Genomic DNA, 57671 nt, shown 5'->3' on the forward strand with positions numbered 1-57671 from the left:
GCTCTTATTTTTGTCAATTATTCTTAGTCCTAAATTAACGTACGAAGCCGATTTTAGCAGGGGATTACTAGGCAGATGGCAAATTAAACCATAAGTGTATTGATTGTCACTTGAGGGGGCGGGAACATGGATCAACGTTTTGACCAACTTCTCCAGAGTCAAGAGCTTAGCTTGTCCGAACTTGCTCGATGCTCTCAGATTACGCCAGGATATTTATCCAAAATTTTTAATGGCAAAATCTCTAACGTGAGTCTAGGTATTTTAGCTAGAATTTCTAAACAACTTGGTCTTCCCGTGGAGGATCTCGTTAGAATGATAAAAGAGGAAAACTTTTTACCCAAGGCTTTAAATCCTATAACAAGTACCGGAACACAGCCTCAATCCTTTGAAGAAGCTGTTCAGAGTGCGCTTGATGCTCTCGAATCCGATGACAATGAAGGGTTCTACTCTTGGTCTGAAAGAATTAGATATATACCTTCTCCCTTACAGAAAAACTATGAGAAATGGTTTGAGGGGCTTCAGTTAGCCTATGAAAACCTCTATGATTCTGCACTTGAAAAGTTTCTATCTGCCCAAGGATTTAAAGCTCGCTCCGCTCTAGAAAGGCGCTTCAAGGCAAAAATCATCTCTGGAATTGCGAGCCTTTACCTTGGCCAAGGGAATTATAAGAAGGCCCTTTCCATGTTTCGAAAAAGTCTCATGACTTGGGAGGAAGGGGTCCACTCAGGGACAGTCTACCTTAATATGGGGACCCTCAATCGAAGAAATGGTGCATACAACTCTGCTGAACTTTGTTATCGTTCAGCCCTTTTGACCCCAGTCCCCTATATCCAGCTTCTGGGCTATGCTGCGTTAGGACAACTCTATATGGATCAGAAAAGACTTCCTGAGGCACGCGCAGCACTATTGCAAGGTTATTGCTTGGCCAAGAATTTACCTGGAGATCGAGGGAAAGGAGAACTTTTCTGCAACCTGGGAAAGTACTATAAGGAAATCTGGCGCATAGAAAAGGCAACCGGACTCTTAAAACGTGGTCTCATCTATACCACAACACCCACTTCTAAGAGAACACGACAGTATTTATTAACTGAACTTATCGACGCTTACTTTACGTCTAAAGGGTCTGAGGCCGAGCCCTTAATAAAAGCTTTACTAGAGGAAAACTTCACAGAAGGCGATATTCTTCTAGCAGGGATATCACTCATTACCATTGCCAAGGAAAAAATCAAAACTAACCAAGTATCAGAAGCGATAACGCTTTTACATCAATGTTATCGTATGCTCTCTCAAGTATCTCCTTCGGAGGAACTAATCTCTTGCTGTCATTTATTAGTCAAGTGCTTTCAGCTTCAGAGAGAGCCCTTTCAGAGTGAGTTCTTCTTGAAAGAATGCAAAAGGCTAAGAAAGCTTTTGGGATGATGTCCAAGAAAAGATGAGCCCGCCTAATTTATGACTGTAATTCTCCCTGAACGATTAAGCGCAGATACGGTTTACTGCTGTAATCACACGTTACCAGTGTAATCATCTTTTTTTGTCCGTCGTTTTTAAGAACTTGTATATCTTCAGGTGGAACAATTATGCTATTGGTCACAAGATATGTATAACTATTCCCTTGAATCTCTACAACCAAACGATCCCCTTTATCCAACTCATTCAACCTATTAAACTGCAGGCCGTACGTCCTACTGCGATGACCAGCAATACCATAATTACCTATTTCTCCAGGTTTTCCAGTATTCGCGATAGAAGCAACGGCCAAATTTAAGTTTCGTTCAGAAACCCCGGTTAAAATTGGCACTTTTAAATTAATCTTATCGATAGCGAGAATGCCCTCCATCTCTTGGGTCAAGTCAGGCTGAGGGATAGCTGGGTTCTCTTTAATTTTATTTTCCTGTTCATTCTTCAATTCAGGTTGGGTTATTATACTATTGGTATCGCTTTTGTTATCGTTATTTTCATCATCCAGAGAGAGTTTTCTAAGTTCTTCCAGATTCTTTTGCCACTCTGCCACTATTTTCTGCTGCTGATATTCATAGTAGTAGTCCCTTAATGTAGGATATACAATTAGGACCAATCCAACGACTACAAACAGTATCGACACTATCTTTTTCTTCATAAGGGCCTCCTTCTACAGGAAAAAGGCCGGGTACGCCCGGCTATTCCTATAGCTTCTTAAACCCAAGGAGTAATCCTGAAAGCACCGCCATTGAACCGACTAAATAATAGGGTAATCGACTTGGTATACCCGTATTTGGCATCTGTGGATTCTCTGTTTCTATTGGATCAAGCACATCTTCTTCATCTGGCACAATCACTTCTTCTGGTTCTTCCGAAGGAGGGGAGTCATTATTTTCGTTACCTCCGTTACTTCCATCATTTCCGTTATCTCCATCATCCCCGTCGTCCCCGTCATCTCCCGACCCACCAGAAGCTACGATAGTGAATTGAAATGAAGTACCCAAGTTCTGATAGGAATTATCTACATCTGCTGGTAACTCCAAAGTGAAGTCAAGAGTCTTACTAGCCCTAGGTCCAATCGTCCCCAGAGATTGCTCAGTTAAACCTCCGAGACTCCCACTGTAAACTGCTACTCCTTTATCATCCAAAATATTTAATTTTAGGACATTGAAAAGACGAGGGTCCCCACTACTTAGCTTAGAAGTAATAGAACATTGGAAGTCTGAGCTACCCGTATTCTTTATCTTTAATGGCTGCTTAGATTCTGAAGGTGGTTGTCCGGGATACAAATTCGTTATATTGAAAAGATCTGTTTGATCAATCGTTATTCCCGAATCATTTGCCTTAAGTTCAACAGCATATGTTACACCTAAATAGGCATTGAAAACAAAATATAGGGTCAAAAGAAACAAGATTGAGCCAATCGTGATCTGCAAAAACTTTTTAGATCCTTGTGTAGTTTTCATTCTACTCACTCCCGTACTCTCCTGAGATTTTTTGCATCCTATTCCTTTCTATTATATTTTCAAAATACTCGGCTTAAATCCGCAAAAGGTATAATCTTCATGTACTATAAAGTCTATTGATTCTGGTACTAATAAATGCCATACGTTACTTCTTTTATGTGAACAAAAAAGCCAATCGCTCAAATACAACTGGCTGTTGTCAATATTCGTGCCGGGCAGCGAAATATGTTCCAGGCTTTCACCGACAATAACCCTGTTCCAATTATATAAAGCTCCTGCGATATTCGGATGGGGATACCCCAAACTTTTTCTTAAATACCGTAGCAAAATGACTCAGGCTCTTGAATCCAGAGGAATAACATACTTCTGTGATCGATAACTTCCGATACCTAAGCATTTCTTGTGCTCTTTCTAATTTTATGTCGAGTAGGAATACGAACGGAGTTTTCCCTGTTTGCACCTTGAACACCCGAATGAAGTGATAAGGGCTAAGGTTAGCTACCTTTGCCACCTCATCAAGAGTATAGTCTTCATTATACCTGTCTTGTAACATTTCTATGGACTTTTTCACACACCTATCAGTCAGGGAACACCTTTTCGAGAAGGAATTTTCTTCTACTTTGCCAGATTGACGAATTATACTTATTGCTATTTGCAAACTCAGGCACTTTAAAATCATTTCATAGCCCGCTTGCTTCGCCTGGCATTCACTCATAAATAGTTGAAGGAGACGCTCTATGCCTGCATTCAAATGCAGCGTGCTATTTCTAAGATTAATCTCCTCCTTGTTACCCATAGATTCACTAACCTGTTTCATAAAGGTACTTTCTATTGATAAGGCTAAAAAGCGTATTTGCGTCATGGGTTCCTTAGGTCCATGGGGTTGGTCTGAATTGATGGGAAGAATCTTCTTAGGTTCAAGTCGTATTTTCTTTTCTTCTACTCCCACATGCTCCATAAAAGAATACGGTATAAGGAACTCTAAATCAGAGTGAGAATGTGACCCTGGGTATAAGTCAAACTTCACCGAGGGCTTAGGGTCTAACATTAAGGTTGTATCACTCGCATAAACATCGAAAAAGTCGCTCATCTTTTCCACAGGAAAGGGATAGGGGCCATCCCCAAAGGTTCTCGCTAAGTCAACCATTATGATTCCCCCCCCTATGTTAGCTCCTTTTAAGATAAGTAAATGAATTTACTAGTTATTTTTTTATCTAGTAATTACTATTCAAAAGCTTAGAAGCAAATGACTTCCATGTCTTATTCTGTTTTTTAGGCATAAAAGCGCCAGGCTACATTCTTTGTAACCTGGCTTTCCATCATCTTGATTCAATTCTATCTCCTAGACATTGTGTTACAGTCCCTCTCGATATCATCTCATTCCTTAATGGTTACCTTTTTGAGGGCTTAGGCTCGGAGGGCAATGACCTTAGCATCTGGGGAATAGGCATGTTCTCCAGCCCATTGACCAGTTCATCTTTTACTGTAAAAGTAGGCTGACCATCCACGTAAGTTAGATCAAAGACGTACCAATATAATTCGTTATTTCCGGTTGAAGGTATATCAATGGTCTGAACAGGCTCACCTGACGCGCCTACGTAAACTTTGACCTTAGCTTGAGATTCATAAATCTCGGGATCTTCATCGTAATTATGAACATAGAACCTGTAGATTCCCTCCTCTGGGACTTTTATAGTCGTGGTCTCTGGGCCAACACCATCCGTATCGTCTACATCGAGTACAACATAAGTCTTCGTCTCATCACTATAATTATCATCACTATAGTAAACGTGGAATCTCTCTTCGCTGTTCACCATAGGACCAAATAAATGAGAGTCAAGATCTCCTACAACGTTATTCCACGTAAGGACGATTCTTACTTCTCCCTCTAACGCACGTTCGATAGCAACCACATCTACATCATCGTTATACCATTGAGAGGGTGCAACAGGCACATTATGAGTTATATAATCCCCTCCACCTACGACCATAGTGTAACTGCCATAGGGTAGTGTAACCGCATAGTACCCATCCTCATCTGTGTTGACCGTTAAGAAGGGATTTCCCTCTGTATTGGACCCTTCATAAATGCTTAAGGGCATATTAGGGACACCGTCCCCGGATAGGTCTGTAATTCTCCCCCCATATCCATATAGATTAAAGGATCCCCTCAGGATTGGAAAGACCTTATCTGATCCTTCGGCTGGCTCAACCACGACGTTAATCATCCCATACCAGTCTTCTGGGTTTAAGGCGGTGAAGGTAAATTGATGTTCGGCAGGGTTATAATGAAGGTTCTCAAGAGTGATTTCAGCTTCGCCACTCCAGGCCCTTACGGAAAAATCACTTTCACCAACTCCTATGAAAGGACGAGAAAGCGTAATGGAGTTTGCCGCAAGGGTGAGTTCAAGTGGAGCTGGAACGAACCAATCTAAGACTCTATCCGGAATGTTTACTTCCGCGCCCTCAGGTCCCACTTGATTATACATATGGAGTTCGACTTGTTTGATATCATTTGTGAGTTTAACACTCTTCTCCGTTCCAGACTCATTAGCATAATTCTCCACCCGGAAACTTCCTTCATTCCAAGCCGGATAGTCAGCCTGGTAGCGATTACTATAGGGCTCAGTTTCAGTAAAGGTTACATAATCTGCGTCACCGTTCATGTAAGCTATTTCTTCTCCTGCACCTCTATCCTTCTTCACTCTTAAACTAAATACTTTAAATTGTTTCAAGCCCTGCTCATTTTCTTGAGAAAACTCAACTCGGAAGGGACCTCCCCAGAAGTTATAATAATAGTTGGTTCTATCAACGGATTTGTCCTTTAGCCAAATCTTTGTTGCATCATACGTATTCAGAGTAAGAATAACCTTCTGGTCATACCCCAAGACTGTTCCCTCTACTGTGTAAACGCCAGGAATCTCAAGATCGATAGCGTCCAGATTACTCCAAGTTACAGCGACCTCTTTCGTTGATCCATCACTCATCGTAGCATTAACAGTTTGAGGGAAGGTGTATTGGGTTCCATCGATTGTGACCGTATGATTGATCGGATCAATAGCTCTAATAGTTATGCGAGGGGTGGAACTACCACCTGATCCTCCACCCGACCCACTACTTGGAGCATAATAGTTGATTCTACCCGATAGTATCACAGTTCTAGAAGCGTCTACATTATCTAGATAGACATACCCATTTTCACCAGGATCAACAAATATTGTCCCCATGACATTGACATTGCTTAAAATTGTTGCATTGCCTTTAAGATATATACTGGAATTTACTTCGGCATTTTTAAGTTTAATATTTCTCCCTTTGAGAATGAGATAATGGGGGAACATCGCTAGCTTACTCGCATCGTTTGAACCTAGAATGCTCCCATCCGTGGTGTACTCCTGACCTACAAAGATTTGATTCAATACGTCATTTGGTAAGAAGGCCTCTCCACCGAGAGTAACAGCGTAAGGCGGTAGGTTCAGATAGGCAAACCCCTTCGTCTGTTCCGATAGCTTTGCCGCTGTCAAAAGGACAGGGGAGAAGGTCAAAGAGGCTAAAGGAGATCCAACCAGTGCATCAACGAGGTGCTTATCTTCTCCATTGGCTAAGAAATACTTCTGATACTTGAGCTCACTTGCGAAATGCTTAAGTATTTCCAGGTTGGTTGCGTAGCGATCATCCCCTCCAATTCGTTTCACATTGGGGAGATCAGTTTCAACCTTCGGGCCAATCGCACTCAGTCCACCCAAAATGTAAGTTTGTGATATAGCTTTTAACTCTATGAAGTCTGTCAGGTAACTGCTTACAACTAAAGGAAGAGCATCTCCTTCAGAAAGCAGGATTGGCATTCCCTTAAATGCTGCAATGGCTGCAACTGAGAGTGCATCCGCATTGGTTAATCCTGTAGTTATTACAACCTGTTTAACGTCTCCCAACCGTTTGGCGATATTAACAGCCGTGGAGTAACGATCTGCTCCACCAAGAATTATAACCTCCATCCCTAACTCTTTTAAGCGGTCAATCACCTTTGCAGTAATCACTTGTGCACCACTGATAACGAATACTTTACTAACTTCTAGTCTTTTCAATTCATTTTCTGTCAATGGATTAAGCTGGTTTCCTTCCGTTAAAAGGATAGGGGCCTTTTTTGCGTAGGCTAAGGGCGCAGCCGTTAGTGCATCCACTAAATTCTCATCATTTCCTGAAGCAAGGATTGCGAATTCTGAGTGCTCCTTCCAACCCTCCTGACTAATCTTCACAGCAGTCTCATACCGGTCCTGTCCGTAAATTCGCTGAATGGTCTCAAGCAGCGGCACCGTAGTGTTCGTATCTGCAAATGCAGCCACAGGATAGAGTATGGTTGATAACAGGAAGCATAAAACGATAAGACTTGCAAGTACTTTACTCCTTGGTTTCTTCATCCGATTCCCTCCTAATATTTCTTCACCTCCGTAACAAAAACATTGGGGTCATTCTCACCCCCCATTCGCCTTATCTAGGCTAGTCTTATAATTGGCTCTAACAACTTAGATACCCCAAGGGAAAGCTTACTATAGCCTGCTTTTCCTAAGCTTTCGTTCTATTGCTTAGTTCTTTCATCTTATTGCGGTTTTAGTTTTTACTTACCCATTAATGAACGAAAGAACCGATCACCTGTGTGATCGATTCTTTCGTTCAACTTTATCTTACAATTGCTCACTGGATATCAAATATTCCCCCATGTCATAACTTTGGGATCTATACATTTATTGTTCTCTAATTGAAAAGCAGGTGTAGGTATATTCCCCTCATTCGTCAATTCTGGCGTCTTATTTATGTCAACGTCTTCTCCAGAGCATACAGAATTATCATTGAGTCTATTCTGATCCACTGAGATCTTAACCTTTTCCTTTAACGAATTTCCATACCCTATAGTCTCTCGTAAATCAAAAACATAATATCTATTCGCATCAATCACCCAGAACCTCAAATTCTCTTTGTAGTTGCAACTATACTTATAGATAATGGGTCTCCCCAGTTCATCACTTATCCTGACCAAATCCTCTATCGAGCGAACTTTACTCTGTTGCTCACTCGTAGCATCAAATTCTGATTCTAAAGCAACTAAGCGGGTTCCGTGCTTCTTAAAGATTTTCTTAAATTCTTTGAGAAAGGGATCTATCTCCACTTTTTGAGTTCCAAAGATTAGGCCTAAGAGAGCCACAAGCAATATCCCTATCCCTACCCCATATCCTGTAAGGAGATTCTTATTTAGGGGCCTTTGCACTGTCTTGACCTCTTCAAGGGCTTCAGGTTTGCTTTCACCTTGTTTCTTGGTTATCTTAAAATAGCTTATAGCGAGCGGAGCCTCAAGCGACGTGGTAGACTTTTTTTCTATTACCCCTTTATCCGTCTTGGCATTCAATTCAACATTCATATTGGTCGTTACTTTGGCCTGCTGCGAAGTGATTTTTGTTTCTGCTTTGATTTTCTCAGCGAAAGCATTGTAGTCGCTAACCCTCAGTGGAATCTTCTGTGTAATGGAGTACTTCTTGTCTTTAGCTTCAAAACTGGTCTTCGCTACAAGGGGAAACTGCTTCTTCCAAAGGGGTGTAAGCTTATCTCCCTCACCGGTATAGCCTTCAACCACTGCCACTATCTCATAGCTACCTTTAATCTCGGCCTCGCGTTCCCCATTAAACTCATACGTATAGGTGGCATCAACATAATCGACCAAGTTCGCTAAGTAGACTTGACCCTCTCCTAAACTTTTCGCGTCATACAATGAATTAGGCTTAAGGGAAACCTGGTAATTTACTTTGTCTTTACTCTCATAGCTATAAATGGCAACCTTCTTTTCATCAACACCAGGGTTCTTAAACTTAATAAAGGAGAGTGTTGAAAATACGCCTATTAGAATAATACAAATTAGTATAATAGCTAACCTCTGATCTTTTCTCAATTTAATCTTTTTCATCTACAACACTCCCAGAAAGCTAATAACCTTATAGTTCTATAAATGTAATTATATTCCTTCATAAGTTACTAATTTTTTAGCCTTTTAAAAAACGAATATTTCAAAAATCGCTATTGTTTTTAGGATGAAGCTTGGTTCATCTTTAAAAAGAATTATGCACTTCGCTACTAGAGACTGAGGTACTCATTTAAATATTTTTAAAATTTGGTTCTGAAGGGCAGACTCTTGGATAACTGCAAAAGATCCGTGCTACCACAAAGGCAGTCGGATCTCTTTCCTCAATTTTTGTCAAATCCCGAGAAGGTACGACTTAATGTTCAATTTCTCTTTGAAACACCTATAAATTATTTTTGATCTCCGTAGGCTTTAGATTGTACTTCTAAAGCTACACCACCAGGTCCAGCATTAAATTGTTGGAATACAGCAGTCGGACTAAACGTATAAGTAGCATTTTCATCGATAGTATCGGATGCAGTGAAGTTGAATGAGATTGTTGCATAACCGCCTACTGGTAGTTCTACATCTTTCAGATGAGCAGGCTCCCAAGGATTTGCATATGTTGTATCGTTGTCAAATTCTAAAGGCTTATTATCTTTATCGAAGAATCTAGCGGTTGCTCCAATTTGATTAAAGTTATCTCCATTCGGGCCCCAGTTATCAGATCTAGTATCTGTAATAGCTTTCATTTCAATAGGAATAGTGCTATTATTTTTTATTTTTAAACTAACATCAACATGCGCACCTGGATAAAGATTACTGAAATTAACCTTTGCTACATCCCAATTGTTTTGATCTGCCGAAGCACCTGTATCGTTCCAATTACGCTCGTAATTAACTTCACCGCGAGTATAATCAGCTAGCTTGAGTTCAACAGCTTCGCCTCGATCTTCGAATGCGACATCTAATTGTCCTGTTTGCACTGTGTTAACGATATCAACTTTATCTGTCCATGCTGCATATCCAGCACCCATTGCCATTATAGCTACAGCCAAAGATAATACTAAAATTCTTGGTTTTTTCATTATTGTTCCTCCTCTAAAAATACTAATTTCAGATGAAAAAACTCTCAGCCGGCTTGAAAGTTTTAATCTGTACTATGGTTGATTATACCCCTATGTCGTTTTTTCAAAATCACTCTATAGGGTATTTCTTTACTCTATATCTTGTCATCTTGTGTGGTCAAAAGTAATATAGTGGCTACTACTTTGGTGGCATCAAATATTTGGAGGATATAATAAAAGAGCGGGGCTTCCCCGCTCACACTTGCTACTTAAAAAACTACCTTATCCATAGGCACATCTTTCTTACTCTTGATTAGCAATGTCAACCAACCAATCTTTGGTATAACCTTGACTACTTGGCCCTTGATCTGTTCAGGTTTTACCAGTTCTATATCCTCAGTTGAATTATTGTCCCCTTTTGTTCGATATCTCACTATGTTATCCTGTTCAATTATATCAATGATTCTATGGGAAATGAGTATATTTTCTCTTTTGAATTGAATGATATCCCCAATTTTATGATCTACCTTATTTTGTGTATTCATCTTAGTCTTCTCGATCAAGATGACATCACCGGGCCTAATCATCGGTTCCATACTCCCCGTTGCTATCACTGAAGGATATATTGGAAATACTCCTACAGAAAACCATATTAAAGATATAGAGAGTAGACTGATAATAACCCAGCTAAGTGGGCTATCTTCCTCTCTATCCTTGTTTTTTAATAACTTAGCCTCTTTAACGTACATACTTTGAAAGAATGTTAGAGAAAAAATTGGAACTAATATTCCTACTAACGCCATTGTAATCCATCTTAGATTAGGTAATAATGGGGAGCACCAATGAAACCCGTCTATTATCCCAAAGTAAATGATTGCTGGCAGAGGCCCTCCAAGATAGGAAAGGTAAGTTGCCAAAAGATTCTTTGCAAATTCTGGTGCGAACGAATTTGCTGCAAATATTACGACTCCCTCAAAAGCATTAAGTTTTAAAAATTGACTCCATGTAATAGATAAAATGGCTACAAAGAAGGAAATTAGGGAAAATATAAGATAGTTCTCCTCTTTCGTTACGGTGTTAATTATATAACTTCTCGCGAATTCCCTGCCAACAATCGAGGTACCAATTAATAATGCATTGGAAAGTAATCCAGTGAATGAATGGCTGAAAGGGCTTTTACCCAGTCCATCAATAAATATTCCCGCTAACACCGACGCGACTATATAAATAACAGCAAAAACTAATGCCCATCCACTCAAAAAACCATGCATCCTTAGTTTTCCTTTTGGCCTCACCGCGGGGAAGTTCAAAACAATGAGAGTTATACCTATCCATTCAGCCGGTTTAATTACATAATTAAACAGCTGACTTCCGAATCTTGATTGAATATAGGGGTTGTCCAGAACATAAATAGTAATTACCAAAGCCACCAACATGTAGCATCTAAGTTTGGACGTTTTTGGTGGTAGATTCCACTCTTTAAGCATCCCATCTGCCCCACTTTATTTTGAAATTCTAACTATTTTCAATAGAAGCGTTTTGAATGAACTTACCCCAAGTCGACTCTAGTATAGAATTAAATATGTGTTCCCCAAAATTGTTTAAAAAAGCAATTATACAAAGAAATAGATAAAAGGAATTAGCCCTACTAGGAGGGCATACCTGATTTTCGATAAGCTTGTTGGTTTTATCACTTTTGATCTCCTACATTATTCTGTGGCGGCCTACTATCTTCTTTAGATTCCGTAAGATTACTATTATCCTTATTCATATTCGATTCATTATCTTGATTTAGGGAGATTGTACTTCAGTTATTTCCTCAATTCCCTTCGCCGGCTCGGTAAGCACAATCGATTCCGGTTGTTTTAGTTGCTCTAGTTGCTCTAGTTCCCTAGGCTCTATCTTATCGTTATTTTTGACTTGCTCGTTCAGTTGATCTGGTTCCTGAGCATTCTTGTCTATTATTGCTGTAGCATCGGAAGGCTGCTTTTTATTTTGGGTATCCGTCGAGTTAGCATTTCCTTCTACACTGTTAGCATTCGGAACGATGTTGTTAACTGCGGGTATAGTCTTTTTTGAATCCGGAATTACCGTAACATCACCTTTTATTGTTAGTTCCTTCTGCCAAAACCCGTACCCTCCTGAGAGAAATACGCTAGCCGTGACTAAACTGATCATAACTATCATTACTTTAATCTTCATTCTCATCCCCCCTATATGAGGACTTATCTCCGGTCCATTGTTCAAAGGGCAAATTGATCTCAAATGTGTATTTCTCCTCCTCAGAGTTATCTTGCTCTTTTTTCTCCGATAGACCATTCGAATTCGGTTGATTGGGAGCTTGAATTTGAATTTTGGGATTACCGTTACTATTATCAGAATAGATTTTATCCTGTGGGGCGAGGATCCCAGACTGCTGATCAACCTGAACTTTTAGGCCATCCTGCATTCTAAGCCCCTCAAGCTGACTCTTTTTATTTTCATTCCCCAAACTTACGTTTTTCATATATTTAATGGGTAGTGTTCCATCGTTTACTAAACTATAATGAATGAACGCATTGTAACCTTCTTCTAGCGTTCCTGTTATAAACATAGTTTGGCGGTTTTCGTCAAAGGAGACTTCTAGCTTACTTATTGCGCTGAGGTCATCATTGGGATTTTTGTCCTCCTTGTCATCCCAGCTCTGCCAGTTCCCTTTTTCACTCCCATCTCGCACGATGTTAATTTTGTAATTTTCACCGTGGAAAGCAGGGTTAATACGACCTGTTGTCATTGTCGTCGTAATCTGCAACTGATCCGCCCAGTACGCATAGCTCACTCCAATGGAATTTAATACAATAATAGATGAAATAATGATGAGATGCTTTCCGCTTAGAAGTTTCTTTCTATTTTTAATCATTTATATTTACCCCTTTCGCATGGGACAAACCTCAACCTAAAGTCTCTTTACTTGTATATTTATGAACCTAGCAAACTAGAACGACCTTATTAATTTCTTGAAATTATTAGGCAGTTACCCTTTTTTCCCGTGCATACAACGCCGCCTGTGTCCGATCAGCCAGCTCTAACTTTGCAAGCACTTGACTCACATGCTTTTTCACCGTGTATTCCGTGATATATAGCTTTTTAGCAATATCCTTATTATTTAACCCTTCTCCTAAAGCTCTAAGAACTTCTAATTCGCGAGGCGTCAACTGTTCCACGTGTTCATCTCTTTCATCCTTACTCATCATGCAGTCAATCATACCGGGGTCATAGTATTTTCTCCCCCGATAAACCAAACGAATCGCGGAAACGAGTTCTTCTGGAAAAGCTTCTTTCAGTACGTAACCATCGACACCAAGCTCTCGAGCTCTTCTGAAATCCTCTTTATCGACAGAAGAAGTTAGGATGATGTATTTACAGGCAGGGGTCTTTTCCTTACAGGTCTTGATGATTTCTAGTCCGGAGGTCTCCGCTAATCTGAGGTCTACTAGGGCCACGTCTGGATTTACCTGTGTGACAAGACTGATAGCTTCGTCTCCAGTTGAAGCCTCTCCAATTAAGTTCATATCTCCTTCGACTGTAATCACGGCGGTTAATCCTTGCCTAACGAGTGGATGATCATCAACAATTACTATATTCATGCTGCACCTCCTTCTTGCTTCAATACTTGTTCTGTCCTATAACCTAAGGGGAATTTGAGTTGAAGTGTTGTTCCAACTCCCTCACGGCTTACCAATTCAAATAAACCATTAAACGTTTGGGTGAGTATTTGCATATTATTAAGACCTAGCCCTCTGCCTTCTTTATTCTGGAGTGTCATAGCGGTGTCAAAACCCTTCCCGTTGTCCGTAACCATAAGCTCTAAGGTCGCTGCATGAATCCAGACTTTCACCTCAAGCTCTCTGCACTTTCCATGTCTTACTGCATTACCGGTTGCCTCTCGGACGACCCGATAGAGTGCTTGCTTCAGCGAAGAGGGGATTCGTTCTTCGTCTCCATCAAAGTCGAAGCTAACCTCAACGTTATTCAGACTCGCGAAATCTCTTAAATAAGTTTCTATATTATCTTTAAACACCTTTTCCCCGCGTTTACTCGTACTCAACTGGTAGATCGATGATCTCAGCTCTTTGCTGGTGTCCTTTGTAGACTGCTCAATCAGTGCTAGCTGCTGACTTATCGTTTCTGCATCTAATCGATGCCAGTTTGCATTTAACGCATGAATACCACAGAGAATGCTGAATAACCGTTGAGAAACACTATCGTGGATTTCATTACCGATTCGATTTTGCTCTTCAAGTATAATGAGCTTGGAAGATAGACTTTCGAGGTGATGTCTTTCAAGAATGACCGCTACTAAATCACCTAGGAAACCGAGAAGCTCAGTACTTCTTTCACACATACTCTCTTTTCGCTCTACTTCTTGCTGCCCTGCTGACAACTCCATGCCAACATATCCATAGAGACGAGAAGAGGATTCAATAGGAGCAACAAGATATCGAACACCTTCAAGTTCAAAGGAACTTTGACCTTCACTCTTTTTTTCTACTGACGCATGACTGTCTAAGAAGTCCATTAGTTTGTTACTTCGAGTAGAGGATAGCCTATGAGTAATAATGCTGCTTGGATCATCCTTATGGGAAGTAAGCCATACAAAGGAAGCGTTGCACTCCATTATCTGCGAAGTAAAATTGACCATTTGGTCTAGAATGATATGGGTATCTTCTCTTGATGAGAAAGTCTCAATGATGTGGTACAGGGACATTACATATCCCATCGAACGATTGACGCGTGAATTAGCTTCATGAAGTTCGGCATTCATACTTACAAGCTCCCGCTTTTGTCGCTGTAGTTCTTCTGCTTGCCTATCGAGTTGTTTGACTAAACGTACCAGTAATCTCATTGCTACAGTGACAAGGACGTATACAAATATGATATAGGATTTGGCTTGGATAACTTCAGTGACAGTTAGTCCTTGGGTATTGAAGAGTTTTAAGCTAATCACTAACGAGGAGAGTAAATAAAAGGATAAATTAGCCCAACAGTATATTCCAGCTAGATAATTTGTCGCAATGAGAACAGGATTTAGTGCATACCAAATGAAGGGGCTTTCAAGTCCTCCTGTAGGGACTAAGAGTAAAGTTAATCCTAAGGTCTCAATAATGGCGGTCAGACGAATTGTCTTCAGGCTATTACTCTTTAGGTAGTAGTCCATAATGATACTGCTAAAAACAAATAAGGCAATTACAACAACTAATTTATACTTATAGCTATTATAGGGTGGCCCAGTGAGGTAGTAGATAGATGTAATAAACCAGGAGATATAACGGTAAGATACAATAACAGTTTGCTTAGCATCTAAATCCTTAGATGGTTTAAGATAGAGTAAGGCCAGCCTTATCCATTGACGTGGGCTCGTTGACATGAACACACTTCCCTGCATATAAAAAGACACACCTAATTAAAGGTGTGCCGGTTTCACCATTCGCTACCGCAACTTCTGGTGACCAAGGTATAAATAGGTTGCGGGTCATTGCTTCACACAGAATATTATTATGGATTTACCCCCAGAAAAATTACCTTTTTTTCGTATATCTTATAATCAACTATTCCCTTCACGTCAGAAGAATCCTTTAGTATAATTCCACTTTTTTCCTTCTCGATTTTACTGATTTCAGTAAAATATCATTCACAATAGACATAAACATTGAAATATATATTTGTTATTGCGATAATCTTTCAAGAAAATTGCTTAATATACTTTAAAATTACCGCTTCTTCATAATGTGTTTGTGTATGATGCACTCATTCAAATTTCCCTCCTGAATCTCCCTCCACTAATATCTATTTTCTGCAAGTTTATGTAAGTTATTTCCTTCTTTACTTCGTGACGTAAAAAAGCCAGGCTGCTCTAATGAGCAACCTGGCTTCAATGCTTTTTCAGCATCTACTACGAACGTGTAACGAATGTATTGAATTATACGAGTTCGATGAGCACCAATTCTGCAGCGTCTCCGCGGCGGAAGCCAACCTTCATGATTCGGGTATAGCCGCCTTGGCGATCAGCGTACTTAGGAGCGATCGTTTCAAACAATTTCGTAACCACATCTTCTTCCATGAGATATCCCATGGCCTGACGACGTGCTGCGAGATCGCCTTGCTTGCCAAGAGTAATCATCTTTTCAGCAATGGCGTTAAGTTCTTTCGCACGCGCTTCAGTGGTTTCAATGCGCTCGTGTTTTAACAGGGAGGTCGCGAGGTTACGTAGCATTGCACCACGATGACCCATGTTTCTTCCCAACTTACGATAAGCCAATGTTGTTCCCCTCCTTTTGCACCGAATTAGTCATCGGCTTTGCGGAACCCCAAGCCGAGCTCTTTCAACTTAAACTCCACTTCTTCCAAGGACTTGCGACCAAGGTTACGCACCTTAATCATGTCCTCTTCCGTCTTCTGGGTAAGTTCTTCTACAGAGTTGATTCCGGCCCGTTTCAGGCAATTGTAGGAGCGGACCGAAAGGTCAAGCTCTTCAATCGTCATCTCCAGGATTTTATCCTTAGCTTCTTCTTCCTTCTCCACCATAATCTCAACATTATTGAGTTTATCAGTGAGTCCCATGAAGAGGCGCAGATGCTCACTCAGGATTTTCGCAGCCAAACTGGTCGCTTCCTCGGGTGAAATACTTCCATTGGACCAGACCTCAAGCGAAAGCTTGTCATAGTCTGTTACCATACCCACACGGGTATCTTCCACGGTGTAGTTCACCTTATAGATTGGTGCAAAAATGGAATCGATAGGGATGATTCCGATAGCTTGATCAGCCTTCTTGTTTTTGTCAGCCGAAACATAGCCACGTCCTCTTTCAGCCGTCATCTCCATGAAGAGACGACCATCTTTGTCCAGAGTCGCAATTTTCATATCCGGGTTTAAGATCTCGATATCTGGATCGGTGATGATATCCCCGGCTTTAACGACTCCTTCGCCCTCGACTTCTAGACGGAGAACCTTGAGTTCATCCGTATACCCTTTTAACGCGAGATTTTTGAGGTTCAGAATAATGTCTGTGACATCTTCTAGAACTCCCGGAACGGTAGAGAACTCATGGAGTACCCCTTCGATCTTTACTGCTGTAACTGCAGTCCCCGGAAGGGAGGATAACAGAATTCTCCTTAGGGAATTTCCCAAAGTAATTCCGTATCCTCTCTCGAGAGGTTCAACGACAAACTTTGCGTAGGTGTTATCTTCCGTTCGTTCAACACATTCAATTCTGGGCTTCTCGATTTCTAACATCGGAATGCACCTTCTTTCTCGGGAACTTGATCAACAAACCATCCTAAGTTCAAGCTTAACGGGAGTATTTTTCCACGATGAGATGTTCTTGGATGGGCAATTGAATATCTTCTCGAGTAGGTAGTGCGATGATTGTTCCGGTGGCAGCAGTCGCATCCAAGCTCATCCATTTCGGTGGAGTCCGATCCAAGGAGGAAAGGATATCCTTCATGCGTGGGGAGGTTTTGCTTGCTTCTTTAACAGCGATGACTTCCCCTACACGAACGAGGAAGGAAGGGATATCAACGCGGCGTCCGTTCACTGTGAAGTGACCGTGACGAACGAGTTGACGAGCTTCCGGACGAGACGTTGCAAATCCAAGTTGGAATACAACGTTGTCAAGACGGCGCTCCAAAAGACGAAGAAGGTTTTCCCCTGTCATCCCTTTTTGACGAGCAGCTTCGTCGAAGTAAGAACGGAATTGTTTTTCAGCTACGCCATAGATACGGCGAGCTTTTTGTTTTTCACGCAGCTGGATGCCATACTCAGTAGGCTTCTTGCCACGGCTTTGGCCGTGTTGACCAGGTGCATAAGCACGACGGTCAATTGCGCATTTTCCTGTATAACAACGATCTCCTTTAAGGAAGAGCTTCATGCCCTCCCTGCGGCACAAACGACAAACAGGGCCTGTATACCTTGCCATGATGACACCTCCTTATACTCTTCTACGTTTCGGAGGCCGACAACCATTGTGTGGAATCGGCGTCACGTCTTTAATCATATTAACTTCTAAACCTGCAGCTTGGAGAGCACGGATAGCAGCCTCACGGCCTGAACCCGGTCCTTTTACATAGCACTCAACTTCTTTGAGGCCATGCTCCATTGCAACTTTAGCAGCAGTTTCGGCAGCCATTTGAGCTGCGAACGGAGTGCTTTTACGTGATCCTTTAAAGCCAAGTGAACCAGCACTCGACCAGGATAAAGCATTTCCGGTGGTATCGGTAATCGTTACCATCGTATTATTAAACGTTGACTTGATATGGGCTATGCCACTATCAATGTTCTTACGTTCGCGGCGTTTTGTGCGAACTACTTTACGCGCCATTCGGTTATCCCCCCTTAATTACTTCTTACGTTTAGCTCCAACGGTTTTGATCGGGCCCTTACGGGTACGAGCATTCGTCTTGGTACGCTGTCCACGAACAGGAAGCCCACGACGATGACGTAATCCACGATAACAGCCGATTTCCATCAGGCGCTTAATATTAAGGGATACTTCCCGACGTAGGTCACCTTCAACTTTAATCTCTTTATCAATAACTTCCCGGAGGCTACTTACTTCCTCTTCGGACAAGTCACGAACACGAGTGTCAGGGTTTACGCCGGTCTTAGCGAGAATCTTATGTGCTGTCGGAAGACCAATCCCATAGATATAGGTGAGGCCAATCTCAACACGTTTCTCACGCGGCAAATCAACTCCAGCGATACGTGCCATCTAAACTTTACACCCCCATAATGCTGTTTACTCTTCTAAACAACCCAATCATGAAACAGCAAACTTTTTATCGGCAAGTGGACAGCTCCCGCTACATTGGATCTAGATCTAGTCCCAATCAGCCGCGCAACGGAGAGTCTAATTCGTCTTATCCTTGCTTTTGTTTGTGTTTCGGGTTTTCACAAATCACCATGACTTTGCCATGGCGCTTAATGACCTTACACTTCTCACAAATTGTTTTCACAGAAGGCCTTACTTTCACTGTAATCCCCTCCCTTTGGTCCTTTACTTAAACCGATATACGATTCTTCCACGAGATAGGTCATAGGGAGAAAGCTCCACTGTGACCCGGTCTCCCGGAAGAATTCGGATAAAATTCATCCGGATTTTCCCAGAGACATGTGCTAAAACCTTGTGTCCATTGGAAAGTTCCACTAGAAACATGGCATTCGGCAATGGCTCTAAGACTTTTCCTTCTACTTCAATAACGTCTTCTTTTGACATGTTCAGCCCTCCTCCGGCACTCGTTTCGGGTTCATTAACTCCGAGTTAAAATCTCAGGGCCATTTTCTGTAATGGCTACTGTGTGTTCGAAATGGGCTGATGCTTTGCCGTCCTTCGTCACGACAGTCCAATGATCACTCAAGGTCTTTACTTCATACGTTCCCAAGTTGACCATTGGTTCGATAGCCAAAACCATCCCGATTTCGAGTCGTGGCCCTCGGCCTGGCTTACCGTAGTTTGGAATCTGCGGTTCTTCATGCATCGCCCGACCAATTCCATGTCCGACATAATCTCGAACAACGGATAAGCCATGGGCTTCGACATGGGACTGGATTGCATGAGAAACATCATAGAGGCGATTGCCTCTAATGGCTTGGGGAATCCCCTTCATTAAGGCTTCCTCGGTAACTCTCAGAAGCTTCTGATGTTCTTCAGAAATCTCTCCTACAGCTAGCGTAATCGCTGAATCTCCCACGTATCCGTCAAATGTCGCTCCACAGTCGATACTGATAATATCTCCAGATTGCAAAGTCCTTAAACCGGGAAAGCCATGGACTACTTCTTCATTCACAGAAGCACAGATTGCTGCTGGAAAACCGTTATACCCTTTGAAGGTCGGGATCGCTCCGCACTTTCGGATATACTCCTCTGCCAGGCGATCTAACTCCCCAGTCGTAATTCCCGGACGTACGGTTTCCCGCATCAGTTCGAGAGTATCGGCAACGATTTTCCCGGCATTTCTCATTCGCTTGATTTGAGCTGGATTTTTCAACTCAATCATGCGTTTTTCTCCAAGGCTTTAACGATGTCTTGCAATACCTTAGCGATTTCTTGGTCTCCGTTAATCTCACGAAGGAGTCCTTTTTCCCGATAGTACTCAATCAAAGGTTGAGTCTGATCGTTATAGACCTGCAATCGGTTTTTCGCGGTTTCCAAGGTATCATCACTTCTTTGGTAGAGTTCTCCGCCGCACTTATCACAGACATTCGCTGTCGTGGGTGGATTAAACACCATATGGTAGGTTGCTCCACATTGCCGGCAAATCCGACGTCCAGTCAAGCGCTCAAGAAGCTTCTCTTCATCGACTTCGATGTTAAGTACTCCATCCAATGTCATCTGGAGTTCGACTAATATCTTATCCAGAGCATCTGCTTGAGCAACTGTCCGTGGAAAGCCATCCAGTAAAAATCCTTTGCTACAATCAGGTTCGGCTAATCGCTCAGCAACGATCCCGATGGTTACCTCGTCAGGGACGAGTGAACCTGCATCCATAAACTCTTTTGCTTTAATCCCTAAGGCTGTCCCCGCTTTAATAGCAGCACGGAACATATCCCCGGTAGAAATATGAGGAATCTGATACCTCGTAATCAAATCGGAAGCTTGTGTTCCCTTTCCAGCCCCAGGTGGTCCCATAAGGATTGCTCTCAAAGGTTCCGCCTCCTTACTTCATAAACCCTTGGTAGTGCCGTTGCATAAGCATGGACTCCAATTGTTTCATGGTCTCAAGCGCAACACTCACGACGATCAGAAGTGAGGTCCCACCCAAAGTGATGTTCTTAATTCCAGTAAGCCCAATAATTAAGCTAGGAAGTACTGCAATTAAGGCAAGGAAGGTTCCACCCGCTAGGGTAAGACGACTCAAAATCTTCGAAAGGTAATCCGCAGTTGCGCGGCCTGGACGTAAACCAGGGATAAATCCACCATACTTCTTCAAGTTATCCGCGACATCAACAGGGTTGAAAGACACGGCTGTGTAGAAATAGGTGAAGAAGAGAATCAGCACCGCATATGCGATAAGATAAGGAATCGAAAACAGCGTGCCGTTCATCGTAAACCACTTGTTGATAAACTGTGCATATCCTGAGGTCTGTGGCATCCAGGTCGCAATCGTTCCAGGAAAAGCGAGGAGCGAGATTGCGAAGATAATGGGAATAACCCCAGCCTGGTTAACTTTGAGAGGAATATGCGAGGTTTGACCACCATAAACACGTCGGCCGACCACCCGTTTGGCGTACTGCACTTGTACTCTGCGTTGGCCTTCTTGGATGAAGACAACACCGGCTATAATCGCAGCTCCGATAATCAGTAGTCCAATCACTGCAAGTGCACTGGTCTCTCCAACTTTGAGGAGATTCCAGATATACTTAAAGCCATCCGGTACCCGTGCGACAATTCCTGCGAAAATGATCAGCGAAATCCCGTTACCAATTCCCTTCTCGGTAATCCGTTCACCTAACCACATAAGGAAGGCCGTTCCAGCAGTCAGGATAAGGGCTACGAGGAGGTAGATGGCCCATTCCATGCCTGGGCTTGGAATCATGAGCGCACCCCGAATTCCGAACGTCATACCTATACCTTGGACAAAGCCAAGAATGACGGTTCCATAACGGGTGTACTGAGTGATCTTCTTCCGACCATAGTTCCCTTCCTTGGCTAAACGCTCAAGATAAGGGATGACAATCGTCAGGAGTTGAAGAATGATGGAAGCGGTAATGTAAGGGGTAATACTCAGTGCAAAGACCGAGAACCTTCTAAAGGAACCCCCAGAGAAGGTATCTAAGAAATCAAAAAGGCTACCCGATCCCAACATCTGTGAAAGGACATCATGATTGATGAAGGGAATCGGAATATGCGAACCGATACGAAAGATTAAGAACATGATCAAGGTGAACCCGATTTTTTTCCTGAGTTCCGCAACCTTCCAGGCATTTTTCAGGGAATCGACGATCATCTTATTCCACCTCGACTTTTCCGCCGGCAGCAACAATCTTTTCTGCCGCAGCCGGGCTGACTTTGTCAACTTTGACGGTCAGAGCTTTGGTTAGTTCTCCTGTTCCTAAAATCTTAACGCCATCTTTTACAGCTTTGATGAGACCCATATCAAAGAGGCTCTCATAGCTAACTGTCGCGCCGTTTTCGAAACGCTCCAAGTCACGTACGTTAAGAACAACATACTCTTTCTTGAAGATATTAGTGAAACCGCGCTTAGGCATCCGGCGGGCCAGAGGTTGTTGGCCGCCTTCAAATCCTGGACGGACACCACCGCCAGAACGGGCTTTTTGACCCTTATGACCTTTACCAGCGGTTTTACCAGTTCCAGAACCGATACCACGGCCCAGACGCTTTGGAGCGTGGGTCGCACCTTTGGCAGGCTTCAGTTCATGCAATTTCATGCTCGTCAACACCTCCTTCTATTCTGCGACGTTTTCCACCGCAACCAAGTGCGCACATTTGCGAATCATCCCTTGGATACTGGGTGTCTGATCATGAATTACACTAGATCCCATCTTCCCTAAGCCTAGAGATTTAAGGACTCTATGTTGATTCTCAGAATACCCAATAGGGCTTTTTACTAGTGTTACTTTAATTTTCACTGCCAACCCTCCTAACCCAGAATTTCTTCTACGGATTTACCGCGGAGTTTGGCAACCTCTTCCGCCCGCTTCAGAGATCTTAAGCCAGCCATCGTAGCATTAACCATATTATGCGGATTTGCGGATCCTAAGGACTTCGTCAGGATGTCGTGAACGCCTGCCACTTCAAGCACGGCACGAACGGCACCACCGGCAATAACACCGGTACCTTTTGCAGCGGGTTTCAAGAGAACGGATCCTGCTCCGAACTGTCCGAGAATTGGATGAGGAATTGTCGTGCCGATAAGCGGTACAGAAACCATGTTTTTCTTCGCATCTTCGATTCCTTTGCGAATAGCTTCTGGTACCTCTCCAGCTTTACCGAGTCCAGCTCCTACATTACCGTGTCCGTCTCCGACAACGACGAGTGCACTGAAGCTGAAACGACGTCCCCCTTTGACAACTTTCGCCACGCGGGCAATATGAACGACTTTTTCAGTCAACTCTGACTTACTCGCTTCGATTTTCGCCAATGATTTTCCCTCCTTTACCGTGTCTTAGAAGTTCAGTCCAGCTTCACGTGCTGCTTCAGCAACAGCTGCAATTCGACCATGATAAAGATTTCCACCGCGGTCAAATACCACATCGGAAACACCTTTTTCTACGGCTCGTTTTGCAACAAGTTCTCCAACTTTTTTTGCCCCTTCAATATTACCACTAGCAACGCCAGCAGCCTTGAAGTCAGCATCGAGAGAAGAAGCAGCTGCTAGAGTTACTCCGAGCTCATCATTGATCACTTGAGCGTAAATATGATTTAGGCTCCGGAACACAGACAGACGCGGACGCTCCGCGGTGCCGAATACGTTCTTCCGGACACGCTTATGCTTTTTCAAACGGATTTCTTTACGGTCAATGCGCGTAATCAAGGAAACTCACTCCTTTCATTTGTGCAAGAGTTTTTGCCCTTGCTTAAGTCTTACTTCTTAGCGCCTTTTTTACCGCCCGTTTTACCCACCTTACGGCGAATAACTTCACCCTCGTACTTGATTCCTTTGCCTTTATACGGCTCTGGTGGACGTTCTTTACGAACGACAGCCGCGAATGCTCCGACGAGTTCCTTATCCATACCCTTGATGAGGATTTTATTCTGAGCAGGAACTTCAATTTCTAAGCCTTCGTAAGGAATCAATTCAACGGGATGAGATTTACCAACGGACAAAACGAGTTTGTTTCCTTGTTTTGCAGCACGGTATCCAACCCCAACCATATCCAAGCCTTTGCTGAACCCTTTTGTTACTCCCTCGATCATATTAGCGAGAAGAGTACGGGTTAAGCCATGCAAGGAGCGGCTAAGAGGCTCATCGTCAGGACGAGTCACGATGACTTGTTGATTTTCAATCGCAATGTTGACTCGGGAATGCATTTCCCGCGTTAGAGAACCTTTTGGCCCTTTAACGGTTACAACATTGCCCTCTATATTGACGTCGACGCCATTAGGGATACTAATGGGCTGCTTGCCAATTCTGGACATTCTCTGCACCTCCGTAGTGTATGATTACCAAATGTAGCAGAGCACTTCTCCGCCAAGCCCTTCTTGACGAGCCCGTTTATCGGTCATTACGCCTTTTGAGGTGGAGATAATCGCCACACCCAGGCCTCCAAGAACCTTCGGCACTTCATCTTTTTTAGCGTAAACACGAAGTCCCGGACGGCTGATACGCTTCAGACCGGTAATAACGCGCTCACGATTCGGGCCATACTTCAGATAACAACGAAGTACGCCTTGTTTGTTATCAGAAATGTATTCAACATCTTTAATGAAACCCTCTTCTTTAAGGATTTCGGCAACTGCTTTCTTGACATTTGAAGCAGGTACCTCAACTTTATCATGATAAACCATGCCTGCATTACGAATGCGGGTCAAGAAATCTGCAATTGGATCTGACATTGCCACTAGAGTCTTCCCCCTTCCTTACTCCGTCTTACCAACTGGCCTTCTTGACTCCAGGTAGCTCGCCCTTATAGGCTAACTCCCGGAAGCAAATCCTGCATATTCCAAACTTACGGATGTATGCATGGGGACGGCCACAGAGTTTGCAACGGTTATGGTAACGAACAGCAAACTTTTGTTCGTTATTGTTTCGCACGATCATTGACTTTTTAGCCACGCTCTAGGACCCTCCTTTTTCTACTGGCGGAACGGCATTCCGAGCATTCCGAGTAATTCACGAGCTTCCTCATCCGTTTTCGCATTGGTTACGAAAACGACGTCCATTCCACGGAGCTTATCGATTTTATCATACTCGATTTCCGGGAAAATGAGTTGCTCTTTAACACCGAGCGTATAGTTACCACGTCCATCAAAGGACTTAGCGGATACTCCGTGGAAGTCACGGACACGTGGTAATGCAACGTTCATCAAACGGTCTACAAATTCATACATGCGCTCTCCACGTAAGGTAACCTTGGTTCCGATGGGCATACCTGCACGTAGTTTAAAAGCAGCGATAGACTTTTTCGCACGGGTTACAACCGGCTTTTGTCCTGAGATTTTCATCAAATCTCCTACTGCGGAATCGATTGATTTTGAATTTGAGATGGCTTCACCCACGCCCATATTGATAACGACTTTCTCGAGCTTGGGGATTTGCATCACATTTTTATAACCAAACTTCTGCTGTAATGCAGGAGCAATTTCTTTAGTGTACTTATCTCTTAGACGAGCCAACTAAGGTCCCTCCCTTCTCGATTAGTGTTTGTCGGGCAGGTTCACACCGCATTTTTTACAAACACGGACTTTTCCGGCCTCAGTTTCTTTCATGCTGACGCGAGTTACATTATTGCACTCTGTGCAGTATAGCATGACATTTGAGCTTGCGATTGGTGCTTCCTTCTCCAAAATTCCACCTTGTGGCAGACTTTGGGTTGGCTTGGTATGGCGCTTTACGATGTTAATCTTCTCCACAACCACACGGCCCTTTTTCGCGAACACTTCAAGGACTTTACCTTTTTTGCCGGCGTCCTTACCTGTGATCACCATGACCATATCGCCTTTTTTGACGTGTATCTTTTGCTTTACAGCAGCCACTTCGTTCACCTCCACTGGTATGGGGTCTTACTTAGATTACTTCCGGTGCGAGAGAGATAATCTTCATGAAATCTCTATCGCGTAATTCGCGGGCCACTGGTCCAAAGATACGGGTTCCGCGAGGACTCTTATCGTCCTTAATGATAACGGCAGCATTTTCGCTGAAGCGAATGTAGGTACCGTCTTTGCGCTTGATTTCTTTCCTTGTGCGAACTACAACCGCCTTTACGACGTCTCCCTTTTTAACAACGCCGCCTGGTGTTGCTTCTTTAACAGAAGCCACAATAATATCTCCAATCGATGCGTAACGGCGGAGCGAGCCACCGAGCACCCGGATGCACATCAGCTCTTTTGCTCCAGAATTGTCTCCCACTCTGAGCCTTGTTTGAACCTGGATCATCCTGTTGACCCCCTTCCGAATTCAAAGTGCACGCTCTTAGAGAACAACCGCCTTATTGGTGATCTCTACAACGCGCCAGCGTTTATCTTTACTAAGCGGACGAGTCTCCATGATGACAACGGTATCCCCAGTGCGGGCTTCGTTGTTCTCATCATGTGCTTTATACTTCTTGCTCTGTCTAATGGTTCTATTATAAAGCGGATGGCGCACAGTCATTTCTACTAAAACAACGACTGTCTTTTCCATCTTGTCGCTCACGACTTTACCCACTTTTACTTTGCGTTGGGCTCTTTCCATGTTAAAAAGCCTCCTTTCCAACCTTAAGCACGGTTAATTTTCAGTTCGCGCTCACGGAGAATGGTCTTGCCGCGGGCAATACCTTTCCGAACTTCACGGATTCTCGCTGGATTGTCGAGTTGTCCGGTCGCCAGTTGGAAACGCAAATTAAACAGTTCCGTCTTGAATTCATCGATATTCTTGAGGAGCTCTTCGTTGGTCATGTCACGGAATTCTTTAGTTTTCATTTGCGTCACCTCCCTCTAATTCTTCGCGGCGGACGATCTTACACTTAATTGGAAGCTTATGCATAGCTAGGCGCAATGCCTCACGTGCAACCTCTTCTGATATACCGGCCAGTTCAAACATGACACGACCGGGTTTTACGACGGCTACCCAGTATTCTGGAGCCCCTTTACCACTACCCATACGGGTTTCAGCCGGTTTCGCCGTAATCGGCTTATCCGGGAAAATCTTAATCCAAACCTGGCCACCCCGTTTGATATAACGGGTCATTGCGATACGCGCAGCCTCGATCTGGCGATTTGTAATCCATGCTGGCTCCAAGGCCACTAATCCGAACTCGCCGAAGGTAATTGTATTACCGCGAGTAGCTGTTCCGTGCATCCGTCCACGATGTTGTTTCCGATGCTTCACTCTGGATGGGACTAGCATTTATTTTCCTCCTTCCACCTGAGCGACCTTCTTGGCGGGAAGAACCTCTCCTTTGTAAATCCAGACTTTAACGCCAATTTTTCCATAGGTGGTATTTGCTTCTGCAAAACCATAATCGATATCAGCACGAATGGTGTGAAGGGGAACTTTTCCCTCGTTATACCACTCGGTCCGAGCAATTTCAGCTCCTGCTAGACGGCCACTGCAGGAAATCTTGATTCCTTGAGCGCCGACACGCATGCTGCGTTGTACAGTTTGTTTCATAGCACGACGGAAGGATACGCGCTTTTCAAGTTGTTGAGCAACACCCTCAGCAACGAGTTGAGCATCAAGCTCAGGCTTTTTCACTTCCACGATATTGACAGCGACTTGCTTGCCAGTCAAGTGCTCGAGTTGTTTGCGGAGATTTTCTACTTCTTGGCCACCGCGTCCGATAACGATTCCCGGCTTAGCCGCATAAACCGATACTTTTACACGATTTGCTGCACGTTCAATCTCTACTTTAGGTACACCTGCTTGGTGTAGCTTCTGTTTTACGAACTTACGAACCTTCAAATCCTCATGAAGGAGTTCCTTGTAGTTTTTATCTGCAAACCAGCGGCCTTCCCAGTCGCGAATAATCCCGACCCGGAAGCCTTTAGGATTTACCTTTTGACCCACGGTTTAAACCTCCTTCTTCTCTCCGACGACCACGGTGATATGGCTGGTCCGCTTGCGGATCTGATCAGCACGTCCCATGGCCCGGGGTTTAATGCGCTTTAAGGTCGGCCCTTGATCTACGAAGACTTCCTTGACGAACAGAGTGTCCGTATCCATCTCATAGTTGTGTTCTGCATTGGCAACTGCCGATTGAAGAACTTTCGTCACAGGCTCCGTAGCACCTTTCGGGGTGAATTGGAGAATTGCGAGAGCATCGCTTACTTTCTTACCGCGAATGAGGTCGACCACTTGGCGCACCTTACGAGGAGAGATTCGCACGTATCTTGCAATCGCTTTAGCTTGTTGCATTTTGTCAACTCCTCCTTTTTAACGTAGGCCGCTGGACTTTTCACTGCCAGCATGCCCCTTGTAGGCGCGGGTAGGTGCAAACTCACCAAGTTTGTGTCCTACCATATCTTCAGTAACATAGACGGGAACATGTTTCCGTCCATCATGAACCGCAATGGTATGTCCAACCATTTGCGGGAAAATTGTTGAACTTCTGGACCAAGTCTTTAGAACACGCTTGTCACCGGAGGCATTCATTCCTTCCACACGAGCAAGCAAACGCGCTTCTACGTAAGGCCCTTTTTTCAGAGATCTACTCATTGTTTGGCCTCCTTTCGATTACTTACTGCGCCGTTTCACAATGAAGCGGTTAGAAGGATTTTTCTTCTTACGGGTCTTCGCTCCAAGTGCCGGTTTACCCCAAGGAGTAACAGGATTACGACCGATTGGGTTACGACCCTCACCACCACCATGTGGATGGTCAACCGGGTTCATAACAGAACCACGAACTGTCGGACGAATTCCTAACCAGCGAGTACGACCGGCTTTACCGATGTTGATGTTCTCGTGATCAAGGTTACCGACCTGACCAATCGTTGCGCGGCAGTCAATGTGCACCATGCGCATTTCACCGGAAGGAAGTCTTAAGGTTGCATAAGAACCTTCTTTAGCCATAAGCTGAGCAGATCCACCAGCTGAGCGGACGAGTTGAGCTCCTTTGCCAGGCTTCATCTCAATGTTATGGAGCAGGGTACCAACGGGAATGTTCTTGACTGGAAGAGCATTTCCTACTTTGATATCAGATTCCGGTCCAGAAACAACGACTTGTCCTACTTTTAAGCCATTAGGAGCTAAGATATAAGCTTTGTGGCCATCCAAGTAATGAAGCAGCGCGATGTTCGCAGAACGGTTAGGATCGTATTCGATCGACGCAACTTTTGCAGGCACATTATCTTTGTTACGTTTGAAGTCAATCAAGCGATACTGGCGTTTATGGCCGCCACCTTGGTGACGTACACTGAGTCGACCGTAGTTATTACGACCGGCCTTCTTGGTCAAAGGTGCGAGCAAGGAACGCTCAGGTGTAGTTTTTGTAATCTCCTCAAACGTCGACACTGTCATATTGCGACGACTTGAAGTATAGGGTCTAAATGCTTTTACTGCCATTGGTTTACCTCCTTTGCTTCAAGCTTACAGACCTGCAAAGCCTTCAATGCGTTCTCCAGCTTTGAGCGTAACAATCGCTTTTTTACGGTCTGCCGTTTTACCAGAGTACTTTCCAACACGTTTCATTTTTCCATCCACGTTCATGGTCCGTACTTCAACGACTTTAACTTTAAACATTTTCTCAACTGCAGCTTTGATCTCAATCTTGTTTGCAGCTGTGTCAACCCAGAAGGAGTACTTGTTTTCCTCAACGAGTCCAACAGACTTCTCAGAAATCACAGGACGCTTGAGTACATCACGAGCATCGCGCATTACGCTAACACCTCCTCCGTTTTCGTTACCGCTGCTTTCGTCATCACAATGACGTCGTACTTTAAGATTTCGTAGACATTCAGTCCTTCGACAGCTGTCGCTTTAACGCCATCGATATTGCGAGCTGAGCGAGTTACTGTGTCACTAGCTTCATCGGTTACGATGAGTGCTTTCTTGTTGACGTTCAACGCTTTAAGCACTTTCACCATTTCACGAGTTTTTGCTTCGTTCAAGTTCAGATCTTCCAATACGATCAATTGTTGCTCGACTACCTTGGAAGAAAGGGCCGAACGCAAAGCCAAGCGACGAACCTTCTTAGGAAGGCTGAATCCATAATCGCGAGGTTTGGGTCCGAAGAGCACAGCACCACCTCTCCATAGAGGAGAACGGATACTACCTGCACGTGCACGACCCGTTCCTTTTTGACGCCAGGGTTTACGTCCGCCTCCGCGAACTTCACCACGGAGCAAGGTGGAATGTGTACCACGTCTTAGGCTTGCAAGTTGAGATACAACTGCAGAGTGCATTACATGGGTATTGGGTTCAATTCCGAATACATATTCATCCAGCTCGAGCTCTCCAACGGGAGAACCTTGCATGTTAACTACTTGAACCTTTGGCATTGCTTATTCCTCCTTTCTTACAAGTTACTTCGCCTTAACGGAAGGCTTAAGGATGAGCAATCCCTTTTTAGCGCCTGGTACGGCACCTTTAATGAGAAGCATATTCTTATCCGCATCCACCCGAACAACTTGAAGGTTTTGAACGGTTACACGCTCTCCACCCATCCGTCCTGGAAGTTTGCGGCCTTTAAAGACACGAGCCGGGCCTTTCGCGCCGAGGGAACCCGTGCGGCGGTGATACTTAGAACCATGCGCCATTGGTCCACGAGATGCGCCATGACGTTTGATCATACCTTGGAAGCCTTTACCCTTGGAGGTTCCTACAACGTCTGCTGCATCGCCTGCTGCGAAAACATCAGCTGCTTTTACCTCTTGACCGACTTCGTAAGCATCAACATTGTCCATGCGGAACTCACGAATCCAACGCATTGGCTTCACGGAAGCCTTTTGATAGTGACCCTTTTGCGGCTTGTTTGCCAATCTCTCAGGCAAAGCGCCAAATCCAATTTGAATTGCGTTGTAACCATCAGTTGCAACGGTCTTCTTTTGGACCACATAGCAGGGACCTACTTCGACCACAGTTACGGGAATCAGATGTCCGTTTTCCGTAAATACCTGGGTCATTCCGATTTTTTTACCCAAAATTCCTTTCGACACGAATGCCACCTCCTGAACACTTTGAAGTGCGCTAGATATTTCTCCAGAGCACGAGAGTGTCCCAAATTTGAATTTATTATTTTGTACGCTACGACCAAATGCACAACTCCACGCTTCCGGGCGTTTCGCGCAACAAACATGAATTAGTATATCATAAACTCTAAATGAACGCTAGCATTTTGGAGTGTCTGAATGTTTAATCTTTCAGACATTCCTACTTAACCAGCGTTTATTAGTTTTTATGACTGTATGAAGCCTTGAAAATGAGATTAGAGTTTAATTTCAATATCAACGCCAGAAGGTAAATCTAAACGCATCAAAGCATCTACCGTCTTAGAAGTCGGCTCGAGGATATCGATGAGACGCTTATGGGTACGCATTTCAAATTGCTCACGAGAATCTTTATTGACATGGGGAGAACGAAGAATGGTGAAGATGTTCTTCTCAGTCGGAAGGGGAATCGGGCCACTGACGCGTGCACCGGTTCTCTTCGCGGTTTCAACAATTTTCTCAGCAGATGAATCAAGGATTTTGTGATCAAATGCCTTCAGGCGGATACGAATCTTTTGACTGCTCATTTTTAAAAACCTCCTAATAATTTTCCCGTTGTACGGGTTATTTGGCGTAGAAATTCCCCGGTGGAAGCGGAGTTACTCCCCACGGCAACCTTCTATACCTATTTTCGAAAAGCAAAGCAATAAGCGCTAGGATAGGGCTAGCCTTCGCATCAGCCCGTCCGAATGGAGGTATTGGCCTCCGGCCTCGGACATCTGGCATCAGTTCGACTAGCCCCAGTCCTAAAATTCGCTCTATACCGAACTTACTTAATTACTTTTGCTACAACGCCAGCGCCTACGGTACGGCCACCTTCACGGATAGCGAAACGTAAGCCTTCTTCCATAGCGATTGGGGTGATGAGATCGCATTGGATCGTTACACGGTCGCCAGGCATAACCATTTCAGTACCTTCTGGAAGGGTAACTACACCAGTTACGTCAGTTGTACGGAAGTAGAACTGAGGGCGATAGTTGTTGAAGAATGGGGTATGACGGCCACCCTCTTCTTTGCTGAGGATAAAGACCTCACCAGTGAAGGAGGTGTGTGGCTTAATGCTACCGGTTTTAGCAAGTACTTGTCCGCGCTCGATATCCTTACGGTCAACACCACGGAGAAGAGCTCCGATGTTGTCTCCAGCTTGAGCTTGATCGAGAAGCTTACGGAACATTTCTACACCAGTAACAACAGATTTGCGAGGAGCTTCAGTCAATCCGACGATTTCTACTTCGTCGCCGACTTTAACGATACCACGCTCTACACGACCAGTAGCAACGGTACCACGACCAGTAATCGTGAATACATCCTCTACAGGCATGAGGAACGGCTTATCGGTAGCACGCTCAGGAGTTGGGACGTAGGAATCAACTGCATCCATGAGGTTCCAGATCTTACCGCACCATTCGCAATCGCGTTGTCCGCAACCACATTGGAGAGCTTTCAAGCCAGAACCAGGAACGATGGGGATATCGTCGCCAGGGAATTCATACTCGGTGAGGAGTTCACGAATTTCCATTTCAACGAGTTCCATAAGTTCCGGATCATCAACCATGTCAGCTTTGTTAAGCCATACAACAATGTAAGGAACACCTACTTGGCGAGCAAGAAGGATGTGCTCACGGGTTTGTGGCATCGGGCCATCAGCAGCAGATACTACGAGAATAGCTCCGTCCATCTGTGCAGCACCGGTGATCATGTTCTTAACATAGTCGGCGTGTCCTGGGCAGTCAACGTGAGCATAGTGACGAGCAGATGTCTCGTACTCAACGTGTGCAGTGGAAATTGTGATTCCACGCTCGCGCTCTTCAGGAGCTTTGTCGATTTGATCGAATGCTGTAGCTATTGCGCCACCAGCCTTGGAAAGAACAACGGTGATAGCAGCCGTTGTGGTGGTTTTACCATGGTCAACGTGACCGATGGTCCCTACGTTAACGTGGGGTTTTGTACGTTCATACTTTTGTTTTCCCATTTTAATTTTTCACTCCTTAAATAAATATTTAAATTAAGAAGCATAGCTAGCTTGAAAGCTAGTTTTGCAATCCGGAGGCCCTATCAAACAACCTAATCTGACCTCCGGTTTCTGACCTGGCCTTGATTATGCTCCTTGACGCTTAGCAATAATGCCTTCAGCAATATTCTTAGGAACATCCTCATAATGGTCAAACATCATGACATAGGTTCCACGTCCTTGAGTACGGGAACGAAGGTCTGTTGCATAACCAAACATTTCGGAAAGTGGTACGAAGCCACGAATAACTTCAGCACCTGAACGGGCTTCCATTCCTTCAATCCGTCCACGACGGGAGTTAATATCCCCGATAACATCACCCATATACTCTTCTGGAACCGTAACTTCTACTTTCATCACCGGTTCGAGAATTGAAGGATCTGCTTTAGCAGCACCGGATTTGAAAGCCATCGAACCTGCAATCTTAAATGCCATTTCGGAGGAGTCTACATCATGGTAGGATCCGTCAAAGACGGTAGCACGAATATCCAATACGGGATACCCAGCTAAGATACCATTTTGCATGGCTTCTTCGATACCAGCACCGATCGGGTTGATATATTCCTTAGGAATAACACCACCCACGACCTTATTAACAAATTCGAAGCCACTACCCGGTTCGAGGGGTTCGAGTTCAATCCAGCAGTGTCCATATTGTCCACGTCCACCGGATTGACGTACAAACTTACCTTCAGCTTTAACCGTGCGGCGGATGGTTTCCTTATAAGCAACTTGAGGACGTCCGACATTGCAGTCGACTTTAAATTCGCGTTGCAGACGATCGACAATAATTTCGAGATGGAGCTCGCCCATCCCAGCAATAATTGTTTGTCCAGTTTCCTGGTCAGTCCGCATCTTGAAGGTTGGATCCTCTTCTGCTAAACGAGCTAAGGCTGTACCCATCTTCTCCTGGTCTTGTTTCGTCTTGGGCTCAATGGCTACATCGATAACTGGATCAGGGAATACCATGGATTCGAGGATAATAGGGGCTTTCTCATCACAGAGTGTATCCCCCGTTGTCGTGTCTTTCAGCCCAACCGCTGCTGCGATATCTCCGGCACGAACCTCTGGAATTTCTTCACGGTGGTTCGCATGCATCTGGAGAATACGACCAATACGTTCACGCTTTCCTTTGGTTGAGTTGTAGACATAGGATCCTGAACCTAAGGTTCCAGAATATACCCGGAAAAATGCCAATTTACCCACATAAGGGTCAGCCATGATCTTAAAGGCCAAGGCGGAGAAAGGAATCACATCGCTCGATTCGCGATGATCTTCTTCACCAGTCTCCGGATGCACACCTTTAATAGCAGGTACATCAATCGGGGATGGCATATAATCGACAACCGCATCCAAGAGCGGTTGAACCCCTTTGTTCTTGAACGAAGATCCGCAGAGCACTGGAACAAATTTATTAGCAATTGTTCCAAGTCGAATTCCATCATGGATTTCTTGCTCTGTTAGTTCTTCACCTTCGAGATATTTCATCGTGAGTTCTTCGCTCATTTCAGCAACATGATCTATGAGGTTCTCACGATATTTATTGGCTACTTCGACTAAGTCTCCGGGGATATCGGACGTTTCACTGGTGGTGCCTAGATCGTCTGTATAGACCATCGCAGTCATCTTCACCAGGTCGATCATTCCCTTAAAGTTCTCTTCTGCTCCAATCGGTATTTGAATCGGTACTGGATTAGCACCTAACCGATCAGAAATCATAGAACAAGCACGGAAGAAATCGGCACCCATGCGGTCCATTTTGTTGATATAGGCAATACGGGGTACTCCGTATTTATCCGCCTGCCGCCATACTGTTTCGGATTGAGGCTCTACGCCGGAGACAGAATCAAATACTGCCACAGTGCCATCAAGTACACGCAAAGAGCGCTCTACTTCTACTGTGAAGTCCACGTGCCCTGGTGTATCGATAATGTTAATACGATGGTCTTTCCATTGACAGGTCGTTGCTGCAGAAGTGATCGTGATTCCACGCTCCTGCTCCTGAACCATCCAGTCCATGGTCGCTGCACCGTCATGAACTTCCCCGATCTTATGCACACGTCCCGTGTAGAATAAAATACGCTCGGTCGTGGTCGTTTTACCTGCATCAATATGAGCCATGATGCCGATATTCCGGGTTTTCTCTAATGGAAATTGTCTTGCCACTGATAATCCCCCTTTCTGTCGTAATATTCCTTAAGCAGCATGACTAGAAGTTCGAAAACTCCGAGTCATCCTACCAACGGAAATGTGCGAACGCTTTATTAGCATCAGCCATTTTATGAGTGTCTTCTTTTTTCTTAATGGATCCACCCGTATTATTCGAAGCATCGAGAAGTTCGCCAGCGATCTTCTCTTCCATAGTCTTTTCACTCCGTTTACGAGCGTAGCCCACGAGCCAACGCAAACCTAAAGTTTGACGGCGCTCTGTGCGAACCTCGATCGGTACTTGGTAGTTTGCACCACCAACACGGCGTGCCTTAACTTCGAGTACTGGCATAACATTCTTGAGTGCAGTTTCGAATACCTCGATCGGATCCTTGCCGCTTTTCTCGCGAATGATTTCGAACGCATTATAGCAAATGGCTTCTGCAGTTCCTTTTTTACCGTCTAACATGATTTGGTTAATAAACTTCGTCAGTGTACGGTTCTTATAAATCGGATCTGGCAGAACCTCACGTTTAGCGATATATCCCTTACGTGGCAAATTATTTCCCCCCTTTACACTTTCATTCCGAATCTCACCAACAACCTATCAAATCGAATTACTTCGCTTTCTTAGGTCGTTTTGCACCATATTTAGAGCGGGCTTGCATCCGCTTTTGAACACCTTGAGTATCGAGCGCACCACGAATGATATGGTAACGAACACCTGGTAAGTCTTTAACACGGCCACCACGAACAAGTACAACACTGTGCTCTTGCAGATTGTGCCCGATACCAGGAATATAAGAAGTTACCTCAATACCATTAGTTAAGCGCACACGGGCAACTTTACGAAGAGCAGAGTTCGGCTTCTTCGGAGTTGTCGTGTAAACCCTCGTACATACACCACGCTTTTGCGGGGATCCTCCAGAGGGATACTGCTTACGTTTTAAAGAGTTTAAGCCCCATTGCATTGCAGGAGCTGTTGATTTCTTGGCCAATTGGGTACGTCCTTGACGAATCAACTGATTAATCGTCGGCATAACTACACCTCCTTCCTAAGCGAGAACAATATCAAAGGAATTGCTTGCTGCAGCATCTAGCAAGCAATTCCTAAAACTAACGTGAAAGACTCGAAGTTCCTTGTCTACTCTGCGAGAAGCGCAGCGACTGCCGCCCCAACTTCGATACCGCATGCTTTCCCTAGTTCGGTCATTGTCGGAATCTCGAGGAGTTCAATCCCCTGATTACGACATTGTTCCACAATGGGACGTAAGACATGCATTTCAGCATCCTGGGCGACGTAGACTCGGAGCACACTCCCTTTTTCGAGGGCCCGTTGTGTTTGCTTGACTCCAACGGTTTTGTGTTTGGATTTTTTTAAGGTTTCATCAAGCATGAGAATGCTTTCCTCCTTAGATTGAGGCGGATTTATACATATTTTTCCTAATACGCATAAATCACACTATAGTATTTTATCATCAGGAATTTCAGGTGTCAAGATTTTGAGTTTCGTCCGCATCCAAAACCTTTATATTACGGTATCTAGACATTCCTGTGCCTGCTGGGATTAGTTTTCCGATAATTACATTCTCTTTTAAGCCGAGTAGCGGATCGACTTTTCCTTTGATTGCAGCTTCCGTGAGGACCCTCGTGGTTTCCTGGAAGGAAGCAGCGGAAAGGAAGGAGTCTGTAGCTAGCGAAGCTTTCGTGATTCCGAGAAGTACCGGTCGAGCTACTGCGGGTTCACCACCTGCTGCGATGACCTTCGTATTCTCCTCTTCAAAGTCAAAGACATCGATCAATCCGCCAGGTAGGAGGCTGGTATCTCCGGCTTCTTCAACTTTAACTTTGCGAAGCATTTGACGAACCATAACCTCAATGTGTTTATCATTGATATCAACACCCTGGAGGCGATAAACGCGTTGAACTTCTCCTAAGAGATAGACTTGAACTCCACGGATTCCTTTTACCTTCAGCATATCATGTGGATTGATACTACCTTCAGTCAGCTCATCCCCTGCTTCAACGCGTGTCCCTTCTCGGACTTTTAACCTTGAACCATAAGGAATGGTGTAAGACTGGCGCTCATCATTATCGCTAACGATTTCCACTTCACGCCGTCCTTTGACTTCACGGATTGAAGCTACTCCATCATTCTCTGAGATAATCGCCTGACCTTTTGGTTTACGAGCTTCGAAGAGTTCCTCAACCCTCGGCAAACCTTGAGTGATATCGTCTCCCGCGACACCTCCGGTATGGAAAGTACGCATGGTCAGCTGGGTTCCTGGCTCACCGATCGACTGTGCGGCGATAATTCCTACAGCCTCACCCATCTCTACATAACGGCCGGTTGCAAGATTTCGCCCATAGCACTTCCGGCATACGCCATAACGGGTTTTACAGGTAAGAACCGAACGAATCGCGACTTGATCGTATACTTCAGCGATGGCTTTGGCCTGGTCTTCAGTAATTTCCTTATCCGCCGTTGCGAGGATCTCCCCAGTCTCAGGATGTTTGATATCTTCCATGAGGAAACGTCCAACAAGACGCTCTTCAAGCTTCTCGATAACTTCTGGACCATCCTTAACATCGTCTACGATGATTCCCTGGGTCGTACCGCAATCTTCTTCACGGACGATGACATCCTGGGAAACGTCAACCAAACGACGGGTTAGATATCCGGAGTCAGCTGTACGAAGTGCCGTATCAGCCAAGCCTTTCCGTGCACCGTGAGAGGAAATAAAGTACTCCAAAACGGTTAGACCTTCACGGAAGTTTGCCTTAATCGGCAACTCAATCGTTCTACCCGATGGATCGGCCATGAGTCCGCGCATTCCTGCAAGCTGACGAAGCTGTTGAATGTTACCGCGGGCTCCGGAGGTTGCCATCATGTAGACTGGATTGAATTTATCCAACGTATCCATCAGGGCCTTGGTTACGGTCTCAGTTGCTCTGGTCCAGATTTCAATAACCTTGCCATAACGCTCTTCATCCGTAATCAGACCACGACGGTACTGTTGTTCTGTCTTTGTGACCTGAGCATCCGCATCACCGAGAATCTGCCTTTTCTCTTCAGGAACAGTAATATCAGCCAAACCGACTGTCATTCCTGCACGAGTGGAAAACTTAAAGCCTAAGCTCTTGATTCCGTCAAGCAAATCAGCCGTTGCTTTATACCCACAGACTCGGTAACTCTTAGCAACAATGTTGTTCAAGGTCTTCTTGTTTGCAACTTCGTTGAAATATCCCACTCCCTCAGGAATGACCGAGTTAAAGATCAAACGACCCACTGTGGTTTCAAGCAGTTCCCCATTCTCTTGACGCACTTTAATCTTTGCTTGAAGATTGACTGCTTTCGTGTCGTAGGCAAGTACCGCTTCATCCATATCCTTGAAGACTTTTCCTTCACCAAGCGCACCAGGACGATCCATGGTCAGATAATACGAACCGAGGACCATGTCTTGGGTCGGGGAAGCAACCGGCCGGCCATCTTTTGGGTTCAAGATGTTGTGAGCTGAAAGCATCAACAATCTAGCCTCAGATTGAGCCTCTGCCGAAAGAGGTACGTGTACTGCCATTTGGTCTCCGTCGAAGTCGGCGTTATACGCTGTACACACGAGCGGATGAATCTGCAAAGCACGACCCTCAACAAGGATGGGTTCGAAAGCCTGAATTCCCAAACGGTGAAGAGTTGGGGCACGGTTGAGAAGGACTGGATGTTCTGAGATAACTTCCTCGAGAACGTCCCAAACCTCTGGACGCACACGTTCCACCATGCGTTTCGCGCTTTTAATATTGTGGGCATGTCCTTCATTCACAAGTTTCTTCATGACAAAGGGCTTGAAGAGTTCTAGGGCCATCTCCTTGGGTAAGCCGCATTGATGTAATTTCAAGTTCGGTCCAACCACGATAACCGAACGACCGGAATAGTCGACACGTTTTCCCAGCAAGTTCTGGCGGAAACGTCCTTGCTTACCTTTAAGCATATCACTCAAGGATTTCAAAGGGCGATTTCCAGGGCCTGTAACCGGGCGGCCTCGACGACCATTGTCGATCAATGCATCTACTGCTTCCTGAAGCATCCGTTTCTCATTACGTACGATTATGTCCGGCGCTCCTAGGTCAAGCAGACGTTTCAGACGATTATTCCGGTTGATTACCCGGCGATAAAGGTCATTTAAGTCAGAAGTAGCAAAACGTCCTCCATCTAACTGCACCATTGGACGCAGTTCAGGTGGAATAACCGGTACAACATCCATGATCATCCAATCAGGACGATTTCCGGATTCCTTAAAGGCTTCAACGACTTCCAGTCGACGAATCGCCCGAATCTTACGTTGACCTGATACTTCTTTGAGTTCTGTTCTCAATTCATCATTGAGTTTGTCTAAGTCCATCTCTTCGAGAAGCTCTTTGATCGCCTCAGCACCCATACTGGCACTGAAACGGTTGCCATACTTCTCACGGTACTCCCGATACTCGGTTTCTGTAAGAAGCTGCTTCTTCATTAAGGAGGTATCCCCTGAATCGGTCACGATGTAGGAAACGAAATAAAGAACCTTCTCCAAAGAACGGGGCGACATATCTAAGAGAAGCCCCATTCTACTTGGAATTCCTTTAAAGTACCAGATATGGGAGACCGGAGCAGCCAATTCAATATGGCCCATCCGCTCACGACGAACTTTCGAACGCGTAACTTCTACTCCACAACGGTCACAAACAATTCCTTTATAGCGAACACGTTTGTACTTTCCACAATGGCACTCCCAGTCACGGGTAGGTCCAAAAATCTTTTCACAGAATAACCCTTCACGCTCAGGTTTTAGGGTTCGATAGTTAATGGTTTCCGGCTTTTTTACTTCTCCATGTGACCATTCACGGATCATACTAGGAGAAGCTAGGCCAATACGCATCCGGTCAAAGTTGTTGACGTCTAGCACGGTTCTCTCTCCTTTCACCCGAGTCTATTCCAGCTCATCCTCAAAGTCATCAAGGACTTCATCCTCTTCAGGGCTTTCCCCATCTAAGAAGTCGTCTTCCTCGGTGTTTTCAATCAATTCCTGAGAAACCGGAGTTGGAAGATCTTCGTGTAAATCAATTCCAAGTTCCTTTGCTGTCTCCGTAACATCTTCATCGACCTCACGGATTTCTATCTCTTTGTCATCCTCAGAAAGGACACGGACATCCAAGCATAAGCTTTGCAGCTCTTTAATTAGAACTTTAAAGGATTCGGGAACACCCGGTTCAGGAATATTCTCGCCTTTGACAATCGCCTCGTAAGTCTTCACACGTCCTACGACATCATCCGACTTAACGGTTAAGATCTCTTGTAGAGTATAAGCTGCACCATAGGCCTCAAGTGCCCAAACCTCCATCTCTCCAAACCGCTGGCCTCCGAACTGAGCTTTACCTCCCAAAGGCTGTTGGGTAACAAGAGAGTATGGTCCAGTCGAACGAGCATGAATTTTGTCATCGACAAGATGGTGGAGTTTTAAGAAGTACATATACCCGACAGTAATTTTATTATCAAAGGGATCACCTGTCCGACCGTCATAAAGGACGGTTTTTCCATCCTCGGAAAGGCCTGCTTTTTTAAGCGTTTCAAAAACATCATTCTCGCTAGCACCGTCAAAAACAGGAGTTGCGATCCGTATTCCAAGCGCTTTGGCTGCCCTTCCTAAGTGAGTCTCCATGACCTGTCCGATATTCATCCGAGATGGAACGCCTAGAGGATTCAAAACGATCTCTACAGGAGTACCATCTGGTAAGAAGGGCATATCTTCCTGCTTCATGATACGGGAGATAACCCCTTTATTTCCATGGCGTCCAGCCATTTTGTCCCCGACGGAAATTTTACGTTTCTGAGCAATGTAGACACGAACAAGTTGGTTCACGCCAGGAGCAAGTTCATCCCCGTTTTCGCGGGTGAAGACTTTGACATCGACAATCTTTCCTGCCTCACCATGCGGGACACGAAGGGACGTATCACGAACTTCGCGGGCCTTCTCTCCAAAAATAGCTCGGAGTAAGCGCTCTTCAGCAGTGAGCTCTGTTTCTCCTTTAGGAGTAACCTTACCGACGAGAATGTCTCCAGGTCTAACTTCAGCACCCACTCGAATAATCCCACGCTCATCGAGATCCTTTAAGACGTCTTCCCCGACATTCGGGATGTCACGAGTAATCTCCTCAGGTCCAAGCTTGGTATCCCGAGCATCAGCCTCGTACTCTTCAATATGGATTGAAGTATAATAGTCTTCTTTGACAAGTTTCTCGCTGATGAGAATAGCATCCTCGTAGTTATATCCTTCCCAGGTCATAAACGCGATCAGCACATTACGGCCTAAGGCAAGTTCACCATGGTCTGTGGATGGGCCATCAGCAACAATCTGACCGGCCTCAACACGTTCACCCTTTAGAACAATTGGACGTTGGTTGATACATGTCCCTTGGTTAGAACGGAGGTACTTCAGCAACTTGTGCTTTTCCAGGGTTCCATCATCATGACGGATGATAATTTGATCAGCTGTAGATCGTTCTACAGTTCCTTCACGTTGAGCCAAGACACAGACTCCGGAGTCCTTAGCTGCCTTATACTCCATTCCTGTTCCAACATAGGGAGAATCAGTCCTAAGAAGGGGCACTGCTTGACGCTGCATGTTCGCACCCATCAAGGCACGGTTGGCATCGTCATGCTCAAGGAAAGGAATCAACGCTGTCGCTATAGAAACCATCTGTTTTGGGGAAACGTCCATATAACCGATTCGTTCGGGAGGAACAAGTACGAAATCCGGACCATGCCGTCCCTCGATCTTCTCCTCAATAAATAGTCCATCTTCTGTTAGCGGGGCATTGGCCTGAGCAACAATATGCTTCTCTTCCTCATCGGCTGTAAGGTAGTCGATTTGGTCCGTTACTCGTCCATCGACGACTTTCCGATAAGGTGCTTCAATGAAGCCATAAGGGTTAATTCGTCCATAGGTGCTCAAGGAACCAATCAAACCGATGTTTGGACCCTCAGGGGTCTCAATCGGGCACATCCGTCCATAGTGAGAGGCATGAACGTCACGTACTTCAAAGCCTGCACGCTCACGGCTTAATCCACCAGGTCCCAATGCACTAAGACGCCGTTTATGGGTAAGCTCTGCTAGAGGATTCGTTTGATCCATAAACTGCGAAAGCTGACTGCTTCCAAAGAATTCTTTGATCGCGGCTACAACCGGACGGATATTAATTAAGACTTGGGGCGTAATAACATCCACATCTTGAATTGTCATCCGTTCACGTACGACACGTTCCATACGGGATAGTCCGATTCTAAATTGATTCTGCAAGAGTTCTCCGACAGAACGCAAACGTCGATTTCCAAGATGGTCAATATCATCCTTATGCCCTTCCCCATTCATGAGGTCAAGCATCTTGCTCAAGGAAGCAATAATATCTTCTCTCGTAAGATGATGGACTTCATCGGAAATCCCAACGCCCAATTTTTTGTTTAATTTATAACGTCCAACCTTGGCAAGGTCATAACGTTTAGCGTCAAAGAATAAAGCTTCTAACAGGGAGCGTGCACTATCTACGGTCGGTGGTTCTCCTGGACGTAACCGTTTGTAGATTTCTACAAGGGCCTCTTCTGTAGACTCTGTGTTGTCCCGCTCTAAAGTAAGCCGGATATGCTCATTATCCTTAAAGAGTTCTGCTATCTGTCCATTCGTAGCATAACCAAGTGCCCTTATGAGCACCGTTGCCGGAAGCTTACGGGTCCGATCGACACGGACAAAAAGATTGTCGTTGAGATCGCTCTCGAATTCCAACCAAGCACCCCGATTCGGGATGACGGTAGCACCGTAAAGTTTCTTCCCACTTGGATCGATGCTTTCGGCATAATAGACTCCAGGCGAACGAACGAGCTGACTAACAATAACACGCTCAGCTCCATTAATAATGAAGGTTCCTTTTACAGTCATCAAGGGGAAATCTCCCATGAAGACCTCTTGTTCCTTGACCTCACCTGTCTCTTTATTAATGAGGCGAACCTTGACTCGTAGCGGTGCCGCATACGTTACGTCGCGCTCCTTGCACTCTTCTACATCGTATTTGGGTTCACCTAAGCTATAATCGATAAATTCCAATACGAGGTTGCCTGTGAAATCTTGAATTGGAGAAATGTCACGGAACATTTCCCGTAACCCCTCATCAAGAAACCACTGATAGGAGTTTTGTTGAATTTCAATTAGATTTGGCATGTCGAGAACTTCCCGGATTCTGGAATAACTCCAGCGTTCCCGCGTCCCAACCTTAACAGGATAGAACATGTACGCTTCACCCCTCAAGTGTGATGTCCTCGCCCGAGGATAATATTGTTACATAAACAGCCAAAAGCAAGGCCTCTTTTGCAAAACCTCGCTTCTCTGTTTATGGAGATCCCTCTTTCGTGATACAATTGATCAAATGATAATCTCCTCATTGCAAGTCTTAATATGCTCTTCCTCTTCTGGGATAGTCTGGATAATAAGAGCATTTTATGTACAGTAACAATTACTAAGGATACCAAGTTTATCTGGTATTGTCAAGGAGAACTATTACTTTATAGAAAATTCTTTCCAACATTTTTTTAACATTATAATTACAGCCGCTAAAGCGAAAGGTGCTCCCCGACTTGGGAAGCACCTTTCATTCGTATCGTTAAACTTATTTAACTTCTACAGTTGCGCCAGCTTCAGCAAGTTTAGCTTTGACTGCTTCTGCATCGTCTTTGCTAACTTTCTCTTTAACAGCTTTAGGAGCGTTGTCAACGAGGTCTTTAGCTTCTTTCAGACCAAGGCCAGTTACTTCACGAACAACTTTGATAACGTTGATTTTGGAAGCGCCAGCGTTTGTAAGGATAACATCGAATTCGGTTTGTTCTTCTACTACTGCAGCAGCAGCAGCAGGAGCAGCAGCTACAGCTACAGGAGCAGCAGCACTAACACCAAATTCTTCTTCGAAAGCTTTTACGAGCTCAGCAAGCTCGAGAACGGTTAAGCCTTTTACGGCTTCGAGAATTTCAGCAGTTTTAGACATTGAAATTTCCTCCCTTAATATCACTAAAAAATATTTTTGAATTCACTCGATTCCATCGGGTACTCATTATGCAATCCGCACTATCGTACCTCGTGTGTCGAACTTCAAACCTTGATTAGGCTTGAGCCTCTTTAAGCTTACGCACTTCTTCCAAGGCATAACCCATTTTGCGGATCGGCCCTTGAAGTACATTCGCCATGCCTGTAAGCGGAGCTTGCATTCCACGCAGGACTTGAGCAAGAAGAACTTCGCGAGAAGGTAGTTCGGCAAGAGCTTTAACTCCAGCCATATCTATAACTTTCCCCTCGACTACGCCAGCTTTAATTGCAAAGTTCTTTGAAGTCTTTGCAAAGTCAGCCAACACCTTAGCCGGAGCGACCGGGTCAGCACTGAAGGCAACCGCTGTAGGTCCTTCAAGATAGGTATCTAAACCTTCGATACCGACTTCATGTGCCGCACGGCGAACTGCAGTGTTCTTCAGAACGCGGTATTCCACGCCTGCCTGACGTAATTGTGCGCGAAGTTGGGTTACCTGGGAAACCGTCAGACCGCGATAATCAGCCAGAACGACCCCTGAGGAGCTTTGGAGCTTTTCCTTAATCTCAGCAACCACTTGTGCTTTTTCTTCGATATTTGGCATTTAAGTCCACCTCCTTCCGATAGATAAACCCACTTTTATTTCATTAAAAAAACCTCCGCTTTTGCAGAGGTTAAGAATGCCCAATATTATTCGGCGTATTCTCCAACCTCGGCAGGATATTAAGCTTCTCAGCTCCTGCTGTCTACAGCGGATGTTATTCAATTCCAGTAGAGTATATCTTATCTATGAAAACCTGTCAAGAAACATTCCAATCCAAACTATGGAATAGTTTAAGCTTTGACCGGATTGATCCGTACACCAGGTCCCATCGTAGAGGAGACGGTTACACTACGGATATATTGCCCTTTAGCAGCAGCTGGCTTTGCTTTTACCAGTGTCTCTGATAGAACACGATAGTTCTCGAAGAGCTGCTCTTCGCTGAAGGAAACTTTGCCGATCGGGGCATGAATGATACCGGCTTTATCTGCACGATATTCAATCTTACCAGCTTTGATCTCTTTAACTGCTCTAGCAACATCAAAGGTGACAGTTCCGGTCTTCGGATTCGGCATAAGGCCCTTAGGACCGAGCACACGTCCGAGTTTACCAACCATACCCATCATATCAGGAGTTGCTACAACAACATCAAAACCAAACCAGCCTTGCTCGATCTTTGCGATCATATCTTCAGCACCGACAAAATCTGCACCTGTAGCCTCTGCTTCTTTGGCTTTTTCACCTTTAGCAAAAACTAAGACGCTACGAGTTTTACCGGTTCCGTTAGGAAGCACCAAGGCTCCACGGATTTGCTGATCGGCATGACGAGTATCAATACCGAGCTTGAATGCCACTTCAACGGTTTCGTCAAACTTTGCTTTAGCGACCTTTTTAACGACAGCTAAAGCTTCAGCAGGCTCATAAAGGGCAGTGCGGTCGAATGCTTTTACCGCTTCTTGATAGTTCTTACCAACTTTGGCCATTCTTAAAACCTCCTAGTGGTTATTCGGGCTTATGCCCTCCCACATACTCATTAACCTTCGACGATGACGATACCCATACTGCGCGCAGTACCTTCGACCATACTCATTGCCGCTTCAACACTTGCCGCGTTGAGATCTTTCATCTTCAGTTCAGCAATTTCACGAACTGCAGTCTTATTGACCTGGGCCACCTTCTTACGATTAGGCTCAGAGGAACCAGACTTAATGTTCGCTGCCTTTTTCAAGAGAATCGATGCCGGCGGGGTTTTGGTAATAAAGGTAAACGTGCGATCTTCGTAAACAGTAATCTCAACCGGAATGATAAGTCCGACTTGATCCTTTGTGCGCTCATTGTACTCTTTGCAGAAGGCCATAATATTGACCCCATGCTGACCGAGGGCAGGACCAACCGGAGGTGCCGGTGTTGCTTTACCCGCGTTAATCGCCAATTTAACCAAACCAACGACTTTCTTTGCCATGTTAACACCTCCTTAATAGGGTAATTCTATCTGCTTAGTCGACTTTTTCGACTTGGGCAAAATCCAGTTCGACTGGAGTTTCCCGTCCAAACATAGATACAGAAACTCTAAGTTTGCCTTTATCCTCTAGGATTTCCCGAACGACTCCGATGAAATCCTTGAACGGGCCAGATGTAACGCGAACATTTTGATTCACGGTAAAATCAATGCGAGTACGGACTTCCTCTACGCCCATTTGTTTCAGGATATTCACAACCTCATGGTCAAGAAGCGGAATCGGCTTTGCGCCTGTTCCGACAAATCCAGTAACTCCCGGAGTATTGCGTACAACATACCAAGAGTCATCAGTCATATCCATTTCCACTAAGACATACCCTGGAAACACTTTGCGCTTTGCAATTTTCTTCTTCCCATTTTTGATTTCAATCTCATCTTCCATAGGAACAAGAACGCGGAAAATCTTATCCTCCATATTCATGGACTCTACGCGTTTTTCGAGATTCGTCTTCACCTTATTCTCGTAGCCGGAATAGGTGTGGATGACATACCAATTTTTCGTCATATTTCGAACAGGAACCTCCAATACAAGGCCCCAAACCTCCTTGCCACTATTAAAGGACAACCTGTTTGAGTACCTATCCGAGAATCTTAGATAACACAATGCTCAACCCGCTGTCGACAATCCATAGCAATACAGAAACAATTGCTACAGCAACAAAAACAACCCCTGTATAAGTCAACAGTTGTTTACGGTCTGGCCAGTGTACCTTCTTAAGTTCGCTCCAAACACCTCTGAAATACTCCGAGGATTTTTCTCTTTGTCCAGGAGTATTTGTTGGCTTCTTTATAGCGCCCATCCAATCACATCCTTACAAGACTCTGAGCCACCCATACTCGACAACGCTTCCCGGCGTACCGCCGATTTGCGAGCAAGAATAAAACAAACTTGACTTACGCCAAGCATTCCAGGACAATTACTTGGTTTCTTTGTGAGCTGTGTGGGTCTTGCAAAACTTACAATATTTCTTGACTTCCAAACGATCCGGGTTATTTTTCTTATTTTTTATAGAAGCATAATTCCGGTTTTTGCATTCAGAACAAGCTAAAGTAATGCCAACACGCATTCGCGAACACCTCCCTGGGCAATAACGTATAAATCCGGATTAAATCCATGCTCACAATACATTATCACATGTGACTTATCCTGTCAAGAATTAGTAGACAATCAGAAAATTTAAAACTCCGCGGTTGTTACCACGGAGTAATACTCTCTTGGTTGCGGGAGCCGGATTTGAACCGACGACCTTCGGGTTATGAGCCCGACGAGCTACCGCTGCTCCATCCCGCGACGAATATAATGGTGGGCAGGGATGAACGCTTATCCATTTGTTCCTACCACTTATATAGTATATACCATCTAGCGCAAAAATACACCCCTATTGCTATGATTTATTATATTTATTTTTACGTCTTAATTTTTTAACGCAAAAAACCGGCTAAGTTAGGCCGGTACAATGCAAGTAAGATTTTACTTAAAGGATTCCATATGTAGAGTAACTGGGTTATCCATCTCTTCGTTCGAGATAGCGCTCAAGCTTTCTCTTTACCCTCTGCAAGGCATTATCAATTGATTTTACATGTCTTCTCAAATCAACTGCAATTTCTTGATAGGATTTGCCTTCAAGATAGGCCATAAGGACTTTCCATTCAAGGGAACTTAAGATTTCCCCCATTTTTTCTTCGATGTCATCGAATTCTTCCTGACTAATGATGATTTCTTCCGGATCCGTAATTCGGGTTCCAGAGATCACATCAAGTAAGGTGCGATCCGAGTCTTCATCATAGATAGGCTTATTCAACGACACATACGAGTTCAAAGGAATATGCTTTTGCCGTGTCGCAGTCTTAATCGCCGTTATGATCTGCCGAGTAATACACAACTCAGCAAAGGCCCGGAATGAGGAGAGCTTGTCGCCGCGGAAATCTCGAATCGCTTTGTAGAGACCGATCATACCCTCTTGGATAATATCTTCACGATCTGCTCCGATCAGAAAATAGGATCGTGCTTTTGCTCTTACAAAGTTCTTGTACTTATTGATCAAGTATTCGAGTGCTACGGCATCACCGTCTTTGGCCTGCTCTACGATTTCTTCATCCACTATGACCTCAATCGTGTCGCACCCATCCGACACTTCTAGTTGGGCGTTAAGAGTCAAAGCGATCCCTCCCGTATCATGGTGATGAAGATGTTGCAATGGAATACCGCTCTTGTCCGCAAGAACATACTAATTATACCTGAGAGTTTTGAAAAGCGTCAAGGCGAAGTTTCGGAGGTTCTGTCGGCTCTTGTTGCTTCGTTCGTCTCTGACGGACTACTTCATATAAAAGAATCGACCCTGCAACACTTGCATTTAAGGAATTTACCTGTCCCTTCATTGGGAGGCTCACAATCTCATCACAGGTTTCTTTGATCAGTCGGCTTAGGCCTTTACCCTCGCTTCCGACAACAATAACCCTTGAGCCAGTGAGATCCGAACGATAAACCTCTGTTCCTCCGGCTTCTGCTCCGGACACCCAGCAGCCTGCTTTTTTCAACGTTTCAAGAGTCTGAACTAAATTTCCGACACGGGCAACTAGGACATGTTCCACTGCACCAGCAGACGTCTTGGCTACGGTCGAGGTTAAGGAAACACTTCGCCGTTTAGGAATAATCACTCCATGAACCCCGGCTGCGTCCGCTGTACGAATCAGTGCTCCTAAATTATGAGGATCTTCGACTTCGTCGAGGACTAGGATAAAGGGATCTTCCCCTTTCTCCTTTGCTAAAGCCAATATATCCTCCACTTCTGCATACTCTCGTGGAGAGACATAAGCGAGCACCCCTTGATGATTTGCCTTTTCTGCCAATCGGTCCAAAGCCGCTTTGTCCACAAATTGAAAAGGGATCTGCTGCGCTCGAGCACGGCTGACCATGTCCTGGAATCTCCCACCCGTCCCTTCGGATTGAAAAAGGACTTTATTGATGGGCTTTCCGGATTGAAGTAGTTCCCATACTGGGTTTCTGCCATAAACGATTTCATCATTCATTCGAGAGTCATCCCTTCTTACTGATCGTCTTAATCCTTCCACAGCTCATTGCCCCTTCATGGCACACTCCCTGAGTCACACACGTTGGTCCCGCATCCCCAAAGATATTCGGAGCTACCCCGCGAACGAGTTCCAGCATTCTTTCAGCAAGCACACGAATCTCCCACTGAGCTCTCGTGCAGGTTCGATGCTCAAAGAAGTTCAGCAAGGAGCGGACGTTGAAAGTCGCCATCAAAGAGGTCGTGCAGGCATTCGGAAGAATATAGCGTGCATCCTCTGCAGGTACCATCCCCAGTAGGGCTTGATACTCCTCTTGCAAACTGTCCATAACCTTTTCGAATCTCTCTAACGCTTCTGGATTTCTTCGAATGCTCGGTGGTGTAACAAACTCAAAGCCTTCTTCTTTCACATAACGTTGGGAACGTTGTGAGTAGCTTGCTATCCGATGACGAACTAATTGATGAGATAAGGCACGGGAAACCCCATCAATCGAAAATTGAAAGCTTACATGCTCAAAAGGAGAAAGATGCCCCATGGAGCGGAGCTTACGAACAAAGTTTGCCACCTTCTCCTCGTCTAACTGCTCCAATAATTCAGGCACTGGATCTGACGAGTAGCATAAACGCGCCGCTGCTGCAACAACCTTCTCTGGATCCGGAGTGTATTGAATCAATTCAACGTTCACAATTCTGCCCCCTATACCCCTCTATAAATAACATTCATAATTTTATATTTAATGCCTAATTTAATTCTTCTGCGTCCACAATCTTTTCAAACCTTTTCTTCTACCCAAGGTTTGTTCTAATTATCTAATGGTTTTCTCTAACTTTACAATTCTCCCTGAAATCCAGAACTCTCCTGAATTTCATGGCCTACTCTGCTCTTTTCAGAATCCCTAAGTAGCTCGTCTAACTGCTCAAAAGCCCACAGCATTCGTTCAGTCTTCCCCGTCATCTGCCAGTACCCAACTAAGCTCTCAAAGGCTGTGGCATGTCGGTAGGTCACGACATCTGTACTTTTGGGATGTCCTCCTTTAGCATTTCTCCCTCTGTGTACAACCTGACTTTCCGTTTCATCAAGGTGAGGGAGAATCTGATGGAGCAATGACGCTTGAGTAGAAGCTCGGACATATTCTGTAGCTAAACGATGTAAATCCTTAACTTTTTCGTAGCCTAGAGTGAGAAGATGCGTCCTTACCCAAAGCTCATAAACCGCATCACCTAAATAGGCCAGGGTCAGGGCATTCATTTCCTGCCAGGATCTTGGCATAAGGTTCGGGCAGAATGCCCTCCCTCCTTTCATCCTTTAAAGGTCCAACGTGCTCCTTGAGGGGTGTCCTCAAGGATGATCCCAAGCTCTTTAAGCTTATCCCGAATCAGGTCGGACATTTCCCAATCCTTTTTCTGACGTGCTTTAGCACGGACTTCCAGGAGTACCTCCATGACTTGATCTAGCTTTTCATTCCCTGCTCCAGCATTGCTAGCAGGATTTGCTAAATCAAAACCCAATACATCTGCAAGTTCCACAAGAGTAGCCCGAGCCTTTATCAGTCCAGCTGATGTGTAGGGATAAGCCTGGAGATGGGCATTGATTGCCTTTCCTAACTCAAACAAGCTTGCATAAGCGAGAGCGGAATTAAAATCATCATCCATGGCCGCCTCGAAACTCTTTCTCGCTTCCTCTGCAGACTTACTAAATTTATCATCTGCTTCTGCTTCCAAAGGCTCCTGACCTTTTCGCCCTAGAGCCTCGTCGGCTAAGCGAATACTCGTCTGCAAGCGTTCAAGCCCTTTTTGAGCCATCGCTAAGTTCTCATCATCAAAATCAAGTGGGCTTCGGTAATGCGTCCCTAAGAGGTAAAAACGGATAACTTCTCCTGAAAAATGCTCAAGAATCTCACGAACAGTAAAGAAGTTCCCCAGGGATTTCGACATTTTTTGTTGGTTCACCGTAAGGAAAGCATTATGCATCCAATACCGGGCAAAGGTTTCTCCCTTAAGATACCCTTCCGATTGTGCTATTTCATTCTCATGGTGTGGGAACACAAGGTCCCCTCCGCCTCCATGAATATCAAAGTCTGAACCCAAATATTTTAAAGACATGGCTGTGCACTCAATATGCCAACCCGGACGTCCTAATCCCCAAGGACTTTCCCAGGAGGGTTCACCCGGTTTTGCCTTTTTCCAAAGGGCAAAATCCATAGGATTCTTTTTTCGTTCATCCACTTCGACACGGGCTCCCGCCTGCATATCTTCTAATGTCCGTCCCGATAACTTTCCGTAAGCAGGGAAACTACCTACGGAAAAATAGACATCCCCATCGACTTCATAGGCTAACCCTGAGTCTATCAACCCTTTGACGATCTCGATCATCTCAGGAATATGCTCTGTAGCCTTCGGATGAATGGTCGCTGGCATAAGATTGAGTGCCTTAGCATCCTGGAAGTACTCTCGGATATACTTCTGAGATAAAACGAGCGGATCCATACCTTCTTCTTTACCCCGCTGAATAATCTTATCATCAATATCCGTAAAGTTCTGGATAAACGTAACATCATACCCCTTAAACAAGAGATAACGCCGTATCATATCAAAGACTACGAGCATTCGTCCATTTCCAACATGGAAAAAGTTATAAACCGTAGGTCCACAGGTGTACATCGCGACTTTTCCCTCTTCACGAGGCTTAAACTCTTCTTTTTGACGCGTCATTGTGTTGAATAATCTCAAAGACATCGAATCGACTCTCCTTTTCCCCTAATTTCCGCTCTAAGTGGTTGACTCGTTCCATCAAGCAACGGAGCATTTCCTGGATTGGATCAGGTAATTCTTCTTCTCGTAAATCCTGATCCGATGCTTGGAATTGGCCCAGATCCATTTTTTTGATCGGAACTCCATGATGAACAACGATTTGGCCTGGGATTCCTACGACAGTCGAATCATTCGGGACAGGTTTCGTCACGACAGACCCGGCGCCTATCTTTACATTATCTCCAACTTTGATCGAGCCTAAAATCTTCGCACCCGATCCGATGAAAACATTATTCCCAATCGTGGGATGTCTCTTTCCTTTTTCCTTCCCAGTGCCCCCTAAAGTTACGCCTTGATAAATGGTCACGTTATCCCCGACCTCAGCTGTTTCTCCAATGACAACTCCCATCCCATGGTCAATAAAAAGACCCTGTCCAATGGTCGCTCCAGGATGAATCTCTATCCCAGTAAAAAGACGCGAGATCTGAGAAATCAAACGCGGGAGAAGAACCAAATTCTTCTTATACAAATAATGAGCCATCCGATGGGAAATGAGGGCGTGAAGTCCGGGATAGCATAGAATAACCTCGACAATCGTCTTAGCCGCTGGATCTCGGTCGAAAATCACGCGGATATCCTGTCTCAACTGGTGAAACATTACAAATCACCTTCTTAAAAAAATAAGGAAACCCCTCGTCCAGAGACGAAGGATTTCCGCGGTTCCACTCTGATTGAGCAAGTTAGCCCCTGCTCCACTTCTAGCTTTAACGCAGCCTTACGGAAGAAAGGCTCATGCCATCTCTTCTCCGTTCCAGGATGCACTTCGAAAGACCCTCTGGGATGGCTTCCACCGTAATCCACCCTCTCTAAGAACAAAGGTCGTCTTCCTACTTTTTCCCTTCATCACGTCTATCCAATATACCATGTAATATACTATGCATCTACTTGGTGTAAGTATAGTGAATCCGTAGGATTGTGTCAATAATATACAGGATTGTAGCGAGAAGGTTACCAGAAGTCCTTTATGCAGACCTGTTATAACTAGACTAGAGAAGCTTCTTCGTGTGCTCCAATCGACTGAGTACGTTCTCAAGTCCTAGGAGTGGGATAATATCGTAGAGCTCCGGCCCATGCATCTGCCCGGTCAGAGCGATCCGAATAGGCATATAGACTTGCTTACCTCCGAGCTTAAGCTCTTTTGTAATCTGCTTCAGCAGAGGTTTTGTATTCTCTATAGTGATTTCTTCCAATTCTTTTAATTTTGAAGCGAGAAGTTCTAAGACTTCGGGGACCTGTTCCCCTTTTAGAATTTCCAAGGCCTCTCCTTCAGGTGCAGGTGCTTCTGATCCATGGAAGTAATGGACGAAATCCTTGACCTGAGCCATGTAAGAAAGGTGATTGATGATCGCTTGAACATACTTACTCACCCAGGTTCTCTCTTGTTCCGAGATTTCCCCTTGTGGCATAATTCCAACCTCTTGAAGGTAGGGCAAAGCCATGTCTGTTAAACGCTCAGGTGATGCCTTCTTAATGTATTGGGCATTCATAAAGTTTAATTTATTCAAATCAAAAACGGCCGGGCTTTTTGAGACTCGATCCAAAGAGAAAGCTTGTGTCATTTCCTCGAGTGTGAAGAATTCTTCCTCTCCTGCTGGTGACCAACCCATAAGTGCGATGAAATTCACGACAGCCTCAGGCAAATACCCCTTTGCTTGATAATCGATAACTGCTGTATCTCCATCTCGTTTACTCATTTTCCGTCCTTCTGTATTGAGAATTAAGGAAATATGGGCAAACTCAGGAGTTGGTAACCCCAACGCCTCATAAATCAGAAGCTGACGAGGAGTATTGGAAAGGTGTTCCTCTCCTCGAATGACATGTGTTACATTCATGGTCGTGTCATCTATGACGACGGCAAAATTATAGGTAGGGATTCCATCCGATTTTACTATGACGTAATCTCCGATCCCATCACTTTCAAAGATCACCTCACCGCGTACGCGGTCATGAATCACAATCTGCTCTCCTTCAGGAACTCGGAAGCGCACTACAGGTTTACGTCCTTCTGCTTCATACTGTTTACGTTCCTCTGGAGTAAGATTTCGACACTTCCCACGATAACGCGGAGTTTCCCCTTGAGCAATAAGTTCCTGACGTTCTTGCTCAAGCTCTTCTTCAGAGCAATAACAATGATAGGCTTTTCCACTAGCTAGAAGCTTATCTGTATATTCTTGATAAAGTTTAAGCCGTTCTGTTTGGCGATAGGGACCATTCTCTCCACCGACTTCAATCCCTTCATCCCACTGGATATTAAGCCAGCGCAGGGCCTCGAGAATATTATGTTCTGACTCGCGGCTCGAGCGTTCCAGGTCTGTATCCTCACTACGAACAATAAATACCCCATTTTCTTTTCGAGCCAGTAAATAATTAAAAAGTGCTGAACGCGCTCCACCAATATGTAAGGGTCCCGTTGGACTCGGTGCAAAACGAACTTTAAGCATGTATATCCTCCCTCTAACATAATCAATCTTATTCTGATAATATCAATAATGAAAAAATCAAATCTTAAATTTTAATGACGCTGACAATTGCTTGAGCACTCATTCCTTCTTCACGACCTTCGAAGCCCAAACGTTCTGTCGTTGTCGCCTTAACGGAGACATTCTCCTGGTCAGTTTGGAGGGTTTTCGCAAGCTCTTCTCGCATCTTTGGAATATAAGAAGCCAGCTTTGGTCGCTGTGCTACGAGAATACAATCGAGATTCCCAATTCGGTAGCCTCGCTCTTCGAGCAGTCCCATGACGTACTCCAGCAGTTTTATGCTTGAAATGCCTCGGTACTTCTCATCAGTGTCTGGGAAGTGCTTGCCTAGATCACCTAAGGCCAAAGCTCCGAGCAGGGCATCCATAATCGCATGAGTTAGGACATCCGCGTCAGAGTGGCCTAAGAGGCCTCGTTCGTGGGGGATTTCGATTCCGCCTAAGATTAATGGACGTCCTTCGACTAGGGCATGGACGTCGTAGCCGATTCCGACTCTATGCATGAAGGCATGTCTCCTTAAAAGCATGTACTCGAGCAGTTCAACTGCTCGTGTCGTTTACTGCAGCAAAAGGTGCTTGTACTCTAAGGTCATTTAGAGTGCGCAATTATCGGGTCGTGTAGCTTTTCGCGCAGCGTACCTTCGGGCGTGAATCTCCACCGGAGACTCACGTACTCAATAGCTCCAGGGCTTCCTCACTCGCTTCCGGGGGAGCACCTTCGGCGGATGGGTATCATTTGCGGAATGCCGCCTCGGGCAAAAATGTCCACTGGACACTTTCGTTGCCAAACCCTTCTGCTTACTGCATGTGAACCAGTGGCGCCGCTACCCCCCGAAAGCCTCGTTCGATTTAACGCCCTTCCGCTAGAAGTCGTTCACTTCTGCCCGAAAAGCTACGCTTCCAGGTCTTTCAGGTCCTTTTCTGGGTAGGCTTTCATGCCGCCATACAGCACCATCAGACCCAGAAAGCTAAACCCAAGCCTTCCTGCAAAGTGAGTTACGATTACAGAACGCGAGGTTTCTTCGCGAGCAGCTAGCAAACTTGGGCTAAACTGCTCCCCAGATAGCGGGGCGGGCCACACGACGTGGTCCGCCGCCTATTGAGCCAGGGATGGCGATTTAGGCGGGTACCCCGCAGCTTGCAAGAAGCAGTTTAGCCCTTAGTTTGCTTTGCGAGCGTATTTCCGAGCGTCTGTAACGTAACTCGACTTGCATAGGCTTCCCGTTATCGCTCGACCTAACTTAACTCGACTTGCACGAAACGCCCGTTAAGCTTTCTTAAGTGCGCGCTTAGCAAGTATACCTTCTGCGAAGGTTAAATCTTCCGGTGTAGTAATTTTAATATTTTCTGGTGATCCGTCAAGTACTTGAACGGGATACCCGAGCCACTCAACAAGCCCTGCATCATCGGTAGCCAAATACCCTGCACTGGCTGCCTTTTGATGAGCCTCCTCTAAGAGTGCACGATCGAAGACCTGTGGGGTCTGAACCGCTCTCAGGGTTTCACGTGGGGGAGTCTCGAGTACCTTACCGAGTGAGTCTACTCTTTTGATTGTGTCCTTGACGGGTATGGCCATAATGGCTGCACTAGACTCTTCCGCTTCTGTAAAAAAACGGTGAAGTGCCTCTAATGTCAAAAGGGGGCGAGCCCCATCATGTACCGCCACCCGTTGGATGACAGGACTAAGAGCTTTAACCCCCGCAAAAACTGACTCTTGGCGTTCTTTTCCCCCTAAGGTGATAGAGGATACCTTTTTAAAGCCCTGTTCACGGACTAAACCATGAATCTTTTCCAAATCCCCTTGTGAGCCTACGATAACAATCTCGGCGACATACTCTGACGCTTCAAACAAGGCGAGAGTATGCGCTAAAATCGGCCGTCCAGATAAAGGAACGAACTGTTTGTTAATAGAGGCCCCCATCCGTTTTCCATGTCCAGCAGCAGGAATCACAACGCCCAATTCAACCAAGGGCATTCACCTCATTCGTCGATGGAAGGCCAATCTGCTTTTTTTCAACGAGCACTTTCGGCTTCGCAAAAATCATCCGTCCTGCAGCCGTTTGCAAGACGCTTGTCACCATAACCGTGATATGCTGTCCCATATACCGTCTGCCGTTATCCACGACAATCATCGTTCCGTCATCGAGATAGGCTACGCCTTGACCGGATTCCTTACCTTCTTTCATAACTTGAACAAGCATCTCTTCTCCTGGTAGAACGACTGGCTTTACTGCATTAGCTAATTCATTGATATTCAAGACCTTAACCCCTTGCAGCTCCGCCACTTTATTCAAGTTGTAATCATTCGTGAGAATCGGTGCACCAAGAACCTGCCCTAACCGCACAAGCTTGCTATCAACTTCTGCGATATCCTCGAAATCCTGCTCAGAGATTTCCACCTTAATGATCATTTCTTTCGAGATTTGGTTCAAGATATCCAGTCCTCTACGGCCACGATTGCGCTTCAAGAGATCTGAGGAATCAGCAATATGTTGGAGTTCTTCAAGCACAAATCCTGGGACAAGGAGCGCCCCTTCAACAAATCCCGTTTGAACAATATCCGCAATACGTCCATCGATAATTACGCTCGTATCAAGGATTTTATAGTTCTGGAAGGAGGGTTCAGAAGCATGTCCCCGACCAGACTTATCTTTGTTCTTTTCGGATTTATCCCCTCGGAGCTTGGGTAAGAATGTGAAAAATCCCAAAACTTCTTCTTTACGTTTTACTCCAACCAGAAGCCCCAAGTACCCTAAGAAGAGGCTTAACAAAATAGATAATATCGAACCTAGAAACGGAATACCCGCTAATGCGTTGCTTAATAAACTAGCAATTATAAGTCCGATAATAATTCCGAATGCTCCACCTATCAAATCATGTGTAGGGATTTTCGTCATACGGGTGTCTAGCCAACGCATCAAAGCAAGAAACCCTCGAATACTCGCTGGAGCAATCACGAAACCTAGGGTAGCGAAAACAACAACCATCGCTACGTAAGTCCAAACAGGGGAATACTGCCATCCTAGAGATTGCAAGACATTCAACTCTAATAAGATATAGTCCAAATAGAAGCCTATAGCACCGAATAAAATTGTGATGATACCGCGTATTATATTGCGAATCATCGCCTCACCTCCTTTATTCCTTATTTTGGCTAAAATCTTTTTGTGTTATACTTGCTATACGGTCAATTACAAATAATTTTCACATCAATTAGGCAAGCAGCCCTTTTAGACGATTTCTCATTTCCTCCTCCTGGGCATCTTCCGCCAGAACCAGTTCACTCACAAGAATTTGACAGGCGTTATCATACATTTTCT

At 44.8% G+C, this 57671-nt stretch carries 69 protein-coding genes, 1 tRNA gene and 2 other annotated features (1 of these 72 running past the window's edge); of the genes, 1 reads left to right on the top strand and 69 read right to left on the bottom strand.

From position 1 onward, the window contains the following. Positions 1–126 precede the first annotated feature (126 nt). On the top strand, positions 127–1419 hold the full coding sequence (locus ACZ42W_RS21135) for a tetratricopeptide repeat protein (RefSeq protein ID WP_464167231.1): 1293 nt from the start codon (positions 127–129) through the stop codon (positions 1417–1419). A 28-nt stretch (positions 1420–1447) separates the two neighbouring features. Here the strand turns inward: ACZ42W_RS21135 and ACZ42W_RS21140 are convergent, their stop codons facing one another. The 69 genes from ACZ42W_RS21140 to ACZ42W_RS21480 form a co-directional block, all read right to left on the bottom strand. Continuing rightward, a complete protein-coding gene (locus ACZ42W_RS21140; protein WP_464167232.1) occupies positions 1448–2116 on the bottom strand; it encodes a class D sortase in 669 nt (222 codons plus the stop codon). Between the two features lie 46 nt (positions 2117–2162). Beyond that, on the bottom strand, positions 2163–2924 hold the full coding sequence (locus tag ACZ42W_RS21145) for a hypothetical protein (RefSeq protein WP_464167233.1): 762 nt from the start codon (positions 2922–2924) through the stop codon (positions 2163–2165). A gap of 262 nt (positions 2925–3186) precedes the next feature. Next, positions 3187–4071, bottom strand: coding sequence for a helix-turn-helix domain-containing protein (locus tag ACZ42W_RS21150; RefSeq protein ID WP_464167234.1), 885 nt, complete (start codon positions 4069–4071; stop codon positions 3187–3189). Between the two features lie 244 nt (positions 4072–4315). Next, positions 4316–7342: a cell wall-binding repeat-containing protein gene (locus ACZ42W_RS21155; RefSeq protein WP_464167235.1), complete on the bottom strand. Its 3027-nt coding sequence runs from the start codon at positions 7340–7342 to the stop codon at positions 4316–4318. A 284-nt stretch (positions 7343–7626) separates the two neighbouring features. Next, positions 7627–8877 (bottom strand): DUF5305 family protein, encoded by a 1251-nt coding sequence (locus tag ACZ42W_RS21160; RefSeq protein WP_464167236.1) that lies wholly within the window; start codon positions 8875–8877, stop codon positions 7627–7629. A gap of 344 nt (positions 8878–9221) precedes the next feature. After that, the gene (locus ACZ42W_RS21165; protein ID WP_464167237.1) at positions 9222–9899 is read right to left on the bottom strand and encodes a hypothetical protein; all 678 of its coding nucleotides are present in this window, start codon (positions 9897–9899) and stop codon (positions 9222–9224) included. A 248-nt stretch (positions 9900–10147) separates the two neighbouring features. Next, entirely contained in the window at positions 10148–11365 is a 1218-nt protein-coding gene (locus ACZ42W_RS21170) for a signal peptidase I (RefSeq protein ID WP_464167238.1), read from the bottom strand. 304 nt (positions 11366–11669) lie between these two features. Continuing rightward, positions 11670–12080, bottom strand: coding sequence for a hypothetical protein (locus ACZ42W_RS21175; protein WP_464167239.1), 411 nt, complete (start codon positions 12078–12080; stop codon positions 11670–11672). Beyond that, entirely contained in the window at positions 12070–12777 is a 708-nt protein-coding gene (locus ACZ42W_RS21180; protein WP_464167240.1) for a hypothetical protein, read from the bottom strand. The genes ACZ42W_RS21175 and ACZ42W_RS21180 overlap by 11 nt, the downstream gene beginning before the upstream one ends. A 106-nt stretch (positions 12778–12883) precedes the next feature. After that, positions 12884–13504, bottom strand: coding sequence for a response regulator (locus tag ACZ42W_RS21185; RefSeq protein ID WP_464167241.1), 621 nt, complete (start codon positions 13502–13504; stop codon positions 12884–12886). Beyond that, entirely contained in the window at positions 13501–15285 is a 1785-nt protein-coding gene (locus ACZ42W_RS21190) for a sensor histidine kinase (protein ID WP_464167242.1), read from the bottom strand. The genes ACZ42W_RS21185 and ACZ42W_RS21190 overlap by 4 nt, the downstream gene beginning before the upstream one ends. A gap of 552 nt (positions 15286–15837) precedes the next feature. After that, positions 15838–16176, bottom strand: a complete 339-nt coding sequence (gene rplQ / locus ACZ42W_RS21195; RefSeq protein ID WP_464167243.1) for a 50S ribosomal protein L17 — start codon at positions 16174–16176, stop codon at positions 15838–15840. A 26-nt stretch (positions 16177–16202) separates the two neighbouring features. Further along, positions 16203–17150, bottom strand: a complete 948-nt coding sequence (locus ACZ42W_RS21200; RefSeq protein WP_464167244.1) for a DNA-directed RNA polymerase subunit alpha — start codon at positions 17148–17150, stop codon at positions 16203–16205. 55 nt (positions 17151–17205) lie between these two features. After that, positions 17206–17832: a 30S ribosomal protein S4 gene (gene rpsD / locus ACZ42W_RS21205; protein WP_464167245.1), complete on the bottom strand. Its 627-nt coding sequence runs from the start codon at positions 17830–17832 to the stop codon at positions 17206–17208. Between the two features lie 12 nt (positions 17833–17844). Then, the gene (gene rpsK / locus ACZ42W_RS21210; protein ID WP_464167246.1) at positions 17845–18234 is read right to left on the bottom strand and encodes a 30S ribosomal protein S11; all 390 of its coding nucleotides are present in this window, start codon (positions 18232–18234) and stop codon (positions 17845–17847) included. A gap of 18 nt (positions 18235–18252) precedes the next feature. Further along, positions 18253–18624: a 30S ribosomal protein S13 gene (gene rpsM, locus ACZ42W_RS21215; RefSeq protein ID WP_464167247.1), complete on the bottom strand. Its 372-nt coding sequence runs from the start codon at positions 18622–18624 to the stop codon at positions 18253–18255. Between the two features lie 148 nt (positions 18625–18772). Further along, complete coding sequence (gene rpmJ / locus ACZ42W_RS21220; RefSeq protein WP_464167248.1) at positions 18773–18886, bottom strand: 50S ribosomal protein L36; 114 nt, start codon at positions 18884–18886, stop codon at positions 18773–18775. Between the two features lie 23 nt (positions 18887–18909). Continuing rightward, entirely contained in the window at positions 18910–19128 is a 219-nt protein-coding gene (gene infA, locus ACZ42W_RS21225; protein ID WP_005810121.1) for a translation initiation factor IF-1, read from the bottom strand. Positions 19129–19162: 34 nt separating this feature from the next. Next, positions 19163–19909, bottom strand: a complete 747-nt coding sequence (map, locus tag ACZ42W_RS21230) for a type I methionyl aminopeptidase (protein ID WP_464167249.1) — start codon at positions 19907–19909, stop codon at positions 19163–19165. Further along, positions 19906–20556 carry an adenylate kinase gene (locus ACZ42W_RS21235; protein WP_464167250.1) on the bottom strand — a complete coding sequence of 217 codons (651 nt, stop codon included), beginning with the start codon at positions 20554–20556 and terminating at the stop codon, positions 19906–19908. The genes map and ACZ42W_RS21235 overlap by 4 nt, the downstream gene beginning before the upstream one ends. A 13-nt stretch (positions 20557–20569) precedes the next feature. Further along, positions 20570–21859: a preprotein translocase subunit SecY gene (gene secY / locus ACZ42W_RS21240; RefSeq protein ID WP_464167251.1), complete on the bottom strand. Its 1290-nt coding sequence runs from the start codon at positions 21857–21859 to the stop codon at positions 20570–20572. 1 nt (position 21860) lies between these two features. Next, positions 21861–22301: a 50S ribosomal protein L15 gene (gene rplO / locus ACZ42W_RS21245; RefSeq protein WP_464167252.1), complete on the bottom strand. Its 441-nt coding sequence runs from the start codon at positions 22299–22301 to the stop codon at positions 21861–21863. Between the two features lie 18 nt (positions 22302–22319). Continuing rightward, positions 22320–22502 carry a 50S ribosomal protein L30 gene (rpmD, locus tag ACZ42W_RS21250; protein WP_464167253.1) on the bottom strand — a complete coding sequence of 61 codons (183 nt, stop codon included), beginning with the start codon at positions 22500–22502 and terminating at the stop codon, positions 22320–22322. Positions 22503–22513: 11 nt separating this feature from the next. Beyond that, on the bottom strand, positions 22514–23014 hold the full coding sequence (gene rpsE, locus ACZ42W_RS21255) for a 30S ribosomal protein S5 (protein WP_464167254.1): 501 nt from the start codon (positions 23012–23014) through the stop codon (positions 22514–22516). 24 nt (positions 23015–23038) lie between these two features. After that, positions 23039–23407: a 50S ribosomal protein L18 gene (gene rplR, locus ACZ42W_RS21260; RefSeq protein WP_464167255.1), complete on the bottom strand. Its 369-nt coding sequence runs from the start codon at positions 23405–23407 to the stop codon at positions 23039–23041. A 50-nt stretch (positions 23408–23457) separates the two neighbouring features. Beyond that, positions 23458–24012, bottom strand: coding sequence for a 50S ribosomal protein L6 (rplF, locus tag ACZ42W_RS21265; protein ID WP_464167256.1), 555 nt, complete (start codon positions 24010–24012; stop codon positions 23458–23460). Between the two features lie 24 nt (positions 24013–24036). Beyond that, positions 24037–24435: a 30S ribosomal protein S8 gene (gene rpsH / locus ACZ42W_RS21270; RefSeq protein ID WP_464167257.1), complete on the bottom strand. Its 399-nt coding sequence runs from the start codon at positions 24433–24435 to the stop codon at positions 24037–24039. Between the two features lie 28 nt (positions 24436–24463). Then, on the bottom strand, positions 24464–24649 hold the full coding sequence (locus ACZ42W_RS21275) for a type Z 30S ribosomal protein S14 (protein ID WP_464167258.1): 186 nt from the start codon (positions 24647–24649) through the stop codon (positions 24464–24466). A gap of 20 nt (positions 24650–24669) precedes the next feature. Further along, on the bottom strand, positions 24670–25209 hold the full coding sequence (gene rplE / locus ACZ42W_RS21280) for a 50S ribosomal protein L5 (protein WP_464167259.1): 540 nt from the start codon (positions 25207–25209) through the stop codon (positions 24670–24672). A 21-nt stretch (positions 25210–25230) separates the two neighbouring features. Further along, on the bottom strand, positions 25231–25569 hold the full coding sequence (gene rplX, locus ACZ42W_RS21285) for a 50S ribosomal protein L24 (protein ID WP_464167260.1): 339 nt from the start codon (positions 25567–25569) through the stop codon (positions 25231–25233). A gap of 31 nt (positions 25570–25600) precedes the next feature. Further along, positions 25601–25969, bottom strand: a complete 369-nt coding sequence (gene rplN / locus ACZ42W_RS21290; RefSeq protein WP_464167261.1) for a 50S ribosomal protein L14 — start codon at positions 25967–25969, stop codon at positions 25601–25603. A gap of 36 nt (positions 25970–26005) precedes the next feature. Beyond that, the gene (rpsQ, locus tag ACZ42W_RS21295; RefSeq protein ID WP_464167262.1) at positions 26006–26266 is read right to left on the bottom strand and encodes a 30S ribosomal protein S17; all 261 of its coding nucleotides are present in this window, start codon (positions 26264–26266) and stop codon (positions 26006–26008) included. A gap of 23 nt (positions 26267–26289) precedes the next feature. Further along, on the bottom strand, positions 26290–26493 hold the full coding sequence (rpmC, locus tag ACZ42W_RS21300; protein ID WP_464167263.1) for a 50S ribosomal protein L29: 204 nt from the start codon (positions 26491–26493) through the stop codon (positions 26290–26292). Then, positions 26483–26920 carry a 50S ribosomal protein L16 gene (rplP, locus tag ACZ42W_RS21305; RefSeq protein ID WP_464167264.1) on the bottom strand — a complete coding sequence of 146 codons (438 nt, stop codon included), beginning with the start codon at positions 26918–26920 and terminating at the stop codon, positions 26483–26485. The genes rpmC and rplP overlap by 11 nt, the downstream gene beginning before the upstream one ends. Beyond that, on the bottom strand, positions 26921–27580 hold the full coding sequence (rpsC, locus tag ACZ42W_RS21310; protein ID WP_464167265.1) for a 30S ribosomal protein S3: 660 nt from the start codon (positions 27578–27580) through the stop codon (positions 26921–26923). It abuts the gene before it with no gap. A 3-nt stretch (positions 27581–27583) separates the two neighbouring features. After that, positions 27584–27928, bottom strand: a complete 345-nt coding sequence (gene rplV, locus ACZ42W_RS21315; protein ID WP_464167266.1) for a 50S ribosomal protein L22 — start codon at positions 27926–27928, stop codon at positions 27584–27586. 18 nt (positions 27929–27946) lie between these two features. After that, positions 27947–28228: a 30S ribosomal protein S19 gene (gene rpsS / locus ACZ42W_RS21320; protein ID WP_464167267.1), complete on the bottom strand. Its 282-nt coding sequence runs from the start codon at positions 28226–28228 to the stop codon at positions 27947–27949. Between the two features lie 18 nt (positions 28229–28246). Further along, positions 28247–29074 carry a 50S ribosomal protein L2 gene (rplB, locus tag ACZ42W_RS21325; protein WP_464167268.1) on the bottom strand — a complete coding sequence of 276 codons (828 nt, stop codon included), beginning with the start codon at positions 29072–29074 and terminating at the stop codon, positions 28247–28249. 24 nt (positions 29075–29098) lie between these two features. Then, the gene (rplW, locus tag ACZ42W_RS21330; protein WP_464167269.1) at positions 29099–29386 is read right to left on the bottom strand and encodes a 50S ribosomal protein L23; all 288 of its coding nucleotides are present in this window, start codon (positions 29384–29386) and stop codon (positions 29099–29101) included. Next, positions 29386–30009 carry a 50S ribosomal protein L4 gene (rplD, locus tag ACZ42W_RS21335; protein ID WP_464167270.1) on the bottom strand — a complete coding sequence of 208 codons (624 nt, stop codon included), beginning with the start codon at positions 30007–30009 and terminating at the stop codon, positions 29386–29388. The genes rplW and rplD overlap by 1 nt, the downstream gene beginning before the upstream one ends. 24 nt (positions 30010–30033) lie before the next feature. Beyond that, entirely contained in the window at positions 30034–30666 is a 633-nt protein-coding gene (rplC, locus tag ACZ42W_RS21340) for a 50S ribosomal protein L3 (protein ID WP_464167271.1), read from the bottom strand. A gap of 269 nt (positions 30667–30935) precedes the next feature. Then, complete coding sequence (gene rpsJ / locus ACZ42W_RS21345; protein ID WP_464167272.1) at positions 30936–31244, bottom strand: 30S ribosomal protein S10; 309 nt, start codon at positions 31242–31244, stop codon at positions 30936–30938. 242 nt (positions 31245–31486) lie between these two features. Beyond that, the gene (gene tuf, locus ACZ42W_RS21350; protein WP_464167273.1) at positions 31487–32689 is read right to left on the bottom strand and encodes an elongation factor Tu; all 1203 of its coding nucleotides are present in this window, start codon (positions 32687–32689) and stop codon (positions 31487–31489) included. Positions 32690–32815: 126 nt separating this feature from the next. Beyond that, positions 32816–34894, bottom strand: a complete 2079-nt coding sequence (gene fusA / locus ACZ42W_RS21355; protein ID WP_464167274.1) for an elongation factor G — start codon at positions 34892–34894, stop codon at positions 32816–32818. A 70-nt stretch (positions 34895–34964) separates the two neighbouring features. Then, positions 34965–35435 (bottom strand): 30S ribosomal protein S7, encoded by a 471-nt coding sequence (gene rpsG / locus ACZ42W_RS21360; RefSeq protein WP_464167275.1) that lies wholly within the window; start codon positions 35433–35435, stop codon positions 34965–34967. A gap of 58 nt (positions 35436–35493) precedes the next feature. Then, complete coding sequence (rpsL, locus tag ACZ42W_RS21365; protein WP_464167276.1) at positions 35494–35916, bottom strand: 30S ribosomal protein S12; 423 nt, start codon at positions 35914–35916, stop codon at positions 35494–35496. 104 nt (positions 35917–36020) lie between these two features. Continuing rightward, positions 36021–36272, bottom strand: coding sequence for a L7Ae/L30e/S12e/Gadd45 family ribosomal protein (locus ACZ42W_RS21370; protein WP_464167277.1), 252 nt, complete (start codon positions 36270–36272; stop codon positions 36021–36023). A gap of 91 nt (positions 36273–36363) precedes the next feature. Beyond that, positions 36364–39816, bottom strand: coding sequence for a DNA-directed RNA polymerase subunit beta' (gene rpoC / locus ACZ42W_RS21375; RefSeq protein ID WP_464167278.1), 3453 nt, complete (start codon positions 39814–39816; stop codon positions 36364–36366). Positions 39817–39840: 24 nt separating this feature from the next. Then, positions 39841–43188, bottom strand: coding sequence for a DNA-directed RNA polymerase subunit beta (rpoB, locus tag ACZ42W_RS21380; RefSeq protein ID WP_464167279.1), 3348 nt, complete (start codon positions 43186–43188; stop codon positions 39841–39843). A gap of 376 nt (positions 43189–43564) precedes the next feature. Further along, positions 43565–43936 carry a 50S ribosomal protein L7/L12 gene (gene rplL / locus ACZ42W_RS21385; RefSeq protein ID WP_464167280.1) on the bottom strand — a complete coding sequence of 124 codons (372 nt, stop codon included), beginning with the start codon at positions 43934–43936 and terminating at the stop codon, positions 43565–43567. A 115-nt stretch (positions 43937–44051) separates the two neighbouring features. Continuing rightward, positions 44052–44576 carry a 50S ribosomal protein L10 gene (gene rplJ / locus ACZ42W_RS21390; RefSeq protein ID WP_464167281.1) on the bottom strand — a complete coding sequence of 175 codons (525 nt, stop codon included), beginning with the start codon at positions 44574–44576 and terminating at the stop codon, positions 44052–44054. Positions 44577–44612: 36 nt separating this feature from the next. Continuing rightward, positions 44613–44742: a sequence feature (ribosomal protein L10 leader region), on the bottom strand. A gap of 64 nt (positions 44743–44806) precedes the next feature. Next, positions 44807–45496 (bottom strand): 50S ribosomal protein L1, encoded by a 690-nt coding sequence (rplA, locus tag ACZ42W_RS21395; RefSeq protein WP_464167282.1) that lies wholly within the window; start codon positions 45494–45496, stop codon positions 44807–44809. 50 nt (positions 45497–45546) lie between these two features. Next, positions 45547–45975, bottom strand: a complete 429-nt coding sequence (rplK, locus tag ACZ42W_RS21400; protein WP_464167283.1) for a 50S ribosomal protein L11 — start codon at positions 45973–45975, stop codon at positions 45547–45549. A gap of 34 nt (positions 45976–46009) precedes the next feature. Next, entirely contained in the window at positions 46010–46537 is a 528-nt protein-coding gene (gene nusG / locus ACZ42W_RS21405; RefSeq protein WP_464167284.1) for a transcription termination/antitermination protein NusG, read from the bottom strand. Positions 46538–46610: 73 nt separating this feature from the next. After that, the gene (secE, locus tag ACZ42W_RS21410) at positions 46611–46832 is read right to left on the bottom strand and encodes a preprotein translocase subunit SecE (protein ID WP_464167285.1); all 222 of its coding nucleotides are present in this window, start codon (positions 46830–46832) and stop codon (positions 46611–46613) included. A gap of 117 nt (positions 46833–46949) precedes the next feature. Continuing rightward, the gene (gene rpmG / locus ACZ42W_RS21415) at positions 46950–47099 is read right to left on the bottom strand and encodes a 50S ribosomal protein L33 (RefSeq protein ID WP_464167286.1); all 150 of its coding nucleotides are present in this window, start codon (positions 47097–47099) and stop codon (positions 46950–46952) included. A 149-nt stretch (positions 47100–47248) separates the two neighbouring features. Next, positions 47249–47323, bottom strand: a tRNA-Met gene (locus ACZ42W_RS21420). Between the two features lie 214 nt (positions 47324–47537). Then, a complete protein-coding gene (gene sigH, locus ACZ42W_RS21425) occupies positions 47538–48191 on the bottom strand; it encodes an RNA polymerase sporulation sigma factor SigH (RefSeq protein ID WP_464167287.1) in 654 nt (217 codons plus the stop codon). Positions 48192–48264: 73 nt separating this feature from the next. Next, positions 48265–49062, bottom strand: a complete 798-nt coding sequence (gene rlmB / locus ACZ42W_RS21430) for a 23S rRNA (guanosine(2251)-2'-O)-methyltransferase RlmB (protein ID WP_464167288.1) — start codon at positions 49060–49062, stop codon at positions 48265–48267. 7 nt (positions 49063–49069) lie between these two features. Beyond that, the gene (gene thyX, locus ACZ42W_RS21435; RefSeq protein ID WP_464167289.1) at positions 49070–49747 is read right to left on the bottom strand and encodes an FAD-dependent thymidylate synthase; all 678 of its coding nucleotides are present in this window, start codon (positions 49745–49747) and stop codon (positions 49070–49072) included. A 143-nt stretch (positions 49748–49890) separates the two neighbouring features. After that, a complete protein-coding gene (locus ACZ42W_RS21440; protein ID WP_464171127.1) occupies positions 49891–50331 on the bottom strand; it encodes a Mini-ribonuclease 3 in 441 nt (146 codons plus the stop codon). 29 nt (positions 50332–50360) lie between these two features. Continuing rightward, positions 50361–51797, bottom strand: a complete 1437-nt coding sequence (gene cysS, locus ACZ42W_RS21445; RefSeq protein ID WP_464167290.1) for a cysteine--tRNA ligase — start codon at positions 51795–51797, stop codon at positions 50361–50363. Further along, positions 51748–52470, bottom strand: coding sequence for a serine O-acetyltransferase (cysE, locus tag ACZ42W_RS21450; RefSeq protein ID WP_464167291.1), 723 nt, complete (start codon positions 52468–52470; stop codon positions 51748–51750). The genes cysS and cysE overlap by 50 nt, the downstream gene beginning before the upstream one ends. 38 nt (positions 52471–52508) lie before the next feature. Then, positions 52509–52725: a binding site (T-box leader), on the bottom strand. Positions 52726–52858: 133 nt separating this feature from the next. Next, positions 52859–54313, bottom strand: a complete 1455-nt coding sequence (gene gltX, locus ACZ42W_RS21455; RefSeq protein ID WP_464167292.1) for a glutamate--tRNA ligase — start codon at positions 54311–54313, stop codon at positions 52859–52861. A gap of 64 nt (positions 54314–54377) precedes the next feature. Continuing rightward, positions 54378–54854, bottom strand: coding sequence for a 2-C-methyl-D-erythritol 2,4-cyclodiphosphate synthase (ispF, locus tag ACZ42W_RS21460; protein WP_464167293.1), 477 nt, complete (start codon positions 54852–54854; stop codon positions 54378–54380). Positions 54855–55243: 389 nt separating this feature from the next. Further along, positions 55244–55432 carry a hypothetical protein gene (locus ACZ42W_RS21465; RefSeq protein ID WP_464167294.1) on the bottom strand — a complete coding sequence of 63 codons (189 nt, stop codon included), beginning with the start codon at positions 55430–55432 and terminating at the stop codon, positions 55244–55246. A 186-nt stretch (positions 55433–55618) separates the two neighbouring features. Continuing rightward, entirely contained in the window at positions 55619–56320 is a 702-nt protein-coding gene (ispD, locus tag ACZ42W_RS21470) for a 2-C-methyl-D-erythritol 4-phosphate cytidylyltransferase (RefSeq protein ID WP_464167295.1), read from the bottom strand. After that, positions 56313–57476 carry a PIN/TRAM domain-containing protein gene (locus tag ACZ42W_RS21475; protein WP_464167296.1) on the bottom strand — a complete coding sequence of 388 codons (1164 nt, stop codon included), beginning with the start codon at positions 57474–57476 and terminating at the stop codon, positions 56313–56315. The genes ispD and ACZ42W_RS21475 overlap by 8 nt, the downstream gene beginning before the upstream one ends. Before the next feature lie 88 nt (positions 57477–57564). Beyond that, a protein-coding gene (locus ACZ42W_RS21480; protein WP_464167297.1) for a CarD family transcriptional regulator crosses the window boundary here: on the bottom strand, positions 57565–57671 show its end. It continues 370 nt past the right edge of the window; the window shows 107 of its 477 coding nt (coding positions 371–477); its start codon lies off the right edge, out of view — the gene reads right to left on this strand; its stop codon occupies positions 57565–57567.

It is taken from the genome of Desulfitobacterium elongatum (genome assembly GCF_055378975.1).

Excerpts from the sequence above, each read along its gene's own strand:
- ACZ42W_RS21135 (WP_464167231.1), top strand. The coding sequence starts at position 127 with ATGGATCAACGTTTTGACCAACTTCTCCAGAGTCAAGAGCTTAGCTTG.
- ACZ42W_RS21140 (WP_464167232.1), bottom strand. The coding sequence starts at position 2,116 with ATGAAGAAAAAGATAGTGTCGATACTGTTTGTAGTCGTTGGATTGGTC.
- ACZ42W_RS21145 (WP_464167233.1), bottom strand. The coding sequence starts at position 2,924 with ATGAAAACTACACAAGGATCTAAAAAGTTTTTGCAGATCACGATTGGC.
- ACZ42W_RS21150 (WP_464167234.1), bottom strand. The coding sequence starts at position 4,071 with ATGGTTGACTTAGCGAGAACCTTTGGGGATGGCCCCTATCCCTTTCCT.
- ACZ42W_RS21155 (WP_464167235.1), bottom strand. The coding sequence starts at position 7,342 with ATGAAGAAACCAAGGAGTAAAGTACTTGCAAGTCTTATCGTTTTATGC.
- ACZ42W_RS21160 (WP_464167236.1), bottom strand. The coding sequence starts at position 8,877 with ATGAAAAAGATTAAATTGAGAAAAGATCAGAGGTTAGCTATTATACTA.
- ACZ42W_RS21165 (WP_464167237.1), bottom strand. The coding sequence starts at position 9,899 with ATGAAAAAACCAAGAATTTTAGTATTATCTTTGGCTGTAGCTATAATG.
- ACZ42W_RS21170 (WP_464167238.1), bottom strand. The coding sequence starts at position 11,365 with ATGCTTAAAGAGTGGAATCTACCACCAAAAACGTCCAAACTTAGATGC.
- ACZ42W_RS21175 (WP_464167239.1), bottom strand. The coding sequence starts at position 12,080 with ATGAAGATTAAAGTAATGATAGTTATGATCAGTTTAGTCACGGCTAGC.
- ACZ42W_RS21180 (WP_464167240.1), bottom strand. The coding sequence starts at position 12,777 with ATGATTAAAAATAGAAAGAAACTTCTAAGCGGAAAGCATCTCATCATT.
- ACZ42W_RS21185 (WP_464167241.1), bottom strand. The coding sequence starts at position 13,504 with ATGAATATAGTAATTGTTGATGATCATCCACTCGTTAGGCAAGGATTA.
- ACZ42W_RS21190 (WP_464167242.1), bottom strand. The coding sequence starts at position 15,285 with ATGTCAACGAGCCCACGTCAATGGATAAGGCTGGCCTTACTCTATCTT.
- ACZ42W_RS21200 (WP_464167244.1), bottom strand. The coding sequence starts at position 17,150 with ATGTTAGAAATCGAGAAGCCCAGAATTGAATGTGTTGAACGAACGGAA.
- rpsD (WP_464167245.1), bottom strand. The coding sequence starts at position 17,832 with ATGGCAAGGTATACAGGCCCTGTTTGTCGTTTGTGCCGCAGGGAGGGC.
- rpsK (WP_464167246.1), bottom strand. The coding sequence starts at position 18,234 with ATGGCGCGTAAAGTAGTTCGCACAAAACGCCGCGAACGTAAGAACATT.
- rpsM (WP_464167247.1), bottom strand. The coding sequence starts at position 18,624 with ATGGCACGTATCGCTGGAGTTGATTTGCCGCGTGAGAAACGTGTTGAG.
- infA (WP_005810121.1), bottom strand. The coding sequence starts at position 19,128 with ATGTCAAAAGAAGACGTTATTGAAGTAGAAGGAAAAGTCTTAGAGCCA.
- map (WP_464167249.1), bottom strand. The coding sequence starts at position 19,909 with ATGATTGAGTTGAAAAATCCAGCTCAAATCAAGCGAATGAGAAATGCC.
- secY (WP_464167251.1), bottom strand. The coding sequence starts at position 21,859 with ATGATCGTCGATTCCCTGAAAAATGCCTGGAAGGTTGCGGAACTCAGG.
- rplO (WP_464167252.1), bottom strand. The coding sequence starts at position 22,301 with ATGAAATTGCATGAACTGAAGCCTGCCAAAGGTGCGACCCACGCTCCA.
- rplF (WP_464167256.1), bottom strand. The coding sequence starts at position 24,012 with ATGTCCAGAATTGGCAAGCAGCCCATTAGTATCCCTAATGGCGTCGAC.
- rplN (WP_464167261.1), bottom strand. The coding sequence starts at position 25,969 with ATGATCCAGGTTCAAACAAGGCTCAGAGTGGGAGACAATTCTGGAGCA.
- rpsQ (WP_464167262.1), bottom strand. The coding sequence starts at position 26,266 with ATGGAAAGAGCCCAACGCAAAGTAAAAGTGGGTAAAGTCGTGAGCGAC.
- rpmC (WP_464167263.1), bottom strand. The coding sequence starts at position 26,493 with ATGAAAACTAAAGAATTCCGTGACATGACCAACGAAGAGCTCCTCAAG.
- rplP (WP_464167264.1), bottom strand. The coding sequence starts at position 26,920 with ATGCTAGTCCCATCCAGAGTGAAGCATCGGAAACAACATCGTGGACGG.
- rplV (WP_464167266.1), bottom strand. The coding sequence starts at position 27,928 with ATGCAACAAGCTAAAGCGATTGCAAGATACGTGCGAATCTCTCCTCGT.
- rpsS (WP_464167267.1), bottom strand. The coding sequence starts at position 28,228 with ATGAGTAGATCTCTGAAAAAAGGGCCTTACGTAGAAGCGCGTTTGCTT.
- rplB (WP_464167268.1), bottom strand. The coding sequence starts at position 29,074 with ATGGCAGTAAAAGCATTTAGACCCTATACTTCAAGTCGTCGCAATATG.
- rplW (WP_464167269.1), bottom strand. The coding sequence starts at position 29,386 with ATGCGCGATGCTCGTGATGTACTCAAGCGTCCTGTGATTTCTGAGAAG.
- rplD (WP_464167270.1), bottom strand. The coding sequence starts at position 30,009 with ATGCCAAAGGTTCAAGTAGTTAACATGCAAGGTTCTCCCGTTGGAGAG.
- rpsJ (WP_464167272.1), bottom strand. The coding sequence starts at position 31,244 with ATGAGCAGTCAAAAGATTCGTATCCGCCTGAAGGCATTTGATCACAAA.
- tuf (WP_464167273.1), bottom strand. The coding sequence starts at position 32,689 with ATGGGAAAACAAAAGTATGAACGTACAAAACCCCACGTTAACGTAGGG.
- rpsL (WP_464167276.1), bottom strand. The coding sequence starts at position 35,916 with ATGCCGACGATTAATCAGTTGATTCGTCAAGGACGTACCCAATTGGCC.
- ACZ42W_RS21370 (WP_464167277.1), bottom strand. The coding sequence starts at position 36,272 with ATGCTTGATGAAACCTTAAAAAAATCCAAACACAAAACCGTTGGAGTC.
- rpoB (WP_464167279.1), bottom strand. The coding sequence starts at position 43,188 with ATGTTCTATCCTGTTAAGGTTGGGACGCGGGAACGCTGGAGTTATTCC.
- rplL (WP_464167280.1), bottom strand. The coding sequence starts at position 43,936 with ATGTCTAAAACTGCTGAAATTCTCGAAGCCGTAAAAGGCTTAACCGTT.
- rplJ (WP_464167281.1), bottom strand. The coding sequence starts at position 44,576 with ATGCCAAATATCGAAGAAAAAGCACAAGTGGTTGCTGAGATTAAGGAA.
- rplA (WP_464167282.1), bottom strand. The coding sequence starts at position 45,496 with ATGGCCAAAGTTGGTAAGAACTATCAAGAAGCGGTAAAAGCATTCGAC.
- rplK (WP_464167283.1), bottom strand. The coding sequence starts at position 45,975 with ATGGCAAAGAAAGTCGTTGGTTTGGTTAAATTGGCGATTAACGCGGGT.
- nusG (WP_464167284.1), bottom strand. The coding sequence starts at position 46,537 with ATGACGAAAAATTGGTATGTCATCCACACCTATTCCGGCTACGAGAAT.
- secE (WP_464167285.1), bottom strand. The coding sequence starts at position 46,832 with ATGGGCGCTATAAAGAAGCCAACAAATACTCCTGGACAAAGAGAAAAA.
- rpmG (WP_464167286.1), bottom strand. The coding sequence starts at position 47,099 with ATGCGTGTTGGCATTACTTTAGCTTGTTCTGAATGCAAAAACCGGAAT.
- rlmB (WP_464167288.1), bottom strand. The coding sequence starts at position 49,062 with ATGAATGATGAAATCGTTTATGGCAGAAACCCAGTATGGGAACTACTT.
- ACZ42W_RS21440 (WP_464171127.1), bottom strand. The coding sequence starts at position 50,331 with ATGCCAAGATCCTGGCAGGAAATGAATGCCCTGACCCTGGCCTATTTA.
- cysS (WP_464167290.1), bottom strand. The coding sequence starts at position 51,797 with ATGTCTTTGAGATTATTCAACACAATGACGCGTCAAAAAGAAGAGTTT.
- cysE (WP_464167291.1), bottom strand. The coding sequence starts at position 52,470 with ATGTTTCACCAGTTGAGACAGGATATCCGCGTGATTTTCGACCGAGAT.
- gltX (WP_464167292.1), bottom strand. The coding sequence starts at position 54,313 with ATGCTTAAAGTTCGTTTTGCACCGAGTCCAACGGGACCCTTACATATT.
- ispF (WP_464167293.1), bottom strand. The coding sequence starts at position 54,854 with ATGCATAGAGTCGGAATCGGCTACGACGTCCATGCCCTAGTCGAAGGA.
- ACZ42W_RS21475 (WP_464167296.1), bottom strand. The coding sequence starts at position 57,476 with ATGATTCGCAATATAATACGCGGTATCATCACAATTTTATTCGGTGCT.